General features: G+C 62.0%; 46 protein-coding genes and 1 pseudogene (2 of these 47 only partly in view). 14 read left to right on the forward strand and 33 right to left on the reverse strand.

What is annotated here, in order from left to right; all coding sequences use genetic code 11:
• The 6 genes from aroK to hemE all read left to right on the forward strand — a co-directional run.
• Positions 1-388, forward strand: partial view of a shikimate kinase AroK gene (gene aroK, locus LOY31_RS02095; protein ID WP_045121685.1) — the 3' portion only. It extends 131 nt beyond the left edge of the window; the window shows 388 of its 519 coding nt (coding positions 132-519); the start codon falls outside the window, past its left edge; the stop codon is at positions 386-388.
• Positions 389-538: 150 nt separating this feature from the next.
• A complete protein-coding gene (aroB, locus tag LOY31_RS02100; RefSeq protein ID WP_011332082.1) occupies positions 539-1,639 on the forward strand; it encodes a 3-dehydroquinate synthase in 1,101 nt (366 codons plus the stop codon).
• Positions 1,640-1,649: 10 nt separating this feature from the next.
• Positions 1,650-3,245, forward strand: a complete 1,596-nt coding sequence (locus tag LOY31_RS02105) for an AAA family ATPase (protein WP_007952374.1) — start codon at positions 1,650-1,652, stop codon at positions 3,243-3,245.
• Between the two features lie 350 nt (positions 3,246-3,595).
• Positions 3,596-8,041: a glutamate synthase large subunit gene (gltB, locus tag LOY31_RS02110; RefSeq protein ID WP_258712764.1), complete on the forward strand. Its 4,446-nt coding sequence runs from the start codon at positions 3,596-3,598 to the stop codon at positions 8,039-8,041.
• A 33-nt stretch (positions 8,042-8,074) separates the two neighbouring features.
• Positions 8,075-9,493 carry an FAD-dependent oxidoreductase gene (locus LOY31_RS02115; protein WP_007909438.1) on the forward strand — a complete coding sequence of 473 codons (1,419 nt, stop codon included), beginning with the start codon at positions 8,075-8,077 and terminating at the stop codon, positions 9,491-9,493.
• 253 nt (positions 9,494-9,746) lie between these two features.
• Positions 9,747-10,814 carry a uroporphyrinogen decarboxylase gene (gene hemE, locus LOY31_RS02120; protein ID WP_258712765.1) on the forward strand — a complete coding sequence of 356 codons (1,068 nt, stop codon included), beginning with the start codon at positions 9,747-9,749 and terminating at the stop codon, positions 10,812-10,814.
• Between the two features lie 71 nt (positions 10,815-10,885).
• Here hemE and LOY31_RS02125 read toward each other — a convergent pair whose 3' ends face one another.
• The 3 genes from LOY31_RS02125 to LOY31_RS02135 form a co-directional block, all read right to left on the reverse strand.
• Positions 10,886-11,530: a retron system putative HNH endonuclease gene (locus LOY31_RS02125; RefSeq protein WP_230734891.1), complete on the reverse strand. Its 645-nt coding sequence runs from the start codon at positions 11,528-11,530 to the stop codon at positions 10,886-10,888.
• Positions 11,527-12,792: an AAA family ATPase gene (locus LOY31_RS02130; protein WP_258712766.1), complete on the reverse strand. Its 1,266-nt coding sequence runs from the start codon at positions 12,790-12,792 to the stop codon at positions 11,527-11,529. Before LOY31_RS02130 ends, LOY31_RS02125 begins: the two co-directional genes overlap by 4 nt.
• A 78-nt stretch (positions 12,793-12,870) precedes the next feature.
• A complete protein-coding gene (locus tag LOY31_RS02135; protein ID WP_258712767.1) occupies positions 12,871-14,148 on the reverse strand; it encodes an MFS transporter in 1,278 nt (425 codons plus the stop codon).
• Between the two features lie 118 nt (positions 14,149-14,266).
• On the opposite strand from LOY31_RS02135, the gene LOY31_RS02140 reads away from it, so the two are divergent.
• Positions 14,267-15,163, forward strand: a complete 897-nt coding sequence (locus tag LOY31_RS02140) for a LysR family transcriptional regulator (RefSeq protein ID WP_039766450.1) — start codon at positions 14,267-14,269, stop codon at positions 15,161-15,163.
• Here the strand turns inward: LOY31_RS02140 and LOY31_RS02145 are convergent, their stop codons facing one another.
• Entirely contained in the window at positions 15,164-15,601 is a 438-nt protein-coding gene (locus tag LOY31_RS02145) for an excinuclease (RefSeq protein ID WP_085608424.1), read from the reverse strand.
• A 170-nt stretch (positions 15,602-15,771) separates the two neighbouring features.
• On the opposite strand from LOY31_RS02145, the gene LOY31_RS02150 reads away from it, so the two are divergent.
• Entirely contained in the window at positions 15,772-16,059 is a 288-nt protein-coding gene (locus LOY31_RS02150) for an addiction module antidote protein (RefSeq protein ID WP_011332089.1), read from the forward strand.
• A gap of 48 nt (positions 16,060-16,107) precedes the next feature.
• Here LOY31_RS02150 and LOY31_RS02155 read toward each other — a convergent pair whose 3' ends face one another.
• The 21 genes from LOY31_RS02155 to LOY31_RS02255 are packed head-to-tail and all read right to left on the reverse strand — an operon-like array spanning position 16,108 to position 34,558.
• Positions 16,108-16,548: an excinuclease gene (locus LOY31_RS02155; RefSeq protein ID WP_258712768.1), complete on the reverse strand. Its 441-nt coding sequence runs from the start codon at positions 16,546-16,548 to the stop codon at positions 16,108-16,110.
• Between the two features lie 20 nt (positions 16,549-16,568).
• Entirely contained in the window at positions 16,569-17,804 is a 1,236-nt protein-coding gene (locus LOY31_RS02160; RefSeq protein WP_221533662.1) for a beta-ketoacyl-ACP synthase, read from the reverse strand.
• Positions 17,804-18,532 carry a 3-ketoacyl-ACP reductase FabG2 gene (locus LOY31_RS02165; RefSeq protein WP_258712769.1) on the reverse strand — a complete coding sequence of 243 codons (729 nt, stop codon included), beginning with the start codon at positions 18,530-18,532 and terminating at the stop codon, positions 17,804-17,806. The genes LOY31_RS02160 and LOY31_RS02165 overlap by 1 nt, the downstream gene beginning before the upstream one ends.
• Positions 18,525-19,004, reverse strand: coding sequence for a hotdog family protein (locus LOY31_RS02170; RefSeq protein ID WP_007952360.1), 480 nt, complete (start codon positions 19,002-19,004; stop codon positions 18,525-18,527). The genes LOY31_RS02165 and LOY31_RS02170 overlap by 8 nt, the downstream gene beginning before the upstream one ends.
• The gene (locus LOY31_RS02175; RefSeq protein WP_258712770.1) at positions 19,001-20,197 is read right to left on the reverse strand and encodes a beta-ketoacyl-[acyl-carrier-protein] synthase family protein; all 1,197 of its coding nucleotides are present in this window, start codon (positions 20,195-20,197) and stop codon (positions 19,001-19,003) included. The genes LOY31_RS02170 and LOY31_RS02175 overlap by 4 nt, the downstream gene beginning before the upstream one ends.
• Positions 20,194-20,676, reverse strand: a complete 483-nt coding sequence (locus LOY31_RS02180) for a hypothetical protein (RefSeq protein WP_127796690.1) — start codon at positions 20,674-20,676, stop codon at positions 20,194-20,196. The genes LOY31_RS02175 and LOY31_RS02180 overlap by 4 nt, the downstream gene beginning before the upstream one ends.
• Positions 20,676-21,401 carry a class I SAM-dependent methyltransferase gene (locus LOY31_RS02185; RefSeq protein WP_085608431.1) on the reverse strand — a complete coding sequence of 242 codons (726 nt, stop codon included), beginning with the start codon at positions 21,399-21,401 and terminating at the stop codon, positions 20,676-20,678. The genes LOY31_RS02180 and LOY31_RS02185 overlap by 1 nt, the downstream gene beginning before the upstream one ends.
• Positions 21,398-22,645 (reverse strand): NAD(P)/FAD-dependent oxidoreductase, encoded by a 1,248-nt coding sequence (locus tag LOY31_RS02190; RefSeq protein ID WP_085608432.1) that lies wholly within the window; start codon positions 22,643-22,645, stop codon positions 21,398-21,400. Before LOY31_RS02190 ends, LOY31_RS02185 begins: the two co-directional genes overlap by 4 nt.
• The gene (locus LOY31_RS02195; protein WP_258712771.1) at positions 22,632-23,792 is read right to left on the reverse strand and encodes a sodium:proton antiporter; all 1,161 of its coding nucleotides are present in this window, start codon (positions 23,790-23,792) and stop codon (positions 22,632-22,634) included. Before LOY31_RS02195 ends, LOY31_RS02190 begins: the two co-directional genes overlap by 14 nt.
• Positions 23,789-26,128: an MMPL family transporter gene (locus LOY31_RS02200; RefSeq protein WP_258712772.1), complete on the reverse strand. Its 2,340-nt coding sequence runs from the start codon at positions 26,126-26,128 to the stop codon at positions 23,789-23,791. Before LOY31_RS02200 ends, LOY31_RS02195 begins: the two co-directional genes overlap by 4 nt.
• The gene (locus LOY31_RS02205; RefSeq protein WP_258712773.1) at positions 26,112-26,714 is read right to left on the reverse strand and encodes an outer membrane lipoprotein carrier protein LolA; all 603 of its coding nucleotides are present in this window, start codon (positions 26,712-26,714) and stop codon (positions 26,112-26,114) included. The genes LOY31_RS02200 and LOY31_RS02205 overlap by 17 nt, the downstream gene beginning before the upstream one ends.
• Positions 26,711-27,136 (reverse strand): thioesterase family protein, encoded by a 426-nt coding sequence (locus tag LOY31_RS02210; protein ID WP_258712774.1) that lies wholly within the window; start codon positions 27,134-27,136, stop codon positions 26,711-26,713. The genes LOY31_RS02205 and LOY31_RS02210 overlap by 4 nt, the downstream gene beginning before the upstream one ends.
• Complete coding sequence (gene hutH, locus LOY31_RS02215) at positions 27,129-28,673, reverse strand: histidine ammonia-lyase (RefSeq protein ID WP_163973891.1); 1,545 nt, start codon at positions 28,671-28,673, stop codon at positions 27,129-27,131. The genes LOY31_RS02210 and hutH overlap by 8 nt, the downstream gene beginning before the upstream one ends.
• The gene (locus LOY31_RS02220; RefSeq protein WP_258712775.1) at positions 28,654-29,601 is read right to left on the reverse strand and encodes a glycosyl transferase; all 948 of its coding nucleotides are present in this window, start codon (positions 29,599-29,601) and stop codon (positions 28,654-28,656) included. The genes hutH and LOY31_RS02220 overlap by 20 nt, the downstream gene beginning before the upstream one ends.
• Entirely contained in the window at positions 29,598-30,332 is a 735-nt protein-coding gene (locus tag LOY31_RS02225; protein WP_258712776.1) for a glycosyltransferase family 2 protein, read from the reverse strand. The genes LOY31_RS02220 and LOY31_RS02225 overlap by 4 nt, the downstream gene beginning before the upstream one ends.
• Positions 30,325-32,004 carry an acyl-CoA synthetase family protein gene (locus LOY31_RS02230; RefSeq protein ID WP_258712777.1) on the reverse strand — a complete coding sequence of 560 codons (1,680 nt, stop codon included), beginning with the start codon at positions 32,002-32,004 and terminating at the stop codon, positions 30,325-30,327. Before LOY31_RS02230 ends, LOY31_RS02225 begins: the two co-directional genes overlap by 8 nt.
• Positions 32,001-32,546, reverse strand: a complete 546-nt coding sequence (locus LOY31_RS02235; protein WP_085608440.1) for a hypothetical protein — start codon at positions 32,544-32,546, stop codon at positions 32,001-32,003. The genes LOY31_RS02230 and LOY31_RS02235 overlap by 4 nt, the downstream gene beginning before the upstream one ends.
• On the reverse strand, positions 32,543-32,797 hold the full coding sequence (locus LOY31_RS02240) for an acyl carrier protein (RefSeq protein WP_007947135.1): 255 nt from the start codon (positions 32,795-32,797) through the stop codon (positions 32,543-32,545). Before LOY31_RS02240 ends, LOY31_RS02235 begins: the two co-directional genes overlap by 4 nt.
• Positions 32,798-32,806: 9 nt before the next feature.
• Positions 32,807-33,067, reverse strand: a complete 261-nt coding sequence (locus tag LOY31_RS02245; protein ID WP_007952344.1) for a phosphopantetheine-binding protein — start codon at positions 33,065-33,067, stop codon at positions 32,807-32,809.
• Positions 33,048-33,857 carry a 1-acyl-sn-glycerol-3-phosphate acyltransferase gene (locus LOY31_RS02250; protein ID WP_258712778.1) on the reverse strand — a complete coding sequence of 270 codons (810 nt, stop codon included), beginning with the start codon at positions 33,855-33,857 and terminating at the stop codon, positions 33,048-33,050. The genes LOY31_RS02245 and LOY31_RS02250 overlap by 20 nt, the downstream gene beginning before the upstream one ends.
• Positions 33,833-34,558 (reverse strand): beta-ketoacyl synthase chain length factor, encoded by a 726-nt coding sequence (locus tag LOY31_RS02255; RefSeq protein WP_115076289.1) that lies wholly within the window; start codon positions 34,556-34,558, stop codon positions 33,833-33,835. The genes LOY31_RS02250 and LOY31_RS02255 overlap by 25 nt, the downstream gene beginning before the upstream one ends.
• Before the next feature lie 369 nt (positions 34,559-34,927).
• Between LOY31_RS02255 and LOY31_RS02260 the strand changes: the two genes are divergently transcribed.
• Positions 34,928-35,698: a ParA family protein gene (locus LOY31_RS02260; protein WP_085608442.1), complete on the forward strand. Its 771-nt coding sequence runs from the start codon at positions 34,928-34,930 to the stop codon at positions 35,696-35,698.
• 7 nt (positions 35,699-35,705) lie between these two features.
• Here LOY31_RS02260 and trxC read toward each other — a convergent pair whose 3' ends face one another.
• The 6 genes and pseudogenes from trxC to LOY31_RS29420 all read right to left on the reverse strand — a co-directional run.
• Complete coding sequence (trxC, locus tag LOY31_RS02265; protein ID WP_258712779.1) at positions 35,706-36,140, reverse strand: thioredoxin TrxC; 435 nt, start codon at positions 36,138-36,140, stop codon at positions 35,706-35,708.
• 449 nt (positions 36,141-36,589) lie between these two features.
• Positions 36,590-38,053, reverse strand: coding sequence for a protein adenylyltransferase SelO (gene selO, locus LOY31_RS02270; RefSeq protein ID WP_258712780.1), 1,464 nt, complete (start codon positions 38,051-38,053; stop codon positions 36,590-36,592).
• Positions 38,054-38,101: 48 nt separating this feature from the next.
• Positions 38,102-41,455 carry a mechanosensitive channel MscK gene (gene mscK / locus LOY31_RS02275; RefSeq protein WP_258712781.1) on the reverse strand — a complete coding sequence of 1,118 codons (3,354 nt, stop codon included), beginning with the start codon at positions 41,453-41,455 and terminating at the stop codon, positions 38,102-38,104.
• Between the two features lie 34 nt (positions 41,456-41,489).
• On the reverse strand, positions 41,490-43,232 hold the full coding sequence (locus LOY31_RS02280; RefSeq protein WP_258712782.1) for a potassium/proton antiporter: 1,743 nt from the start codon (positions 43,230-43,232) through the stop codon (positions 41,490-41,492).
• A 293-nt stretch (positions 43,233-43,525) separates the two neighbouring features.
• Positions 43,526-44,398, reverse strand: a complete 873-nt coding sequence (locus tag LOY31_RS29415) for a methyl-accepting chemotaxis protein (RefSeq protein WP_371850982.1) — start codon at positions 44,396-44,398, stop codon at positions 43,526-43,528.
• Positions 44,381-45,259, reverse strand: a pseudogene (locus LOY31_RS29420) (MCP four helix bundle domain-containing protein); the annotation flags it as partial. The gene LOY31_RS29415 and the pseudogene LOY31_RS29420, both read right to left, overlap by 18 nt.
• A 172-nt stretch (positions 45,260-45,431) precedes the next feature.
• On the opposite strand from LOY31_RS29420, the gene LOY31_RS02290 reads away from it, so the two are divergent.
• The 3 genes from LOY31_RS02290 (at position 45,432) to LOY31_RS02300 (ending at position 47,999) form a co-directional block, all read left to right on the forward strand.
• Positions 45,432-45,662: a hypothetical protein gene (locus LOY31_RS02290; RefSeq protein ID WP_007952320.1), complete on the forward strand. Its 231-nt coding sequence runs from the start codon at positions 45,432-45,434 to the stop codon at positions 45,660-45,662.
• On the forward strand, positions 45,659-45,961 hold the full coding sequence (locus LOY31_RS02295; protein WP_007952314.1) for a cell division protein ZapA: 303 nt from the start codon (positions 45,659-45,661) through the stop codon (positions 45,959-45,961). The genes LOY31_RS02290 and LOY31_RS02295 overlap by 4 nt, the downstream gene beginning before the upstream one ends.
• Positions 45,962-46,061: 100 nt before the next feature.
• Positions 46,062-47,999, forward strand: a complete 1,938-nt coding sequence (locus LOY31_RS02300) for a methyl-accepting chemotaxis protein (RefSeq protein ID WP_085608449.1) — start codon at positions 46,062-46,064, stop codon at positions 47,997-47,999.
• A 122-nt stretch (positions 48,000-48,121) separates the two neighbouring features.
• Here the strand turns inward: LOY31_RS02300 and LOY31_RS02305 are convergent, their stop codons facing one another.
• Both LOY31_RS02305 and putA read right to left on the reverse strand, forming a co-directional pair.
• Complete coding sequence (locus tag LOY31_RS02305) at positions 48,122-49,924, reverse strand: acyl-CoA dehydrogenase (protein WP_258712783.1); 1,803 nt, start codon at positions 49,922-49,924, stop codon at positions 48,122-48,124.
• A 278-nt stretch (positions 49,925-50,202) separates the two neighbouring features.
• On the reverse strand, positions 50,203-54,156 hold the full coding sequence (gene putA / locus LOY31_RS02310; RefSeq protein ID WP_258712784.1) for a trifunctional transcriptional regulator/proline dehydrogenase/L-glutamate gamma-semialdehyde dehydrogenase: 3,954 nt from the start codon (positions 54,154-54,156) through the stop codon (positions 50,203-50,205).
• Between the two features lie 457 nt (positions 54,157-54,613).
• Here putA and putP point away from each other — a divergent pair, with 457 nt between their 5' ends.
• Together putP and LOY31_RS02320 are read left to right on the forward strand one after the other, a co-directional pair.
• Positions 54,614-56,098 (forward strand): sodium/proline symporter PutP, encoded by a 1,485-nt coding sequence (putP, locus tag LOY31_RS02315; protein WP_258712785.1) that lies wholly within the window; start codon positions 54,614-54,616, stop codon positions 56,096-56,098.
• 228 nt (positions 56,099-56,326) lie between these two features.
• Positions 56,327-57,671: the 5' portion of a type VI secretion system tip protein VgrG gene (locus tag LOY31_RS02320; RefSeq protein WP_221533682.1), read on the forward strand. Its footprint extends 671 nt past the window's final position; only the first 1,345 of its 2,016 coding nucleotides appear in the window; the start codon lies at positions 56,327-56,329; its stop codon lies beyond the right edge, outside the window.

Raw genomic sequence — 57,671 nt, forward strand, 5'->3', positions numbered from 1 at the left:
CCCGTGGATCTTCGACAAGGAAGGCGAGCCCGGCTTTCGTGACCGTGAGCAGGCGATGATCGCCGAGCTGTGCGCGTTCGATGGCGTGGTGCTGGCGACCGGCGGCGGCGCGGTGATGCGCGATGCCAACCGCAAGGCCCTGCACGAGGGCGGGCGGGTGGTGTATCTGCACGCCTCCGTCGAGCAGCAGGTCGGCCGCACTTCCCGCGACCGCAACCGGCCGTTGCTGCGCACCGCCAATCCGGAGAAAACCCTGCGCGATCTGCTGGCGATCCGTGATCCGCTCTATCGGGAAATCGCCGATCTGGTGGTGGAAACCGACGAGCGGCCACCGCGCATGGTCGTGCTCGATATTCTCGACCGCCTGCAGCAACTTCCGCCCCGTTAAAGCGCCGCACGAAATGCGCTATCCTCGGCGACCTGTAATGGCCGCCAAGGGTTGTGGCGGATGGCGTGCGAGTGGCGTCACACCAGCACATGCCGTGAACATTCGATAATTCCAGGCAGGACGCCTGCTTCATCTTCATCGTGGGGACACATGCAGACACTCAAGGTCGACCTAGGCGAGCGCAGCTACCCGATTCACATTGGCGAAGGATTACTGGACCAGCCTGAGCTGCTGGCCCCGCATATCCACGGGCGGCAAGTGGCAATCATCTCCAACGAGACCGTTGCGCCGCTCTATCTCGAGCGTCTGACCCGCAGCCTGGCGCAGTTCTCGGTGGTTTCCGTGGTGCTGCCCGACGGCGAAGCCTTCAAGAACTGGGAAACCCTGCAACTGATCTTCGACGGCCTGCTGACCGCTCGTCATGACCGCCGCACCACGGTGATCGCCCTCGGCGGCGGTGTGATCGGCGACATGGCCGGTTTCGCGGCCGCCTGCTACCAGCGCGGCGTCGATTTCATCCAGATTCCTACTACGCTGCTGTCCCAGGTCGATTCGTCGGTGGGCGGCAAGACCGGGATCAACCATCCGCTGGGCAAGAACATGGTCGGCGCGTTCTATCAGCCGAATGTGGTGCTGATCGATACCGCGTCCCTGAAAACCCTGCCAGCGCGCGAGCTGTCGGCCGGCCTGGCGGAAGTCATCAAATACGGTCTGATCTGCGACGAACCGTTCCTGACCTGGCTCGAAGACAACGTCGACGCCCTGCGTGCGCTGGATCAAACGGCCCTGACCTACGCCATCGAGCGCTCCTGCGCTGCCAAGGCGGCGGTGGTCGGCGCCGACGAGAAGGAAACCGGCGTACGGGCCACCCTCAATCTCGGCCACACCTTTGGCCACGCCATCGAAACCCACATGGGCTATGGTGTCTGGTTGCATGGCGAAGCGGTCGCTGCTGGCACCGTAATGGCGCTGGAAATGTCCGCGCGCCTGGGCTGGATCAGCGAGCAGGAGCGCGATCGCGGCATCCGCCTGTTCCAGCGTGCCGGTCTGCCGGTGATCCCGCCGGAAGAGATGACCGAAGCCGATTTTCTTGAACACATGGCAATTGACAAAAAAGTGATCGACGGTCGCTTGCGCCTGGTGCTGCTGCGCCGGATGGGCGAAGCGGTGGTGACCGACGATTATCCGAAAGAGGTTCTACAGGCCACGCTGGGAGCGGATTACCGCGCTCTGGCTCAGCTTAAAGGTTAATAAGATTCCGATGACTAGTTTGCATGCCGACGAGGCGTTCCTCGGCCATTTCCAGTTAAGTCACGACCCTTTCGCGCCGCGGGTGCCGGGCTTCAAATTCTTCCCGGCCCAGCGCAAGCCGGTGCTGGGTCAGCTGCATCATCTGGCGCGTTACAGCCAGTTGCTGCTGGTGGTCACCGGCCCGCAGGGCAGCGGCAAGACCCTGCTGCGTCAGGCGCTGGTTGCCAGTACCAACAAGCAATCGGTGCAGAGCGTCGTCGTTTCCGCCCGTGGCGCCGGCGATGCAGCCGGTGTGCTGCGCCAGATCGCCCAAGCGCTGGACGTGGCCCAGGCCGAAGTCGGGGCGATCCTCGATCAGGTCGTGCAGCTGGCGCTGACCGGTCAGGAAGTCTATCTGCTGGTGGACGATGCCGAGCAGCTCGACGAGTCCGCGCTTGAAGCGCTGATGGCGCTGGGCGCCGGCGCGCCGGAAGGCCGCCCGCACGTGTTCCTGTTCGGTGAGTCGTCGCTGATCGCCCAGCTCGAGGCTTTGCACCTTGAGGAAGAGCGCTTCCACGTCATCGAATTGCAGCCGTACACCGAAGAAGAAACCCGCGAGTATCTCGACCAGCGGCTCGAAGGCGCGGGCCGGGGGGTCGAACTTTTCACCGCGGATCAGATCTCTGATATTCACGAAAGCTCCGAGGGTTGGCCCGGCAACATCAACCAGGTCGCTCGCGATGCTCTGATCGAAGTCATGATTGCCAGCCGCTCTGCGGTCAAGCGTCCAAGTATGGGGTTCAACATGCCGAAGAAACACGTATTGGCGATTTCCGCCGTCGTTGTGGTCGCGGTCGCTGCCGCCTGGCTGATGCCGGGTCGCAACAAGGCACCGACCACCGGTGCGCCGGCCAACGAGCAGGCGCAACTGCCATTGGGCCAGGGCACGCCGCAGGCGGGTGGCGCACCGTCCGTCGAATTCAACGGCAATACCCAGCCGATGCCGCTGCCGTTGGTCGGCAACTCGCAACCGGTGATGCGTGGCCCGCTGGCTGAAGCAGCGGGTGGCATCACTGAGGGCGACGACGGCGTGCCGGTCGAAGGCTCCAGCAACACGCCACCGACCGTGACCACCACCGCGCCACCGGCGGGCGTTCAGGCCGGCCCTGCACCGACCCCGGTTCCAGTTCCGGCACCGAAGCCGACCCCGGCCCCGACCCAGGTCGCTACCGCCAAGCCTGCTCCGGCCGCTCCAGCGGCCAAACCGGCTCCGGCGCCTGCCAAGCCTGTTGCCGCCGCGAAACCTGCCGAGAAGCCGGTCACCGTCGCCAAGGCCGCCGGTGGCAGCTGGTACGCCGGTCAGCCGACCAGCAACTACGTGGTGCAGATCCTCGGCACCAGCTCCGAAGCGACCGCGCAAAGCTTCGTCAAGGAGCAGGGCGGCGAGTACCGTTATTTCAAGAAAGTCCTCAACGGCAAGCCTCTCTACGTGATCACCTACGGCAACTTCGCCAATCGTGATGCAGCCGTTTCTGCCATCAAGGCCTTGCCAGCGAAGGTTCAGGCTGGTAAACCTTGGCCTCGCACTGTCGCCAGCGTCCAACAGGAACTGGCAACAACTCGCTGAAGATTCGGCGGCCTTACCCAGGCCGCCTCTCCAAGCACCTCAAAATTTCTACAAGTGCGCGCCGCCCTTACGGGCCGCGTGCCTTGTGGTGTCTGCGTCACAGTAGTCTTTGAGTCGTTGCGGTCAAAATTAAAAAAGTTTTGACTAGCACAGCAGATCGCTTTAAACCTTTCACAAATGCGACATGAATTTGCGACATTTCGTCGTCAAATTTGTGAGCCTCTGTGTCGCTGTGTACAATGACCACCCTTTTGCCCCCGCTAAGCCGGCGTACGTTCGGCGCGAGATGCAAGTGGTTGAATTGAAAAGAAATTTGCCTCGAAAAGAGGCAGCCTGGTGAGAAAGTGTCTATGAAAGCAGGTCTGTACCAACCAGATGAATTCAAGGATAACTGCGGTTTCGGCCTGATAGCCCATATGCAGGGCGAACCCAGTCATACCCTTTTGCAAACGGCCATCGAGGCCCTGACCTGCATGACCCACCGCGGTGGGATTAATGCCGACGGCAAGACCGGTGACGGTTGCGGTCTGCTGATCCAAAAGCCCGACGCGTTCCTGCGTGCCATTGCCCAGGAAACCTTCAGCGTCGAGCTGCCCAAGCAATATGCCGTGGGCATGGTCTTCTTCAATCAGGATCCGGCCAAGGCCGAAGCCGCTCGCGAGAACATGAACCGCGAGATCCTGGCCGAAGGCCTGCAACTGATCGGCTGGCGCAAAGTTCCAATCGACACCAGCGTCCTCGGCCGCCTGGCCCTTGAGCGCCTGCCACAGATCGAGCAGGTGTACATCGGCGGCGAAGGCCTGAGCGATCAGGACATGGCGGTCAAGCTGTTCAGCGCCCGTCGTCGTTCGTCGGTGGCCAACGCCGCCGACACCGACCACTACATCTGCAGCTTTTCCCACAAGACCATCATCTATAAAGGCCTGATGATGCCGGCCGACCTGGCCGCGTTTTATCCGGACCTGAGCGACGAGCGCCTGCAAACCGCAATCTGCGTGTTCCACCAGCGCTTCTCCACCAACACCCTGCCGAAATGGCCGCTGGCCCAGCCATTCCGCTTCCTCGCCCATAACGGCGAGATCAACACCATCACCGGCAACCGCAACTGGGCCCAGGCCCGTCGCACCAAGTTCACCAACGATCTGATGGATCTGGAAGAACTCGGCCCGCTGGTCAACCGTGTCGGTTCCGACTCCTCGAGCATGGACAACATGCTTGAGCTGATGGTCACCGGCGGCATCGACCTGTTCCGTGGCGTGCGGATGATCATTCCGCCAGCGTGGCAGAACGTCGAAACCATGGACCCGGATCTGCGTGCGTTCTACGAGTACAACTCGATGCACATGGAACCGTGGGACGGTCCGGCTGGCGTGGTAATGACCGACGGTCGCTACGCGGTGTGCCTGCTCGACCGTAACGGTCTGCGTCCGGCGCGCTGGGTCACTACCACCAACGGTTTCATCACCCTCGCGTCGGAAATCGGCGTGTGGGACTACAAGCCTGAAGACGTGATTGCCAAAGGCCGTGTCGGCCCGGGCCAGATCTTCGCCGTGGACACCGAAACCGGGCAGATCCTCGACACCGACGCGATCGACAACCGTCTGAAATCCCGTCATCCATACAAGCAATGGCTGCGCAAGAATGCCCTGCGCATCCAGGCGACCATGGAAGACAACGACCACGGTTCGGCTTTCTACGACGTCGATCAGCTCAAGCAGTACATGAAGATGTATCAGGTCACGTTCGAAGAGCGCGATCAGGTACTGCGTCCGCTTGGCGAACAAGGCTACGAAGCCGTTGGCTCGATGGGCGACGACACGCCGATGGCCGTGCTGTCCCAGCGCGTGCGCACGCCGTACGACTATTTCCGCCAGCAGTTCGCGCAGGTGACTAACCCGCCGATCGACCCGCTGCGTGAAGCGATCGTGATGTCGCTGGAAATCTGCCTCGGTGCCGAGCGCAACATCTTCCAGGAATCGCCGGAACACGCCTCGCGCGTGATCCTCAGCTCGCCGGTCATTTCCCCGGCCAAGTGGCGTTCGCTGATGAACCTCGACCGCCCGGGTTTCGAGCGGCAGATCATCGACCTCAACTACGACGAAAGCGTCGGCCTGGAAGCAGCAATCCGCAACGTCGCCGATCAGGCTGAAGAAGCCGTGCGTGCCGGTCGTACCCAGATCGTCCTGAGCGACCGTCATATCGCTCCGGGCAAACTGCCGATCCACGCTTCGCTCGCCACCGGCGCGGTGCACCACCGCCTGACCGAAAAAGGCCTGCGCTGCGACTCCAACATCCTGGTGGAAACCGCCACTGCACGCGATCCGCATCACTTCGCAGTGCTGATCGGTTTCGGCGCCTCGGCGGTCTATCCGTTCCTGGCGTACGAAGTGCTGGGCGACCTGATCCGCACCGGTGAAGTACTGGGCGACCTCTACGAGGTGTTCAAGAACTACCGCAAAGGCATCACCAAAGGTCTGTTGAAGATCCTGTCGAAGATGGGCATCTCGACCATCGCGTCCTATCGCGGTGCTCAGCTGTTCGAAGCCATCGGCCTGTCCGAAGAAGTCTGCGACCTGAGCTTCCGTGGCGTGCCGAGCCGCATCAAAGGTGCGCGTTTCATCGACATCGAAGCCGAGCAGAAAGCACTGGCCACCGAAGCCTGGAGTCCGCGCAAGCCGATCCAGCAGGGCGGTCTGCTGAAGTTCGTCCACGGTGGCGAATATCACGCGTACAACCCGGACGTGGTCAACACCCTGCAAGCCGCCGTGCAGCAGGGCGACTACGCCAAATTCAAGGAATACACCTCGCTGGTGGACAACCGTCCGGTGTCGATGATCCGCGACCTGTTCAAGGTCAAGACCCTCGACACGCCGCTGGACATCAGTGAAATCGAACCGCTGGAATCGGTGCTCAAGCGCTTCGACTCCGCCGGTATCTCGCTGGGCGCCCTGTCGCCGGAAGCTCACGAAGCCCTGGCCGAAGCCATGAACCGCCTCGGTGCGCGTTCCAACTCGGGCGAAGGCGGCGAAGACCCGGCACGCTACGGCACCATCAAGAGCTCGAAAATCAAGCAGGTTGCGACCGGCCGTTTCGGGGTGACCCCGGAATACCTGGTCAACGCCGAAGTGCTGCAGATCAAGGTCGCCCAGGGCGCCAAGCCGGGCGAGGGCGGGCAACTGCCGGGCGGTAAAGTGAACGGGCTGATCGCCAAGCTGCGTTACGCAGTACCGGGCGTGACCCTCATTTCGCCACCGCCGCACCACGACATCTACTCGATCGAAGACTTGTCGCAGCTGATCTTTGACCTGAAACAGGTCAACCCGAAGGCGCTGGTCTCGGTGAAACTCGTGGCTGAAGCAGGCGTTGGCACCATCGCCGCCGGTGTGGCCAAGGCCTATGCGGACTTGATCACCATCTCCGGCTACGACGGCGGCACCGGTGCTTCGCCGCTGACCTCGATCAAATACGCTGGCGCTCCATGGGAACTTGGCCTGGCCGAAACCCACCAGACCCTGCGCGGCAACGATCTGCGCGGCAAGGTTCGGGTCCAGACCGACGGCGGCCTGAAAACCGGCCTCGACGTGATCAAGGCAGCCATCCTCGGCGCTGAAAGCTTCGGCTTCGGTACTGCGCCGATGATCGCGCTGGGCTGCAAATACCTGCGCATCTGCCACCTGAACAACTGCGCCACCGGCGTCGCGACCCAGAACGAGAAGCTGCGCAAGGATCACTACATCGGCACCGTCGACATGGTGGTGAACTTCTTCACCTACGTCGCCGAAGAAACCCGTGAGTGGCTGGCAAAACTGGGCGTGCGTTCCCTCGAAGAGCTGATCGGCCGTACCGATCTGCTGGAAATCCTCGAAGGCCAGACCGCCAAGCAGCATCACCTGGATCTGACTCCGCTGCTGGGCAGCGATCACATCCCGGCGGACAAGCCTCAGTTCTGCGGCGTCGAGCGCAACCCGCCATTCGACCAGGGCCTGCTGGCCGAGAAAATGGTCGAGATGGCGACGTCGGCGATCAACGACCTCAGCGGCGCCGAGTTCGATCTGGACATCTGCAACTGCGACCGTTCGATCGGCGCACGGATCTCCGGCGAAATCGCGCGCAAGCATGGCAACCAGGGCATGGCGAAAGCGCCGATCACCTTCCGCTTCAAGGGCACTGCCGGTCAGAGCTTCGGCGTGTGGAACGCCGGCGGTCTGAACATGTACCTGGAAGGCGACGCCAACGACTACGTCGGCAAAGGCATGACCGGTGGCAAGCTGACCATCGTGCCGCCGAAGGGCAGCGTTTATAAGACTCAGGAAAGCGCCATCATCGGCAACACCTGCCTGTACGGCGCCACGGGCGGCAAGCTGTTCGCCGCCGGCACCGCAGGCGAGCGTTTCGCCGTGCGCAACTCCGGTGCCCACACGGTTGTGGAAGGCACCGGCGATCACTGCTGTGAGTACATGACCGGTGGTTTTGTCTGCGTTCTGGGCAAGACCGGTTACAACTTCGGCTCTGGCATGACCGGCGGTTTCGCCTACGTGCTCGACCAGGACAACACCTTCGTTGACCGGGTCAACCACGAACTGGTGGAAATCCAGCGGATCAGCGGCGAGGCGATGGAAGCCTATCGCAGCCACCTGCAGAACGTGCTGAACGAGTACGTCGCGGAAACCGACAGCGAGTGGGGTCGTGAACTCGCCGAGAACCTCGATGACTACCTGCGTCGTTTCTGGCTGGTCAAGCCGAAGGCTGCCAACCTGAAGTCGTTGCTTTCCAGCACCCGTGCCAACCCGCAGTGATATGCGCCTGAAGAGTTTGATGAGGTTTTAACAATGGCTGAACGTCTGAATAACGACTTCCAGTTCATCGATGTCGGGCGCAAGGATCCGAAGAAGAAACTGTTGCGTCAACGCAAGAAAGAGTTCGTGGAAATCTACGAACCGTTCAAACCCCAGCAGTCGGCCGACCAGGCCCACCGCTGCCTGGGTTGCGGCAACCCGTACTGCGAATGGAAGTGCCCGGTGCACAACTTCATTCCGAACTGGCTGAAGCTGGTGGCCGAGGGCAACATCCTCCAGGCCGCCGAGCTGTCGCACCAGACCAACACCCTGCCGGAAGTCTGCGGTCGGGTGTGCCCGCAGGATCGTCTGTGCGAGGGTGCCTGCACCCTTAACGACGGCTTCGGCGCGGTGACCATCGGTTCGGTCGAGAAATACATCACCGACACCGCGTTCGCCATGGGCTGGCGCCCGGACATGTCCAAGGTCAAACCGACCGGCAAGCGTGTCGCGATCATCGGCGCAGGCCCGGCGGGTCTGGGTTGTGCCGACGTGCTGGTGCGTGGCGGCGTGACCCCGGTGGTGTTCGACAAGAACCCGGAAATCGGCGGTCTGCTGACCTTCGGCATCCCCGAGTTCAAGCTCGAGAAGACCGTGCTGAGCAATCGCCGCGAAGTCTTCACCGGCATGGGCATCGAATTCCGCCTCAACACCGAGGTCGGCAAGGACGTGACCATGGAGCAACTGCTCGCCGAATACGATGCCGTGTTCATGGGCATGGGCACCTACACCTACATGAAGGGCGGTTTTGCCGGTGAAGACCTGCCGGGTGTTTATGACGCGCTGGACTTCCTGATCGCCAACGTCAACCGCAACCTGGGCTTTGAAAAGTCGCCGGAAGATTTCGTCGACATGAAAGGCAAGAAGGTCGTGGTTTTGGGCGGCGGCGACACGGCGATGGACTGCAACCGCACGTCGATCCGCCAGGGCGCCAAGTCGGTGACCTGCGCCTATCGTCGTGACGAAGCGAACATGCCCGGCTCGCGCAAAGAGGTGAAGAACGCCAAGGAAGAAGGCGTGAAATTCCTCTACAACCGCCAGCCGATCGCCATTGTTGGCGAGGACAAGGTCGAAGGCGTGAAAGTGGTCGAGACCCGTCTCGGCGAACCGGACGCCCGTGGCCGTCGCAGCCCAGAGCCGATCCCGGGCTCCGAAGAGATCATCCCGGCCGACGCCGTGGTCATCGCTTTCGGTTTCCGCCCGAGCCCGGCGCCGTGGTTCGAGCAGTTCGAGATCCAGACTGACAGCCAGGGCCGCGTCGTTGCGCCCGAGCAAGGTCAGTACAAGCACCAGACCAGCAACCCGAAAATCTTCGCCGGTGGCGACATGGTGCGCGGTTCTGACCTGGTGGTAACGGCGATCTTCGAAGGCCGCAATGCGGCTGAAGGGATCCTGGATTACCTAGGCGTCTAAACCCGGATCCTGAGCCAAAAGCAATAACCCTGTGGGAGCGAGCTTGCTCGCGAAAGCGGTGGATCAGCCAACAGCAATGTTGTACGTGAAGCCCTCTTCGCGAGCAAGCTCGCTCCCACAGTTGTTTCTCAGTGTTGCTGATAGCGCATTTCCAGCGCGACAAATTGACCCGATAGACAAAAGGCTGACCTGCATCCGTGCCTTTTGCGTCGCGCTCTGAGAAAATGCCCGCACTTTTTTTCCGGATGCCGACATGACTGCCCTGAAGAACGACCGTTTCCTCCGCGCCCTGCTCAAGCAACCCGTAGACGTCACCCCAGTGTGGATGATGCGCCAGGCCGGCCGCTACCTGCCGGAATACCGCGCCATCCGCGCCCAGGCCGGTGATTTCATGAGCCTGTGCATGAATCCGGAATTCGCCTGCGAAGTCACGCTGCAACCCCTCGACCGCTATCCGCAACTGGACGCGGCGATCCTGTTCTCCGACATCCTCACCATCCCCGATGCCATGGGCCAGGGCCTGTACTTCGAGACCGGTGAAGGTCCGCGCTTCAAGAAAGTCGTCAGCACCCTGGCCGACATCGAAGCCCTGCCGATCCCGGATCCGCACAAAGACCTCGGCTACGTGATGGACGCGGTCAGCACCATCCGCCGCGAACTGAACGGCCGTGTACCGCTGATCGGTTTCTCCGGCAGCCCGTGGACCCTCGCCACGTACATGGTCGAAGGCGGCTCGTCGAAAGACTTCCGCAAGACCAAGGCGATGCTCTACGACAACCCGCAAGCCATGCACCTGCTGCTGGACAAGCTGGCACAGTCGGTGACGTCGTACCTGAACGGCCAGATCCAGGCCGGCGCCCAAGCGGTGCAGATCTTCGATACCTGGGGCGGCAACCTGTCGGCGGCGGCGTATCAGGAGTTCTCCCTGGCCTACATGAAGAAAATCGTCAGCGGCCTGATCCGCGAGCACGACGGTCGCAAGGTGCCGGTGATCCTCTTCACAAAAAACGGCGGCCTGTGGCTGGAAAGCATCGCCGACGCTGGCGCTGACGCACTGGGCCTGGACTGGACCTGCGACATCGGCAACGCCCGCGCACGCGTCGGCGACAAGGTCGCGCTGCAAGGCAACATGGACCCGACCGTGCTGTACGCCAAGCCGGAAGCGATCCGCACCGAAGTCGGGCGCATCCTCGCCAGCTACGGCAAAGGCAGTGGTCACGTGTTCAACCTCGGCCACGGCATCACCCCGGAAGTCGATCCGGAACACGCCGGCGCGTTCCTGCGCGCGGTGCACGAGTTGTCGGCGCAGTATCACGAGTAATCGGCGCTCAGCTCTAATGCTAGAAAACAAAAACGCCCGGCTTGTGCCGGGCGTTTTTATTTGCGATGGGTTTAGCGTCCGAGGAGTTGCTCGGCGTAGCGGGCGATGATGTGGTCGAAGGGTTTTTGATTGGGAATCGCGGTATTTCTGATCGCTGTCACCAACCGCTCAAGCTCTTCTTCGCTGACTTGCATGACAAACTCATCATCGAAGAGGCGGCGGATTGTGTCCTGACGTCGATTTTTGAGATAGGCAATGTCTAACGCCAGTACCTCGATCATCTTTGTGGCGGGAAGGTCGTCAGAATCTTTTGGCTGGATTTCGCCGGTTCGCAGATATCGGAAGCGCTGTTCACAGTTCTCGTCGGTGGGAGAAATGTGTTGGTTTTCGTCGAACCAGTTGCCCTTCTTATGGCCGCAGTGCAACGGGTTGCCGGGCTTGGTTTCTCGCAGGCAGGAGGCATGAAGGTTGTGAAACTCCAACGCCAGCTCTTCGAAATGCTCTTGAGGTCTGAAGTGCTCGATATGGCTGGTCGAGGCATCTATTTCCCGGCCGCAATAACAGCAGAAGAAGCCTTGCTCCTTAAGCAGGGCATTATGCAAATCCCGTTTTTGCGGGTTTTGTAGCGTTGGGTAAGTTGGACTCCACTCGTCGTTCGCCGAGTTTTTCCAATCTGTAAATGAAGCGGGTTCAGTTCCTTTGAGCACTCGCTTCATTTGCCGAGAATCTCCTTGCGCCTGATCAGTGCTTCGGCGCCGGCGAACTCCGGTAGGTCGGGGGCTTTCTTTTTCAGCGCCTCAAGTTGTGATTTTGCCTTTTCGAGGTCGTTGTCTTCCAACGTGGAAAAAAGCTCGGACAGCAGATCTTCGATCTCTGGTTCGCGCTGCGTAACGCCCATTACCTCTTCAAGCACGCTGCTGGAATCCAGACCGTAGGTGACACGCGGATGAGTAGGATCCCCGTTGTGCAACACGATGACTTCCACAGGTTTCAGGCTGCCGATGATTTGTGGGGAATGGCTTGCGGCGATGAATTGGACTTTGGGAAAAGCCTGTCTCAATGCAGGCACGATGCTGCGTTGCCAGGCCGGGTGAAGGTGAATATCCAGTTCGTCGATGATGACCACGCCTGAGGTGTTCTTCAGGACGTCTTTGCCCATGTGGGGATTGAGGATGCACATGCGTCGGGCGATATCGGCGAACAACGCAACCATCCCGCGTTGACCATCACTTAGATTGCTGAACTTCGAAGTGGCGTTGCCGCCCATATCAACAATCAAGCTCGCAAGTTCGACGTCGTAATAAAGTCCACTTGAGCCCGGTAACATCGCTTGCAAGGCAGAATTTACCAGTGAAAGCTCATCGTAAAATTCAGTTACTGGCTTGGCAGACCGAAAAGCTTTTTGCAGTTGCTCCAACGTCTTTTTAACGAGCCAACTTTCAAAGTCTTGCAGGTTGGTGGCTGCGTTCGACCAATTCTTATAACCATCAAGTCGCGATAATTTGAGCGATGCGGCCTGTTCTGTAGATGCGCTACTGGTAGTCCAGCGACGGTCTGCGCGATAAAAAGCGATCAGCGGAATATCGGTGTTTTCTGCGAGTGTCGACGGGCCGAAATTCTTCGTGTTCAAAACAGGTATAGGTGCAAATTCATCACCTGAAAGCCTGCGCTTTGTTCGAGCCCAAAACAGGTTCTGAAAGGCATTTCCCTCGCATTCAAGCGTCAGTGGGAAAGTCTTTTCAAAGCGGGTTCCGTTTTGGTGATGGTTGATAACGGTACGTACATCGTCATCATCGGATATCTTCATAGAGTGGCCCGCCGAGGCGAATATCTCGCCAAAGCTTTGGGCTACGGCATTCAACAACGACGTCTTCCCGCTCCCATTAACCCCCACCACCAGATTGAACCCTGGCTGAAAGTCGAAAGTAGCATCTTCGTAGCAACGAAAATTCTGAATGTGGAGACGGTCCAGGCGCATTCTGGCTTCCCTTTACCAAAGCAGGCGAATGCCGTCAGTGTACCTTGGCCCGTGATTACCGCTAGGGCGCAGTTGTGGCTAAACCTTTTCGCCACCACCCAACGGCGGCAACTTCGCCAGCTTCAACGCCACCAACAGCGCCACCAGCAACAGCGCGCCGATGAACAGGCCAATCCCGTTCCATCCTGCCATGTGCCAGAACACCCCGCCCGCCGTCCCGGCGATGCTCGAGCCAGCGTAATAGCTGAACAGGTACAGCGACGACGCCTGGCCCTTGGCCTTGAGCGCCCGGCGGCCGATCCAGCTACTGGCCACCGAGTGGGCGCCGAAGAAGCCGAAGGTGAAGATCAGCATGCCAATGATCACCAGCGGCAGCGGTGTGAACATCGTCAGGGCGAGGCCGGCGAACATCAGGGCGATGGTGGCCCACAGCACTTTGCGGCGGCCCAGTTTGTCGGCCAGCGAACCGATTTTCGCCGAGCTGTAGATGCCCGACAGGTACACCACCGACAACAGTCCCACGAACACCTGATCCATGTGGTACGGCTCGGCCAGCAGGCGGTAGCCGATGTAGTTGAACAGGGTGACGAACGCGCCCATCAGCACGAACGCTTCAAGGAACAGCAGCGGCAGGCCGGCATCGCGAAAGTGCATGGTGAAGCCGTCGAGCAGGCTGCGCGGATGCAGCGAGCGGGAGCGGAAGTTACGCGACTCCGGCAGGATCTTCCAGAACACCGCCGCCGCAATCAGCGCCAGCCCACCGATCACCATCATCGCCGTGTGCCAGCTGACGAAGTCGATCAGCACCCCGGTGATCAACCGCCCGCTCATCCCGCCAATCGCGTTGCCGCCGATGTACAGACCCATCGCCAGACCGATGTGCTGCGGATGGATTTCCTCGCTCAGGTAAGTCATTGCCACCGCCGCCAGGCCGCTTAGCGACAACCCGATCAGCGCGCGCATGATCAATACGCCGTGCCAGCTCGGCATCATCGAACTGGCGATGGTGCACAGGGCCGCGGCAAACAGCGCGGCAACCATCACCGGCTTGCGCCCGACCCGATCGGAAATCGGGCCGGTGATCAGCAGACCAAACGCCAGCATGCCGGTGGCCACCGACAGGATCAGACTGCTCTGCGCCGCGTTGATCGAATATTCGTGGGACAGCAGCGGCATCATCGGCTGCACGCAGTACAGCAGGGCGAAGGTAGCGAAGCCGCCGCTGAACAGCGCGAGCACCGTGCGCATGAACGCGGGCGTGCCTTTCTCGATGTAGATTTCTTGCAGTTCGGTCAGCACATCGTCCGCCGTAGCGGGCGGTACTTCATGGGCCAGTGGAGCGACGGCGGTTTTCACATCAGACCTCGGAGGGCGCGGGCAGGCAGGCAATGAAAAAATCATATAGCTGGCTAATGTTTCTATCCAATATATTGTTCGACCTGTTTGATAGCTTTCACGACCTAATGGGATGCCCATGGAATTACGTCATCTGCGCTACTTCATCGCCGTTGCCGAAGAACTGCACTTCGGCCGCGCCGCGCAAGTGCTGGGTATCTCCCAGCCACCGCTGAGCCAGCAGATCCAGGCGCTGGAACAGGAAGTCGGCGCGCGGCTTTTCGAGCGTACCAATCGTCGGGTCGAGCTCAGCGAGGCCGGGCGACTGTTTCTGGAAGAGGCGCGGCTTGTGCTGGCGCAAGTCGATAAAGCGGCCGACGTGGCCCGCCGTGCACAACTCGGCGAGCTGGGGGAGTTGAAGATCGGTTTCACCTCGTCGGCGCCGTTCAACTCGACCATTCCCCAGGCGATATTTTCCTTCCGTCAGCGTTTCCCGGCCGTGCACCTGAACCTGCGCGAGATGAGCAGCACCATGGTGGCCGACGCGTTGGTGGACGAATCGATCGAAGTCGGCATCATGCGCCCGCTGGGCCTGCCGGATTCGCTGAGCGTAGTCGAACTGATGCGCGAGCCATTGGTCGCGGTGCTCAGCTCCAAACATCCGCTGGCACAGGGCTCTGAAGAGGGGCTGTTCCTCTCGGCGCTGGCTCTGGAGCCGTTCGTGTTCTTCCCGCGCAGCTACGGCAGTGGTCTGTATTCGCAACTGATCAGCCTGGCCCGCGACGCCGGGTTCAGCCCGCACTTCGCCCAGGAGGCCGGCGAAGCCATGACCATCATCGGTCTGGTGGCCGCAGGTCTGGGCGTGTCAGTGATGCCGGCGTCGTATCAGCGGATGCGCATCGACGGCGTGGTCTATCGGCCGCTGCTCGATCCCGAGGCCGTGACGGCGGTGTGGCTGGTGCAGCGCAAGGATCAGAAATCACCGATGGCCAAGGCGTTTGTCGAGTTGCTCACGCGCAAGGTTGAAGCCGGTTGATCAGGGCAGCCGAACCAGATCACCCTTCAACGCCACCCGCGTCACAAACACCCCGGCCCGACATTCATAAGTGTTCAGATCCTTGCGCACATGCTGGTCGTAGTAGCTGACGATATTGGTCACCGCATTCGCCCCGACACGCTTGGCCTCGGCCTGCAGCGCAATCAGATTCGACTGCAACACCCACTCGCAGGAGTCGTGATCGCTCTTGTTGAAACCGTTGGTCTTCAAGTCACTGACCACGCCGCGCTGCAACAACCGCTGAGTCCCCTGAGGCCCGTTGCCGACCAGATAAAACTTCACACTGCCGTCCAGCCGCCCGGCGCGCATTGCATCCGACACAACTGTTTCGAACGGCATGTACATCAGATTGGTGGCGTGGCTGGCGCTGGGGAGCAGGCTGAAAAGGGCGGCGGCGATGAGGTCTTTCGCTTGCATGGTCATCTCCTTGACGTAACGCGCAGCAAATCATGGGTATGACGAGTGTAGACGCCGTATATCGGACAGAGAGAAGTCCATGTAGAGTGCGTGTAGCTCAACGGCTACAGCTGATATCGAGACATCAAGCAAGCCAGGCTCATCGCGGAATCCTGGCAGGAGCAAAACCCATGACCGAACAATTCACTCGTTGGGACTCAGCCGAGTACCTCAAGACAGAAGAGGACATGGCCAACTATCTGGACGCCTGCATGGAAGAGGCGGGTGACGACCCGGCTTTTATTGCCAAGGCACTTGGCACGATTGCTCGGGCGCGTGGCATGACCCAGGTCGCGCGGGATGCGGGGCTATCAAGGGAAAGTCTTTATCGCGCACTGTCAGGCGAGGTAAATCCTGAATTTGGAACGATCCTCAAAGTCATGAAAGCGCTGGGGCTGAAGTTGCATGCCAGCACATGATCTGAATAGAAAAGGGCGCCGAAAGGCGCCCTTTGTCGTTTCCGGCCGTTACTGAACCGTCGCCAGATCGCCCTTCAACGCTACGCCGGCCATGATTGCGCCCGCGTGGCATTCGTAGGTTTTCGCATCCTTGCGCTCGTTGCTCTTGTAGAAGCTGACGATGTTGGTCACGGCGTTGGCGCCGGCGCTTTTCGCGGCCTGGTGCAGGCTGATGATCGCCGATTGCACGACCCACTCGCAGGCTTCCTGGTCGGTCTTGTTGAAGGCGTTGGTCTTCTTGTTGGTCACGGCGCCGGGGGTGACGACGGTGACTTTGCCGGCCGGGGCGTTGCCCGCCAGATAGAACTTCACGCTGCCGTCGATCTTGCCGGTGCGGGTCGCTTCGGCGACGGCCTTGTCGAACGGCAGGTACACCGCCGTGTCACGGGCCTGGCTGACGGCCGGCAAGGCGCAGATGAGCAGAGTGGCAGCGAGTTTCTTTAAGTGCATGGAGGTCTCCTTGACCTGGATTAATTCGGTTGGGGCCAGCGACGGAAAATCAGCGAGGTGTTGACCCCGCCGAAAGCGAAGTTGTTGTTCATCACGTATTCGTGGCTCATCTGGCGGAACTCGCCGCGCAGATAGTCGAGCTTGCCGCAGTGCGGATCGACCTCGTCGAGATTGAGCGTGTGCACGTACAGGTCGCGGTTGAGCATCTCGATGCTGAACCACGATTCCAGCGCCCCGCAGGCGCCGAGGGTGTGGCCCAGGAAGCTTTTTTGCGAGCTGATCGGCATGCGTTCTCCGAACAGGGCACTGGTTGCCAGGGTTTCGGCGACATCGCCCTGTTCGGTGGCGGTGCCGTGGCCGTTGACGTAGCCGATGACGTCCGGCGTGAGGCCTGCGTCTTCCAGTGCCAGTTCCATTGCCCGGCGCATGGTGACTTGCTCGGGGCGGGTGGTGTGCTGGCCGTCGGCGTTGCTGCCGAAACCAACGATTTCGGCGTGAATGTGCGCACCGCGTGCCAGGGCATGCTCCAGTTCTTCAAGCACCAGCATGCCGCCGCCCTCGCCGATCACCAGACCGTCGCGGCCCTTGTCGTACGGGCGTGGCGAGGTGTGCGGTGCATCATTTTTCAGGCTGGTGGCGTACAGCGCGTCGAACACCATCGCCTCGGTCGGGCACAGCTCTTCGGCGCCGCCGGCGAGCATCAGCGGCAGACGACCGAACTTGATCGCCTCGTAGGCGTAACCGATGCCCTGGCTGCCGCTGGTGCAGGCGCTGGAGGTCGGGATCAAGCGGCCGGTGAGGCCGAAGAAGATGCTGATGTTCGCCGCCGTGGTGTGCGGCATCATCCGCACATAGGAGTTGGCGTTGAGGCCCTCGGCCACCGAGTTGAGCAGCATGTTGCCGAACGCCTTGATCTCGTCGGTGCTGCCGGTGGACGAGCCACAGGCCACGCCCATGCGCCCGTCCTTGATCGATTCGTCGCCGAGCAGGCCGGCATCGGCCAGCGCTTTTTCCGCCGCGCCGACGGCCAGCCGCGAAACACGGCCCATGCTGCGTAGCTGTTTGCGGGTCCAGTGCGCCGGCACCTGGAAATCATCAATGGGCCCGGCCAGACGGGTGTTGAGCTCGCTGAAGCGATCCCACTCGTCCATCCGGCGAATGCCGCTGCGGTTGGCGGCGAAATTGCTGGCGATGGTCTCCCAGTCGCTGCCCAGCGAGGTGATGCCGGCCATGCCGGTGACGACGACGCGCTTCATCAGCACAAGCCTCCGTTGACCGCCAGCACCTGGCGGGTGATGTACGACGCTTCCGCCGACATCAGGAAATTCACCGCACCGGCCACCTCTTCAGGCGTGCCCATGCGTTGTGCGGGGATCATTTTCAGCAGTTCTTCCACCGGCACGTTTTCATCCAGCATCGCCGTGTCGATCAGGCCCGGCGCGACGCAGTTGACCGTGATCTTGCGCTTGGCCAGTTCGATCGCCAAGGCTTTCGCGGCGCCGATCACACCCGCTTTCGACGCGCTGTAATTGACCTGACCACGGTTGCCGATCAGCCCCGAGACCGAGGTGATGCAAACGATGCGACCAGCGGCGCGGCGGCGGATCATCGGCATCATCACCGGGTGCAGGACGTTGTAGAAACCGTCGAGGTTGGTGCGCAGCACCACGTCCCAGTCATCGTCGCTCAGGGCCGGAAAGGCGCCGTCGCGGGTCAGGCCGGCATTGAGCACCACGCCGTAGTAGGCGCCGTGGGCTTCAACGTCGGCTTCGAGGATGGCTTTGCAGGTTTCGCGGTCAGCCACGTCGAATTGCAGGATGCGCGCGGTGCGGCCGAGCGCTTCGACTTCGGCTTTCACTGCTTGCGCTTGCGTCATGCCGCTGCGGCAATGCAGGACGATATCGTGGCCGGCACTGGCCAGGCGCAGGGCAATGGCGCGGCCGATGCCACGGCTGGAGCCGGTGACCAGTATTGATTCAGTCATCGTTCGACTCCTTGTTTGTTTCGTTGCGGGATTGCTCTAGATAGTCCGCCGCGTGGGGCGGGCGGAACACGTTCAGCCGGGCGCTGGCCTCGATGCCGGGCGCGTTGATGTGGCATTCGAACACGCCCATGCCGTTGTCGTCTTCCAGCGAGCGCAGGCCATGGATGGTCAGTTCGCTGCCAACCGGAAAGGCCGCGACATTGCATTCGAACTTGCGTGTGCCGAGCAGAAAGCCCAGCTCCACCGGGTTGCCTTTTTGCCGCGCATGGCAGCCGGCGAACGCGGCGACGCTTTGCGCCATCAACTCGACGCCGACCCACGCCGGCAGGCTGCCGTCTGGCAGGCTGAACAGGCCGCCGGGCCGGACGGTGAGGGTGGTGTGGATCTGTTCGTCGTCAAAGCTCAGGATCCGGTCGATCAGGATCATGTCGCCAGCGTGGGGCAGCAGTTCGGCGAGCGGCCAGTGGGTCATGGGGCGTCTCCGATAATCAGGCTGACGTTATTGCCACCGAAGGCAAATGAGTTGCTCATCAGGTAGCGGGGTGCAATGGACGCCAGGCGTTCGCTTGCGGTCACCCACTTGAGCGGTGGAAGGTCCGTATCCGGCTGGCCATCCCAGACGTGCGGCGGCAAAGCGTGGTCAGGGTTGTCGGTACTCAGGCTCAACCAGCAGAACGCCGCTTCCAGTGCGCCGGCGGCGCCGAGGGTGTGGCCGGTCATCGGTTTGGTCGAGGAACACGGCACGCCTTCGGCAAACAGTGCGGCGACGGCCAGGCTTTCCATGGCGTCGTTGTGCTGGGTCGCGGTGCCGTGCAGGTTCAGGTAGCTGATGTCGCCGGCTTGCAGGTGGGCTTGATCGAGGGCTTTTTGCATCGATTGCAGTGCGCCACGGCCGCTCGGTTCCGGTGCGGAAATATGGTGCGCGTCGGAGCTGGCGCCAGCGCCGAGCAGGGCGATGCCCGGCCCTGCGCCGCGTGCTTTGCTCATCACGAACAGCACCGCCGCTTCGCCGATGTTGATGCCGTTGCGGTTGGCGGAAAACGGATTACAGCGCTCGTCGGACACCGCTTCCAGCGCACTGAAACCGTTGAGGGTCAGTTTGCACAGGCTGTCGACACCGCCGCACAGCACGGCGTCGCACAGGCCTAGATCGAGCAGGCGTCGGGCGCTCATCAGCGCGCGTGCGCTGGAGGTGCAGGCGGTGGAAATCACATAGGTCGGGCCGCTCAGTTGCAGCCAGTCGGCGAGGAAATTCGCCGGGGCGCCGAGTTCCTGTTGCCGGTAGTCGTAATCGGTCGGGAACTGGTGGTCGCGAATGTAGTGCGCCAGGCCGCGACTGGCCTCGTCGATACCGGAAGTGCTGGTGCCGAGTACCACGCCGATGCGCTCGCGCCCGTACGTCTGGATCGCCTGCTCGATGTCATCGCGAATCTGCAACGCGGCTTCCAGCAACAGTTGATTGTTGCGGCTGCGCTGGTCGGCCAGCGCCTCGGGAATCGGCGCCAGATCACCGTGCACGGCGGCCACCGGCAGTTCGCGCTCCGGCACCCAGCCGGACTCGCGGCGCATGCCCGAGCAGTCGCCGGCAAACAGGTTGCGTGCCACGGCTTGCTTGTCGCGCCCCAGGGCGCAGATCACGCCGAGGGCATTGAGGTAGGCGGTCATGACGTCGGTTCACCGAGTGGCGTTACGCGATAGTGCGGGCCTTGTGGCAGGTTCAATTCGAAGCTCAAGGGTCGGGTGTAACGGATGTCCCAGCGCGCCGGCAGGGAACGTTGGCCGCCCTGTTGCTGCGCGTCGGGATAGTTGCGCGACAGCTCGCCCGCCGGGGTCAGGGCGAACAGCAGCGCGGCGAACAGCTCCCGGGCTTCCGGGTTGGGCGGCAGCAGGCCGTCGGCCTGCCAATGCCCGTCGATCAGTTGCTGACGCGCCTGGGGAATGCCCAGCGGATCCATCATCGACCAGCGGATGCCGGGTCCTTCGCGCTGGATCACCAACAACCAGTCTTGCTGTTGCCCGGCCAGGTGACGTTCGATATGCAGTTGCATCGGCAGCGGCAGGCTCGGGTTGCCGGCCGGCAGCGGCGCCTGACTGGCGCAGGCACCGAGCAGCAAGACGCAGGCGAGCAGCAGAACACGCAACATCAGACAGCCTCGTTCAAGGGTTTGCGGGCCACCACGTTGACCAGGGTTTCTTCCCGCTGGCCAAAGGGCTTGGGCTGGCGCAGACCAAAACGCTCGAGCAGACCGAAATCCTTCGACCGGCTCCACCACAGGTACGGGTACGAAACGTTCTGTTCGGCAAACTCGAAACCCTGCTGGCGAATCATCTCCAGGTACTGCGCCGCGCTCTTTTGCACGTGCATCGGATGGCGGAACAGCCAGCGAATCACCCACGTATCAATGTAAGCCTCGGTGGACTCGGCGAACAGCAGATAACCGCCCGGCTTGAGCACCCGATAGAACTCGGCGAGGGCTTTTTCCTGCTCCACCAGATGATGGAAGGTCTGGTGACAGAACAGCAGGTCGACGCTGGCGTCCGGCACATTGAGCGTCGCGCAGTCGCTGCCGATCAGCTCGACGTCGAAGCCCTGACGCGCGGCCTCGGCGGCGCTCAATTCCAGGCTGTGCGGATCGGCATCGATGCCGATCAGGCGCTGTGGCGCGAAGGTCTGGCGCAGGTGACCGAACGACTTGCCCTGGCCACAGCCGGCATCCAGCAGCACCGGACTGGCCGGCAACGATTCGCTGAACAACCCTCGCAAATCATTGATCGCCACGCGCAGCACATGGTGCTGCCAGGTGTGGCTGCGCAGGAACCAGAAACCGAAGCGGGTTTCCTCGACGTAGTTGTCACTCAGGTAATTCATGTGTCGTCCCTTGCACAGAGTTCGGAGATCGTCTTCAGCCGGCGGCGCGCTTCACTGACGAACGGGTTGCGTTCGTCCCAGGCGTAGCCGGCGAGGATCGAGCAGATCATGCGGCGGATTTCCGGTGAGCCTTGCTCGTGGAAAATCACGTCCTGGAAAGTGCCGGCGTACCAGCCTTCGACGTAGCAGCGGAACGTGTCGACCCCGCGTTTCAGCGGCTCGGCGAACTCCCGTTGCCAGTCCACCGTTTCGCCCTGCAACTGCCGATGCAGCACACCGGCGGCCATGCTCGCCGAACGCATGGCAATGGTCACGCCGGAGGAGAACACCGGGTCGAGAAATTCGGCCGCGTTACCCAGCAGCGCGAAGCCCGGGCCGTGCAGGGTTTTGACGTTGGCCGCATAGCCGCCGAGAGTGCGCGCCGGGGTGTCCCACACGGCGTTGTTCAGCACCTTGGCCAGGCTCGGGGTTTCGGCGATGAACCCGCGCAGGCAGGCGTCGAGGTCGGTATCGCGGCCCGCGAAATGTTCAGCGGCAGCCACCACGCCGACGGAGCAGCGACCGTTGCTGAACGGGATCGACCAGAACCAGATATCGCGGTGCTGCGGGTGAGTGGTGATGAGGATCTTCTCGCGGTCGAAACCGGGGTGATCGATATGGTCTTCAACGTGGGTGAAAACGGCCTGGCGAACCGGGAAGTTCGATGGTGCTTCCAAGTCGAGCAGACGCGACAGCACGCGGCCGTAACCGCTGGCATCGAGGACAAAGCCAGCTTCGACGCGGTACTCGCTGCCGTCTTCGCGGCGCACATTCAGCTGCGGTCGCGGGCGTTCGAAATCGACGCTGACAATCGCGTCGCCGTAGCGGATTTCCGCGCCCTGCAACGCCGCCTGATCGGCCAGCAACTTGTCGAAGTCGGCGCGTTGCACCTGTAGGGTCGTGGGCTTGCCGGCGGTGAAGGTGTCACCAAAATCGAAGGCGCTGTAGCGCTCGCCCCAGGCGAACGCCGCACCGTTCTTGCGCTGGAACCCGGCGGCATTTACCGCTTCGAGCATGCCGGCTTCTTCGACGAAATCCAGGCAATGGCAGAGCAGGCTTTCACCGATGGAGAACCTCGGGAAATGCTGGCGCTCGATCACCAGCACGTCGTGCCCCTTGCGCTTGAGCAGTGCGGCGGCAATGGCGCCGGAGGGGCCGGCGCCGATGATCACGACCTGACGGGATTCCATTTCAACGATTGGCACGCGAGCTCCTGGGTACGGCAATAGGGTTCAGTGACGCCCGGTGCAGGCCGATGAAGGCCGGCAACAGCGTCGCGATCAGACCCATCAGCATTAGCGCAAAGTACAGCGCCGGACTGATGAGCTGTTGTTGCAACAGCAGGTTGAGAAAAACGATTTCGCTCAAGCCGCGAATGTTCAGCAGCACGCTTTCGCGCCAGCGACTGGCGCCTGCGAACGACGCGCCGGCCCAGCCGAGGCCGAGCCAGTTGCCCAGGATTTTGCTGGCGATCGGCAACAGCAGCAGCGCCGCCCATTGCACGGCGCCGAGGCTGGCGAGGGCGCTGTGTACGTCGATCTGGACGATGCCGAAAGTGAGGATCAGCGGAATCGCGACCCAGGTCTGCAAGCGGTTCATCCAGTGCGCCGGCAGCGGCAATACCAGCGGCACCTTGAGCGCGGCCATGCACAGCAGATAACCGATGCCGAAAATCAGTGCGTTGAGTTTGTAGTGTTCGGCCAGCACCAATAGCGCAAAAAAACCAAGGCTGTAGGTCAATGGCCGGCGGATGCCGAATACCCGCAGCAGCACCGGTACGCAGGCCATTCCCAGCGGTAGCAGCAGACTGCTCAGGTGCAGGCTGCCCTGGGCGAGGCCGAACAGCGTCCAGCAGGTCAGGTCGATCAGGATCGCGGTCTGCACCAGACGCCGGGTGGCGGCGGGCGGGTAATCGATGTGGCGCAGGTACAGGTACAACACCGGAATCGCGGTGATGGCGAACACCAGACCGATCGCCAGCGAGTTGATCCACGGCTGCGCCGGCAACAGCCAGTACGCCGTCGCGAGGCCGCAGGTGAACGGCACGGCGAAACTCGGCAGGGCGATCTTCACGCTCTGGCGGTCCAGGCGCAGGTCGATCACGTCGCTGAGGATGTGCCCCAGCAGCAGGGCGAAGCTCAGGCTGTAGAGGTTTTTCAGCCAGCCCGGCGCGATCAGTTCGGCGCCGTTGAGTTGCCAGCCCGGTTCGATCCAGAAGTACATCAACAGCGGCAGGCCGAAGCTTGCCAGCAGCAATTGGCTGACGATCGGGATCAACCCGAAGTGCCGGCCGACCCGGGTGGCGACGAAGAACAGCGACAGGGCCATCAGCCAGAAAATCACCACCATCATGCTGAAGGCTCCGTGACTGCAACCGCGTGGGCCTGACGCCCGGCCCACGGCGCGAGCATGAAGCTAAAGGCCAGACCGAGGCTCACCGACAGGCCGAAGTTACTCACCGCCGGCGTGCTCGACACCGCCAGCAGCCCGAACGACAGCCAGGTGGTGGCGGCCGCGAGCAAGGTGCCAAGCAGGCTCACGGCCGCACCGCCGACCTGCTCGCGCATGAGGATCGCGTAGTCGACGCTGATCGCCGTCACCAGCAGCAGGCCGAACAGGCTGAACAGGGTCAGCGGCTGACCGAGCCAGCCCAGGCTGGCGACGCTGCACAGCGCAGCGAGCAGCGGCAGGGCGACGATCCGCAGCGCGCCGCCGAGGCCGAACGGCAGCATCAGCACCAGCACGATCAATACGCAGGACGCGAGTTTCAGTTCAGCAGCGCTGATCTGGGTCTGGGCGAACACCTTGTTCAGATCGCCAAGCCGGTCCACCAGCATCACGCCGGGCAGGTCCAGCGCCTGCACCCGCAACAGCGACGGATTGTTCAGGCCTTGCAGGCTGACCATCGCTGCCACGCCGTCCTCGGTCGGCCCCAGCCACAACGTGCGGTAGGGCTCGCCGAGCGGACCGGCCAGTGCTGCATCGATGTCTTCGGCGGGCAGTTCCTGTAACTGTTTCAGCTCGGTTTGCAGCGCCGCCAGCGGCACGCCGACCTCCAGCAACGGCTGCCAGAACTGCGGCAACTTGCTCAGCGCCTCACGCACTTGTTGCTGCTGAGCCGGCGGGCTGACCAGTTGATTGAGCGCCAGATAACCCTGCAACTTGTCGAGGTTGACCAGTTGATCCAGCCGCTCGCTCAGGGCCGCTTGCCGTTCCAGCAATTGCTGCTGATCGGCGGCGCGCACCAGGAAGAACTGGCTGGTCGGCTGGTAGCCGGTAATCCGCGCAATGGTCTGCGCCTCATCGGTCAGACGTTGCGGCGCGCCGACCCACTGGCGAATGTCGTTCTTGCTCTCCAGTTGCAGCAGGCCACCGACGCAGAAGGCGATCAGCAGGGCCAGCAACACCGGCGTCCTGACGTGCTCGAGCAGGGTTTCCCGCAACCGCACCAGACGCTCGGCCAGTTGCAGCGGCCATTGCGCCGGGCGCAGTTCGACGTTTTTCAGCAGCGCCGGCAGCAGGCACACCGCCGACAGGTAGGCGCCGAGCAAACCGGCGGCGGAGAACACCGCGATCTGGGTCAGCGCCGGGAAGGGCGTCCAGGCCAGTGCCAGGTAACCGATGGCGCTGGTGATCAGGCTCAACGTCAGCCCGGACAGGGTCAGGCGCAACGCCGGCCAGCTGTGCCACGGCTTGAGGCTCCAGCTCTTGGACAGGTAGTGCAGCGGGTAATCCACCGCCACGCCGATCAGGCTGGAGCCGAGCACCAGCGTCATCACGTGCATGTGCCCGAACAGCGCAACACAGGCCACCGCACCGAACAGCATGCCGACCAGCACCGGAATGAACGCCAGCAGCACCCGCCAGCGGCGGAAGGCGAGCAGCAACAGCAACAGGATGCCGATGGTGGCGCCGCCGCCGACCCAGGTCATTTCCCGGGTCGCCTGCTGCTGACCGTTGGCGGCGTACAGCAGGCCGCTGGCGGCCAGCAGTTGTACGTCGGCGCGAGCCGCTTGTTCACGGCTGTGTTGCAACAGGGCGGCGACTTGCAGCGGTTGATTCATGTCGAAGGCGCTGCCGGTAGTGCGTGCGCGCAGCAGCACCCAGCTTTTGCCGTCGGCATCGGCGATCAACGCGCCACTGCCGATGTCCAGTTGCACCGCGCCATGTTGCGGCTGGCTGTTCTGGATGCGCCCGGTCAGACCCAGCCAGTCGTCCTGGCTCGGCACCAGACTGAACCCGGTGAACGGGTCGAACAGTGCCTGCACCCGTTGCTGGATAAAGGCGTCGGGATGTTCGCTCAGCAGTTGCCGGTCATCCGCCGAGAGCATCGCCAGCCGCCCTTGCAGCAACTGCGTGCGCAGGGCCGGCAGGTCCGCTTGCAGGTTCCACTGGACTTTTTCGAACAACCCGCTGGCCTGCCATTGCTCGCCCAGGGTCTGGGCCATGGCGACGGCTTGCTGGCGATCGGCGTGACCGATCAGCACCAGGATGTCGCGGTTGAGCGGTTCCTGCATGCGTTGTTCGGCGCGCAGTTCGAGGGCGTCCGGATGGGTGCCGGGCACCAGTTCCATCAGGTTGGCCGACAGCGGCGCGCCGTCGCGCCACTGCCAGGCGCCCAGTGCGACGACGGCCAGCAGCAGGATCAGGAACAGCCAGGGCAGCCTGCGTTCACTCGGCAAAGTCATGTTGCTCCGCGTCGCTCAGAGGTTGGCCGGCGGTGCTGTCCTGCATGCGCAACACGGTGCTGTCGCCCTGGGTTTCCAGCAGTTCGATGGTGTTCACCAAGGTGCCGCCGCTGATGTTGATCTGATTGAACACCTGCTTGAGCAGCACCGAGCGCGGGGTCAGGGTCAGTTGCCATTTCTGCGCATCGCCGCTCAGGGCCAGTTCGAAATCCCGTTGCAGACCGCTGCTGTCGCCTTGCAGTACGGCGAGGAACAAACGGTTCTGCTCGGCCCCGGCGCTCTTGTTCGGCAGCAGTTGCCAGCCGGTGGCATCACGTCGGGCGATGCCCTTGGCGCTAATGCGGTAATCCTGTTGCAGCGGGGTTTTCAGCAGCCACAGCAGGCCGTGGTTTTTCGCCAGCACGAAGCTGCCCTTGCTGATCAGCGGCTGGGGCAGGGCGCGCAGGTGTTTTTCCTGGGTGAACTGGCCGTGGATCACGTCCGGTTTCGCCAGTTGCTCGCTCAACTGTTGCAGGTCGAAGGCGTTGGCCAGCGACGACAGCGTCAGCAGCGCCAGGGCCCCAAGGGATTTCAACAGCACATTCATCGCAGCATCCTTTCCACGGCATCGGTGAAGACTTTCGGCGAGGCCAGTTGCATCTCGCGGCTGCTCATCTCGACGGCGACCTGTACCGAGCTCGCGCGGGTCAGGCGCTCGCCGGTCTGGGCGTCGGTGATCAGGTAGTTAATCTTCAGCCGGTTTTCCCACTCCACCAGACTGGCGCGCACGTTCAGCCGCTGGCCGAACACCGCGCCGCGCACGTAGCGCAGTTGCAGGTCGATCACCGGCCACGCATAGCCCGAGTCGACCATCTGGTTGTAGTTGTGGCCGATCTTGTCGAGCAATGCGCAACGTGCCACTTCCAGGTATTTCACGAAATGGCCGTGCCAGACGACGTGCATGGTGTCGACGTCAAAAAACGGCACGAGGATTTCCGTATCGGCGTGAAGCACTCCGGCACTACGCATGCAGCCTCCAGTGTTGTTCGGCGATGCGTTGCAGACACAGGCGCAGTTCGCCTTCCAGGGCGCGGTCTTCGATCACCGGCGGGAAGTCCTGGGCCAGTTGTTCGTGCATGGCGGCCAGCGACGGTGGCAGCGGACGCGCGTCTGCATCGCGACCGCGCAGCCACACGCCCTGATTGGCCGCGAGCAACGTGGCGGCGGCGACCTGTTCGGTCAGCTCCAGCACACGAATGGCGTCGCGAGCGGCGATGGTGCCCATGCTCACCTTGTCCTGGTTGTGGCACTCGGTGGAGCGCGAGAACACGCTGGCCGGCATGGTGTTTTTCAACGCTTCGGCGGTCCAGGCACTGGCGCCGATCTGCACGGCCTTGAAGCCGTGGTTGAGCATCGCGCGGTCGGCGCTGGCGCCCGACAGGTTGCTCGGCAAACCGTGGTTGTAACGCTCGTCCACCAGTAGCGCGAGTTGTCGGTCGAGCAGGTCGGCGACGTTGGCCACGAGGTTCTTCAGGCTGTCCATGGCGAACGCGATATGCCCGCCGTAGAAGTGCCCACCGTGCAGCACGCGTTCGGCTTCGGCGTCGATGATCGGGTTGTCGTTGGCGCTGTTCAGCTCAGTCTCGATGAACGAGCGCAACCAGTTCAGGCTGTCGGCCAGCACGCCGAGCACATGCGGTGCACAGCGCAGCGAGTAGCGATCCTGCAAGCGGTGCAACGGCGCGGTCGGTGCGTCGATCGCCAGATCCTTGCGCAGCCACGCGGCGACCTGCATCTGACCCGGATGCGGCTTGGCGGCGAACAGACGCTCGTCAAAGTGTTCCGGATTGCCTTGCAGCGCCACCACGTTCAACGCGGTGATGCGGGTGGCCAGTTGCAGCAGGTAATCGGCGCGGGCGTAGGCCAGGCAGGCCAGACCGGTCATCACGGCGGTGCCGTTCATCAATGCCAGCGCTTCTTTCGGGCGCAGCACCAGCGGCGTCCAGCCCAGTTCACGGTGTACGTCGGCAGCCTGGCGGCGTTCGCCACGGAACATCACTTCACGCTCGCCGGACAAGGTCGCTGCGACGTAGGACAGCGGCGTCAGGTCGCCGCTGGCGCCCACCGAACCCTCTTCAGGAATCAGCGGCAAAATGTCGTGTTCAAGGAAGGCATGCAGGCGCTCCAGTAGTTCGATGCGCACCCCTGACACGCCGTGGCACAGCGACTGCAAACGCGCCGCCAGCACTGCACGGGTGGCTTGGGCATCGAGCAGTTTGCCCAGTCCGCAACCGTGGAACGTGTAGAGATGACGCGGCAGCGCCTCGACGTGATGCAGCGGCACCGCGACCACGCAGGAGTCGCCGTAACCGGTGGTCACGCCGTAGATCACGCCTTCCTTGTCCAGCAGCGAATCGAGGAACCGCGCGCCCTTGGCGATGCGTTCGCGATAAGGCGCGTCGCTCTGCAACTGCACGGGCGCCTGACGGTTGGCCAGGGCCAGCACGTCTTCGATGCGCAAAGGGCGTTCGCCGAAGGTGACCGGCTCAGGAGTTGGCGTTGTCATCGGTTTTCCAGAATGGGTAAAAGTTGAACCATTGGCACGGTGCTTCGAGGCAATAGTGACTCAGGCGTTGCGCATAGCGGGTGGCCCACTGATGAATGACCTGTTCGCGCTCGCGGCGTGACCACATCACGGCATCGGCGAACGGCTCGAGGGTCAGGCGATAGTGACCGTCAGGCTGCTTGAGGCACATCAGCAGATTGACCGGGCATTTCAGCAGGCCGGCCAGTAGCCACGGCCCTTGCGGGAACGGCGCCGGGTGGCCGAGAAAGTCCACGGTCACGCTGCGCCCGCCATGCAACGGCACGCGGTCGCCGGCAATCGCCAGCCACTCGCCGCGCTCCAGCCGTTCGTGCAGTTGCAGCATGATCACCGGGTCCAGTTCGCTGACCTGGATCAGTCGCAGATTGGTCGCCCCGGCCTCGCCCAGCAGGCGATTGAACTGCTCGGCGTGCTTGGTGTGCACCAGCACGTTCATCGTGACTTTTTCGCCCAGCTCCGCCAGCGCCCGGCACACTTCGAGGTTGCCCAGGTGCGCGCCCACCAGCATTTGCCCGCGACTGCCGCGCAACTGATTGCGCAGCAGCGCCGGGTCGATGATTTCGATCTGCTCGATCTTCAGCTTGCCGTTCCACACGTCGAGCTTGTCGAGCAGCGAATCGGCGAATGCCATGAACTGGCGGAACACCCGCCACCGGGTCGGGCGCAATTCGTGGCGACCGCTCCAGTCGGCGAGGCGCTGTTGATACTGCCAGGCACTGCGCCGGGCGGTGCGGCCGAACAGGAAAAAGTACAGAACGATGCCGTACAGCAACGGACTCAGCAGGCGTCGGCCAAGGACTTTGGCGGCGAACGCGGTGAATTTCATCAGCAGGAAACTGCCGCGCTCTTCGCGGTCGGCCCAGTGCTTCTTGTCGGTCTCGATAGTCATGCGCGCCACCGTCGCCAGAGGATTGCGGGCAGACGCAGCAACATGCCGAAGAACAGGCGCGTGTGCATGCTCGAAATCAGTACGTTGTCGTGGAACAGGCGAAAGTGCGACACGCCGTCCAGCGGGTAATGCACGCTGGTCTGCAACCAGCGCATCGGCTGATTGCGCCATGACAGGCGCACCAGAATGTCCGAGTCGAAATCCATGCGCTTGCCGATCCGCGCCGAGTCGATCACGCCCAGCGTCGGTTCCAGCGGATACACCCGGAAGCCGCACATCGAATCGCGAATCTGCAGCGACAAGGTGTTGATCCACACCATCACGTGGGTCAGATAACGCGCATACAAACGGCCCTTGGGCACGCTGGCGTCGTACAGCGGATAGCCGCAGACCAGCGACTTGGGGTGAGCGCGGGATTCCTCGATGAAACGCGCGACATCCTGCAAGTCGTGCTGACCGTCGGCGTCGACCTGCAAGGCATGGCTGAAGCCCAGTCGCGCCGCTTCACGCAGACCGGTCATCACCGCGCCGCCCTTGCCCTGATTGGCAGTGAGGCGCACCAGATACACCCGCTCGCGCTCGGCCAGCGCGTCGAGCACCGCCGCGCAGGATTTGCTGCTGGCATCGTCCACCAGAATGCACGGCAGATCCTGGGCGAGCAGGGCGTCGACCACCGTGCCGATGGCGGTTTCGTGGTTGTAGACCGGGATCACGGCGCAAGGATTATGCATCGCCAACTCCCAGCAGAATCCGCCCGCTGGAGCAGGTCGCGGTGTCGTTGCGGTAGGCGAAATACAACTTGCCGCGCTCCGGGTCGAAGCGCAGGTGCAACTGGATTTCATCGCCGGGGCGCACCAGTTGCTGGAATTTCAGCACTTCCATGCCGGCGAACGCGCCGGGCAGGTTCAGCAGTTGCCGACCCAGGTTCAGCGCCCATTCGACCTGCACCACGCCCGGCAGTACCGGGGCCTTGGGGAAGTGGCCGCTGAAGTAGGCCAGATCCGGCGGAACGCTCAATTGCAGGTTCCATTCGCCCTCGGTTTCAGCCTGCTCCAGAATCTCCGGTGCTTTGGGCCGTGGCGCCAACAGCAAGGCTTCGACGTCGGCTTGAGGCAACTTGCCCTGCGAGGTCAGCGGCAACTGTCGCAGCAGACGCCAGCGGCGAGGCAGGGCGAGGGCCTCGCAATGGTCGCCGAGATGACGGCGCAGGGTTTCGGTCAGGCTACGCCGACCGTGTTCGCGCAGGGCAAACAGGCCGGATTCGCTGAGCACCAGCAGCGCGCCGAGGGACGCGCGGTTTTCCTGCACCACGCCCAGACGCGCTTCGGCGACCCAGTCGTGGGCCACCAGCGCCTGTTCTAGCATCGGCAGAGAGATACGTTTTTCTTCGAGTTTGACGATCCGGTCGAGCCGCCCGAGCAATTCAAAGCGGCCATCGGCCTGAATGCGCGCCGCATCGGCGGTGTGTTCGACATGCCCGGCGGGCAGGTAAGGCGAAGCGATCAGCAAGGCCCCGTCGCTGTCCTGGCTCAACTCGACGCCGGAAAACGGTTGCCACAACGATTCGCCCTGACGCCAGGCGATGCCGCCGGTTTCCGAGCTGCCGAGGATTTCCGTCGGCCACTGTCCCAGGCGTTGATGCAGGCTTTGTGCGGCGTCAGCCGGCAGTGCGCCACCGGACGAAAACACCCGGCGCACGACGCTCAGGGCTGGCCAGTCGAGGTTGTCGCCCATGCGTTTGAGCAGCGCCGGACTGGCGACCCAGGCGAAGGCCGGGTGCTCGCGGCTGGCGCGTTGCAGGTCTTCCGGGAAGGCCAGTTGTTTGCGCAGGAACGGGCGCCCGGCGCACATCGGCCACAGCACGCGGAACAGCAAGCCGTAGATGTGCTGGGTGGCGACGCTGCCAAGAATGCAGGCCTCACCGAGATCCGCGCCCCACAGTTGCTCAAGGGCTTCGACTTCGTTGGCCAGTTGGCGCAGGGATTTGTCGATGCGCTTGGGCTCGCCGCTGGAGCCGGAGGTGCACAGGCTCAAGCGGCACTGGTCGAGATCCAGTTCGGCAGCGGGCAGGGGAGGTTGCAGCACATCGCTCAGGCGGGCGTCATCGGCCTGATCGGTCAGCCACAGATCGACGTCGTTCGACCAGCGCTGGCGGGTCTGCGCTTGCAGATCCGAAGGCAGCAATACGCTGACGCCCGCGCGCCAGGCGCCGAGCAGGGCGACGGCCAGGTCGGCGGCATCTTCCAGATGCACCGCCAGACGTTGTACGCCGCGCGCTTGCAGACCTGCCGCCAGACTCAGGGCCTGTTCGCGCAGGTTTGCGTGATCGAGTGCCGGCACGACGGTGATTGCGCGCTGCGGCAGATCCTTGAGCAACAGCTGCTCAAGTTTTATCCAGTTCATGGGCGACCTCTTACCCGTTGTCGTATCAGCCATTCAATGGCAAACATCAGGCCGATCAATCCGTAGGAGATCAGGCCGGTGTACAACATCCACCAGTTCAGCGGCGCCCACAGTGTCAGCAGGGCGGCGCACAAACCGTTGCAAAAGAAAAACACGCTCCAGGCCACGGTGACCTGGCGGGTGTAACGAATCGCCTTGGGCGGCAGTTGCGGTTCACGCAGGCGAGCCAGACGCTCGACCATCGGCGGGCCGTATTTCAGGCTCAGGCTGAACAGCACCAGCATGAAGCCGCTGATCAGCACCGGGTACCAACGCAACAGCAAAGTGCTGTCGAACACCGCCAGCAGCAGGCAGAACACGATCGCCACGCAGGCCATCCACAAACTGCCGGGCTTGCGTTCGCCGGTCAGCGCCCGGGCCAGCCACAGGCCGCCCAGCAGCAGGCCGAACTGCCATGGTGCGAAATGCTCCATGCCGAAATACACCGCAAAGGGATACAGCAGGCCTGCCAGCAGCAGGCCGAGGCCGATCAGTCGGCTCATGCGGCCGGTTGAACCAGACGGTAGACCGCCTCGACCACGTCACTGACGGTGCGTACCGACTTGAATTCCTCGGCGGCGATTTTCTTGCCGGTCTGGCGTTTGATGTGATCGATCAGGTCGACGGCGTCGATGCTGTCGATTTCCAGATCCTGATACAGGTTGGATTCCAGGCTCACGCGAGCCGGGTCCAGTTCGAACAGCTCGACCAGGGCATCGCGCAGGGTGTTGAAGATGTCGTCACGAGTTTGCATGGTCCGGTCTCAAGCTGCCTGTTTTGCCGTGACGAACGCCGCAAGGCTCGCCACGTTGGAGAAATGGTTACGGGTGTCCTTGGCGTCGGCGTCGATCTTGATGCCGTACTTTTTCTGGATCGCCAGGCCGAGCTCCAGAGCGTCGACGGAATCCAGGCCCAGGCCTTCGCCGAACAGCGTCTGGTCGTCGCCGATGTCCTCTGCGCTGATGTCTTCGAGGCCCAGGGCGTCGATGATCAGCTCTTTGATGTCACGGTTTAGATCGCTCATCTTCGGCGAGCTCCTTGATAAAGAATTGGTGCAAATAGTCGTTGAGCTTGCGCGAAGCCTGGGGCGGGGGCCCCTGCGCGGCGAAAGTCTGTGGGTCTATATCGGCCCCGACGCGAAAACTGAAGTGCACGCGGCGACTGGGAATGCGATACCAGGGTTCGGCCTTGGTCAGGGTGGTCGGGCTGACGTGGATGACCACCGGGGTGACGATTTTCGCACCGCGCAATGCGATGGCCGCCGCACCCCGATGAAAGGCCGGCGCCTGTCCCGGTTGGGTGCGGGTGCCTTCGGGGAAAATGATCAGGGTCTGCCCGCTCTGCAGGGCACCGGCGGCAGCGTCGAGCATGTCCATGCTGCCGTCGTTGCTGATGTATTCGGTGCTGCGCAGCGGGCCACGGGTGAAGGGGTTTTCCCACAGGCTTTTCTTCACCACGCAGTTGGCCCGGCGCACCAGACCGATCAGGAACACCACATCGATCAGCGACGGGTGGTTGGCGATGATCATCTGCCCCGGACGGCCGAGACGTTCGGCGCCCTGAATGTCGTAGGTCAGCACGCCGGTACGGGCCATGAACCGGACGAAAAACCAGAACAGCCGGCTGACGGTCTGGCGCGCCCGCTCGCGATGCACCCTGGCATCGCCCGGCAGGCAGCCGAGCAATGGAAATACCAGCAGGCGCAGGCACAGGCCACCCAGCCCGAACAGGGCGAAGCTGGTGGCGGTGGCCAGCAGACGCCAGTAATAGGCGTCGCGGTTTTTTCCGATTACAGGTTGCGTTGCCAGGTCCATAGACGAGTCTTCCAGGCATGTTGGCAATGGGGTTGCTGACCGAGCAGGGTTCGCAGCAGATTCAGCGCATGGGGCCACTGCGTTTTGGACAGTGCTTCGGGGGCGCTGTTCAGGGTCAGCCGCCAGTCGGTACCGGGGGTGAGCAACAGCCCGACCGCGTAGGGAAACGGTACGTCGTCGATCCACGTCGAATAGGCTTCGGGCGGCTGTTCCTCGGTGATCACCAGCAGCACCGCCGGGGCGCCTTCGTTCAGCAACGTCGCCGCTTCGAGCATGCCGTGTTCGAGGCCGTCGCCGGCCGCGGCGAGCGCGGTCATTTCGCTGGTTTCGCCGCGCATGATCGACCACAGGCCGATGATCGCATTGTGCACCGACAGGCTGAACTGGGTCGGCGACAGCGGCTGTTCGTTGGCCAGATCGCTGAGGATTTCAAAGGTGCGCGGGGTTTCGCCGTGCCGGGAGACAAACACCAGCGGCAGATTTTCCCGACCGTCGGCCAGCGGCCAGCCGACACTGAACGCCATCCGCGCCAGACGGCTTAGACGACGGCGCTGCATGGCCGGCAGAAACGACACATCGGGTGCGGCATCGCTGCCTTCGAGCACGACCGGTTGTCGGCTCCAGGCTTGCCAGGCTTCCACACTGTCGAGCCCGGGAGCCCAGGCGCGCCATTGGGCGATGTTGAAGTTGATCACGGACATTTATCCCGCCCCTGCGGGCTGAGTTGACGCGGTTTCGCCAACGTCGCCGCTGAGCTGATTTAGCCTGAAATGGCATGGCGCGTGGCGCCGGGTGGCGCGCATTATCCCGGTGCGACGAGTGTGTAGCAAATGCTGGTTACATTTTGAACGACGAAATGAACCGAATGGTACGCGGCAAGAGCTGTCACTTGGCCATTATCCAGGTTGTCGGGTGTCTGTCTGTCAGGCGAATCGGCGATCAACGGGTCTCTTTGCGCCGTATTCATTGGGAGATTGGCGCCTGACTTTGTAGTCCGCGTCCATCGAGGTAGCGAACCGGCACCGGGCACCACTACACTCGGTCATTCTTTGATACACGGAGGTTTTGTCATGCGGCGCGTGGTGTTCAATCAGAAAGGTGGCGTGGGCAAATCCAGCATTGCCTGCAATCTGGCGGCGGTAAGCGCCAGCGAAGGTTATCGCACGCTATTGGTCGACCTCGATGCCCAGGCCAATTCCACTCAGTATCTGACCGGGCTCACGGGTGACGACATTCCGATGGGCATTGCCGACTTCTTCAAACAGACCCTGTCTTCCGGGCCGTTCTCAAAAAGGAATCAGGCGGATATCTACGAAACGCCCTTCGACAACCTGCACATCATCACCGCCACCGCCGAACTGGCCGACTTGCAGCCCAAGCTCGAGGCCAAACACAAGATCAACAAGCTGCGAAAGCTGCTCGACGAGTTGTCGGAGGATTACGACCGGATCTATCTGGATACGCCGCCGGCGCTGAATTTCTATGCGGTCTCGGCACTGATTGCCGCCGATCGGGTACTGATTCCCTTTGACTGCGACAGCTTCTCGCGTCAGGCCCTCTACGGTCTGATCGCCGAGATCGACGAGTTGAAGGAAGACCACAACGAAGGCCTGGAAGTCGAAGGCATTGTGGTCAACCAGTTCCAGGCCCGGGCCAGCCTGCCGCAGCAGATCCTCGACGAACTGATCGCCGAGGGCCTGCCGGTATTGCCGGTCTACCTCGCCAGTTCAGTGCGCATGCGCGAATCCCATCAGGCCAACACGCCGCTGATTCACCTCGATCCACGGCACAAGCTGACGCAGCAGTTCGTCGAACTGCACAACTTGCTCGAAGACGCCTGAAGCCTTGTCAGATGCCCTGGCTGCGCAGCCAGGCCATTAACTGTGGCGACGGGAAGGCCCCGCTCTGACGGGCTACTTCCCGGCCGTTGCGGAACAGAATCAGGCTCGGAATCGAACGAATCCCCAACTGTGCCGATAATTGCTGATTGGCCTCGCTGTCCAGCTTGGCCAGCCGGCACTTGCCCGCCAACTGCGCAGCCGCCTGCTCGAACACCGGCGCAAACGACTTGCACGGTCCGCACCAGTCCGCCCACACGTCCACCAGCAACGGCAGATCACCCTTGATCTGACTGGCGTAATCGCCTTGCTTGAGCTCGAACGGCTTGTTCAGCAGCACCTCGGACTTGCAGCGCCCGCATTTCGGATGGTCGTTGAGGCGCTCGGCGGGGATGCGGTTGAGGCCGTTGCAGGAGGGGCAGGGGATGAGGAGTGGGTCGGTCATGATCGGCTCGGTGAATTAGGCAGTTCGTACAACAAATCTGGAGTCGTGCGAGGTATTTATCAAGGCGAAATCTGACAGCAGTTACCTTCAGTAATCGAGGATGTCTCCTACATAAAGTGTCGTTTCGGCTGATTTTTCTCCTTCTGCTCACGACATAGAGTGAATCCGGGCGTCCTGGTAATTCGCTGGGAACCAACGCAAGGGGCAAAAATGAGCGGAATAGTTGAGTTGGCTATTGAGCACTGGATTCACGTCGCACCTGTCCTTAAACGGCCAGAGTCAGACGAGGAATACAATTTTTTGGTCGAATCAGTTAAGGAACTGAGAGGCATGGCTGGAGCGGACGAGTCACACCCGCTCATGGGTTTGGTCGAAATGATAGGCCGCCATCTCGACGCTTATCGCCAGTTACATCGATCGTCTTGAACATTTGGAAGCTGGAAACGGCCTCAAGACGAGCAACTGATCTCCAAATGCTTGCCCCACTCCGGCGGCCGTTCCGCGTAACTCTCCATTCCAGGCTGTTCTTCGAATGGATTGCTCAGCACCGCATGCAGCCGCCGCACCTCGGTGTAGTCACCCTGTTCCGCCGCATCAATCGCCTTCTGCGCCAGATAATTGCGCAGGATGTACAGCGGATTCACCGCATGCATCCGCGCGCGGCGCTGTTCTTGATCGCTTGCACCATCGCGTGCGACACGGGCGACATAGCGCTCGCCCCAGGCATCGAAACCCTTGATATCGACGAAGTCATCGCGCAGGCGAGCGACGGCCTGTTCGGCTGACTCTTCGCCCAGGCGGCGGAAGAACAGCGTGTAGTCGACGCCGCTGTTCTGCATCAGTTGCAGCAGTTGCTCCAGCAGTTGCTGGTCGTCGTCCTCGGCGCTGGTGAAGCCGAAACGGCGGCGCATCAGGTCGAGGTAATGGGCCTGGAACAGCGGCAGGTACAGGCCGAGGGTTTCGCGCAGGGCTTCGACGCTGATGAACGGCGTCAGGGCCTGGGCCAGGGCGCTGAGGTTCCATTGGCCGACCGGCACCTGATTGCTGAAGGAGTAGCGGCCCTGATCATCGGAGTGGTTGCAGATGAAGTTTGCGTCGAAATCGTCGAGGAAGGCGAACGGGCCGAAGTCGAAGGTGATGCCGAGGATCGACATGTTGTCGGTGTTCATCACACCGTGGCAGAAGCCGTAGGCCTGCCATTTGGCGATCAGTTCGGCGTTGCGCTCGACGATTTCGCGGAACATTGCCAGATACGGTTCCGGCTGTTCCAGGCATTCGGGGTAGTGCATCGCCAACACGTGTTCGCCGAGCAGCTTCTGCTGTTCGGGGCGCTTGGTGTAATAGAAGTATTCGAAGTGGCCGAAACGGATGTGGCTCGGCGCCAGGCGCAGCACCATCGCGGCGCGTTCCTGTTTCTCACGCCAGACCGGGGTGTCGGAGCCGATCACGCAGGCAGCGCGCGAAGACGGGATGTTCAGCGCATGCAGCGCTTCGGACGCGAGAAACTCGCGGATCGACGAACGCAGCACCGCGCGACCGTCGCCCATGCGCGAGAACGGCGTCTGCCCGGCGCCCTTCAGATGCAAGTCCCAGTGCTCGCCGGCCGCGTTGTAGACCTCGCCCAGCAACAACCCGCGGCCATCGCCCAGTTGCGGGGTGTAGCCGCCGAACTGATGCCCGGAATAGACCATCGCCCGCGGCTCGGCATCGGCCCACAACTTGTGGCCGCCGAACAGCTCGGCAAATTCCTGGGTGTCAGCCACCGCCGGGTCGAGATCCAGCAGCGCCATGGCCGCAGGGCTGGCCACGACCAGTCGCGGATTGTCGATCGGTTCGGGCAGCACGTGGGCCGAGAACGCATCGCCCAGGCGGGAAAAGCGGTTGTCGAAGGTCAGTTCGTCGAGGGCTTTCAAGGACCGGCTCCAGCAGAATGTCCGAGCATTCTGCTGGGATTAGCCGGGTTAGTCGAGTTTGGCCGGCGGCGGTTCCTGTAACGGTTTCTGGTCGTCGCTGACCGGCACGATGGTTTTGGTTTCCGGCTCGATCGGCACCATCTTGTATTCCTGACCGTGGAGGTTCTTCAGGTAAACCTCCATCTGGCGGAACGAGATGTTGATGTGCTGCTTCTTGAACTCGCGGTTGATGAAGCGGTTGACCTCATCGAGCACCGGGTTGCGGTCGCCGAGGTCACGCACATGCATGCGCAGTTCGTGGTCGAGGGTGCTTTCGCCGAAGTTGAGGAAGTACACGTGCGGCTCGGGTTCCTTGAGTACACGCGGGTTTTCCCGGGCGGCCTTGAGCAGCAGTTCCTTGACCAGATCCAGATCCGAACCGTAATCGACGCCCAGTTTCAGGGTCACCCGGGTGATGGTGTCGGTCAGCGACCAGTTGATCAGTTGCCCGGTGATGAACGTCTTGTTCGGGACAATGATGTCCTTGCGGTCGAAGTCGGTGATGGTCGTGGCGCGGATGCGGATCTTGCTCACCGTGCCCGACAGGTTGCCGATGGTGATGGTGTCGCCGATCCGCACCGGGCGCTCGAACAGGATCATGATGCCGGAGATGAAGTTCGCGAAGATCTCCTGCATGCCGAAACCGAGGCCCACCGACAGCGCCGCCACCAGCCATTGCAACTTGTCCCAGCTCACGCCGAGGGTCGACAGGGTCGAGACGAAACCGACCCCGGCGATCACGTACGACAGCAGCGTCGTGGTCGCGTAGGCACTGCCCTGGGCCAGATTGAGTTTCGACAGCACAAACACTTCAAGCAGACCCGGCAAGTTGCGGGCGAGCGCAAAGGTGATGCCGATGATGATCAGCGCGCCGAGCATGTCGCCGATGCTGATCGGCACCATGCTCATGTTGGCGCCGGTACCGCTGGTGTATTCGTAGAGGGTGATGTTGTCGAGGTACGAGAATACCGTGATCAGGTCGGCCCAGACCCAGTACAGCGCGGCGATGAAACCGCCGAGCAGCGCCAGACGGATCAGGCGCAGGGACTGTTCGTTGACCTTCTCGATGTCCAGGGTTGGCTCTTCGATCACCGCTTCGCCGTCGCCGGCTTCTTTCGCGGCCTGACGTTTGGCCAGGGCGCGCTGGTAAGCCAGACGACGTGCCGCGACCGCGAGACCACGGACGAAGGTGGCTTCGATCACCAGCCAGAACATCAGCAGGTACAACGTGTTGATCAAGCGGTCACTGAGCTTCAGCGCGGTGTAGTAGTAGCCGAAGCACACGGCGACGAACAGCGCGATAGGCAGCAGGGTGAACATCACACCCACGGCCTTGCGGAACAGCGAGGCGTTTTCGTGGGTCGGGCTGCTGATCAGCAGGCGGCTGAGTAGCCATGCCATCAGGGCGTAGCAGGTCAGCACCACCGGCATGCCCAGCACATCGTCGGCCAGCGCCGCCGGTTGCAGTTCGGCAACCGCCACCACCGCCACCAGCGCCATGACCACCAGTCCGAGGCGACGCACCCAGCCTTGCAGGAATTCGACCTGCGGCTTTTCCCAGCGGAAGTGCAGTTCAGCCACGCCGCCCGGCGCGAGGATCCGGTAGGCGGTGTAGAACACCAGCCACGCCTGGGCCATTTGCAGCAGCGCCGCGCCCATGTTCGCGTTCTGCCCCCGTGCGTCGATCTGCAACGCCAGCCCGCACAAGGCCAGGCCCAGCGCCACCGGCATCGCCAACAGAATGTTGATCAGGATCGCCTGCGGCGTGTGCCACTGGCTGTCACGCTTGAAGTGGCCGATGTCCTGGTGAACCTTGTTCAGGCGTGAATACAACTGCTTGCGGCGCCACAGCAGCGCGCCGATCAGCAATGCCAGCGGCAGGAACAACAGCGGCCGCTGGGTCAGGCCGTCGGTCAGTTCGCTGAAGCTCGAGGCCAGCGGCAACGTGTCGATCTGACGCTTCAGGCGTTCCGGCACGCCGCGCATCCATTCGGTGTCCAGCGGCTTGTTGCTCGGGATCCAGAACATCTGCTCGTCGAGGGTCGCGCGCAGGCTTTGCGCGGTGCTCAGCAGTTGTTTCTGGTTGAGTTGCAGGGTGATCGATTCGTTGAGCATCGCGCTCAGTTCGCGACTCAGCCGTTCCAGCAGATCGACACGAGTGTTGGCCAGCTCCAGCAGACTCTTGCGCAGTTGTGGCGTGACTTGCTCCGGCGGCTGGGTGGAAAGCAGGTTGTCGACATACGTCGCCGGATTGCTCAGCTGTTCGCGCTGCTGGTTGATTTCGAACTGGTACAGGCGAATGTCGGCGATCTGGTCCGCGAGGTCGCGGTCGACCTTGAGGCGCGGCAGCGCCTGTTTCTGTTTATAGAGAATCTTCGACAGCAGCAGGCTGCCCTTGAGCACGTTGATCTGCTCGTCGAGGGCCGAATCGCTCTGGGTCACGCTGTCCAGCTGCTGCTTGGTCTGCAGGTTCTGCTGGGTCAGTTCGTTGAGTCGGTCAGTGCTCTTGAGCAGATAGTCGGAAAGTTTGAGGTTGGCCGCGCTTTCCGTGGCGAGCAGGGTGCTGCTGCCGGACTTCTGTGCCTCGATCGACTGCTGCGTCACGGTCTCCTGCGAGAGGGTCAGACGCTTCTGGTTGATCAGGGTTTGCAGTTCCTGGATCTCGCGATCCAGACGGTCGGACTTTTCCGAAAGCAGGTCATGCTGGCTGTTGCCCAGATCCTGCAATTGGTTGTTGCCGGCCAGCTCCTGACGGCGCAGCGGGATCAGCGCGTTCAAGGCGGCCAGTTCGGCGTTGAGCAGGTCGCGCTGCTCGGCGCTGACGGTCTTGCCGGCGTCCTTGCCGGTCTTGAGGATGTTGTTGATCTGCTGGATGCGCGTCTGGCTGCTGGAAATCTCGGCCTGGGCACGTTCGGGACGGGTCTGGGCGGTGATGATCAGGCTGTTGGCGTCGGCCAGGGCCTTTTGCAGATCGCTTTGCTGGGTCGAGCGCTCGGTGAGCATCTGCTCCAGCTGCTGGATGTTTTCCTTGGGGAAGCGCTGCGCCACCGGGACCATGGCGCTGGCCTTGAGGCGGGTCAGTTCGCGCGAATTCTCGATGGTCTGCTTCGGCGCAGTGGCCAGCTGCTGCTTGAGGTCGATCAGCTTCTGCTCGTAGTCACGCCGGTTGTTGAGCTGGTTCAGCGTGTTTTGCAGGACCGTCTGCAGGGCCTTCTTGTCGGCCTCGGGCAGTTTGCTGTCGGTGAGTTTATCCAGGCTGGCCTGCACGGCGTCGCTGGACGGCGGTTCGGCGGCTTGCAGCGGGCCGACGGAAAGACTCAGGCCCAGCAGGGCCGCGAGGAAAAAAGAGCGCAGGGTAGGCATAGAGACCGGTCAAGCAAGTGAGAGTGGACGCAGTTTAGAGGAAGAGCCCGGGGCCCGGGCGACTTCCTTCGGGGAATCTGACGCCCACTTTGCCGATCTTGTTCCCGTCCATGACCGCAACCGTCCAGTGGGTGTTGTTCCATTCCACCTGGTCGCCAACGATCGGTGCACCGCCGACTTTCTGGGCAATGAAGTGGCCCAGGGTCATCTCCGGATCGATGCCTTCGGCGGGCAGGCCGTACAGGGCGGCAACCGCTTTGAGCTGGGCGTCTCCCTCGAGTACGAAGTCGCCGAAGAAGCGCAGATCGAGGCCGCGTTGCGGCGCCTGGCTGAACAGTTTCCCGAGGGCCGGAAGGTTGTGTTCATGGCCGATAACACACAGCAAATCATCGACTTCCAGCACCGTACTACCCGACGGATGGAGCAGTTGCTGGCCGCGAAACAGGGCAGCGATACGTGTGCCTTCGGGCATTTTCAGCTCGCGCAGGGGCGAACCGATGCACCATTTTTCCGCGCCGAGTTTGTAAACGAACAGCTCCCACTCGCTGGTGACGTGCACTTCGAGCGCTGCCCGCGAAATCGGCGCCGGCTCCGGCGGTACCGTCACCTTGAGCAGCTTGGCCACCCACGGCAGGCTCGTGCCCTGCACCAGCAGCGACACCAGCACGATAAAGAAGGCGAGGTTGAAGTACAGCTGTGCATTCGGCAGCCCGGCCATCAGCGGGAACACCGCCAGAATGATCGGTACCGCGCCACGCAGGCCAACCCAGGAAATGAAGGCTTTCTCGCGACCGTGGAAGGCCTTGAACGGCAGCAGCCCGACCAGCACCGACAGTGGCCGGGCGAACAGGATCATCCACAGCGCCAGACCCAGGGCAGGTACGGCGATCGGCAGCAAATCATGCGGAGTGACCAGCAAACCCAGCACCAGGAACATGCCGATCTGCGCCAGCCACGCCATGCCGTCGAGCATGTGCAGGATGCCGTGGCGGCTGCGCACCGGGCGGTTGCCGATCACCAGACCGCACAGGTACACGGCGAGGAAGCCGCTGCCGTGCAGGGCGTTGGTCAGGGCGAACACCACCAGACCGCCGGCGATCACCAGAATTGGATACAGGCCGGCGGCCAGATTGATCCGGTTGACCAGTTGCAGCATCAGCCAGCCACCGCCCAGGCCGATCACCCCACCGATGCCGAACTCGCGGATCAGGTGGGTCAACAGGCTCCAGTGCAGGCCGGTCTGGCCGCTGGCGAGCATGTCGATCAGGGTCACGGTGAGGAACACCGCCATCGGGTCGTTGCTGCCGGATTCGATTTCCAGGCTGGCGGTCACCCGCTCGTTCAGGCCCTTGCCGCCAAGCAGCGAGAACACCGCCGCGGCGTCCGTGGAGCCGACGATGGCGCCGATCAGCAGGCCTTGAATCAGATTGAGATCGAACAACCAGGCGGCGGCCATGCCGGTGAGGCCGGTGGTGATGAGCACTCCGACCGTGGCCAGCGACAGGGCCGGCCACAGGGCCACGCGGAAACTGGACACCCGGGTGCGCAAGCCGCCGTCGAGCAGGATCACTGCCAGCGCGAGGTTGCCGACCAGATAGGCCGTCGGGTAGTTATCGAAAATGATGCCGCCGCCATCGACCCCGGCAGTCATGCCGACCGCGAGGATGATCACCAGAATCGGGATGCCGAGACGGGAAGAAAGGGAGCTGACAAGAATGCTTGCGCCTACCAGCAACGCGCCGATCAAGAACAGGCTGTTGATGGTCGTCGCATTCAAAGGCAGTACTCCAGAAGCGGAAAGACGGGCACAAACTGACCATGCAGTCTGCGTGCCAGCGATTCTAACCTGTTGAAATGTGATGCTGTCAAAAAGGTTTTTCAGCTTGGCGCATGATCGTTCCCACGCTCCGCGTGGGAATACCTTAATGGACGCTCTGCGTCCGCTTCTGGGACGCGGAGCGTCCCGGGCTGCGTTCCCACGCAGAGCGTGGGAACGATCAACGCAGAGGGCGGCTGCATTCCCCCGCAGACGGTTCGGTGCCTCGACGGGGGAACGATCAATGCAGAGGGTTAGAGGCTGAACCGCCCAACCATATTGTTCAGATCCAGCGCCAATCGCGACAGCTCGTTGCTCGCCGCACTGGTCTGATTCGCGCCGGTCGCCGACTGCACCGACAGATCGCGGATGTTCACCAGGTTGCGATCGACTTCCCGCGCAACCTGCGCCTGTTCTTCGGCGGCGCTGGCGATCACCAGGTTGCGCTCGTTGATTTCGACGATGGCCGTGTTGATCGTGTCCAGCGACAGACCGGCGCCACGGGCGATGTTCAGGGTCGACTCGGCGCGCTCGGTGCTGTTGCGCATCGAGTCCACGGCGTGTTCGGTGCCGCTCTGGATGCTGCCGATCATGCGCTCGATCTCGCTGGTCGACTGCTGGGTGCGGTGCGCCAGGGCACGGACTTCGTCAGCCACCACAGCAAAACCACGGCCGGCTTCACCGGCACGGGCCGCTTCAATCGCAGCGTTCAGTGCCAGCAGGTTGGTCTGGTCAGCCAGGCCACGGATCACGTCCAGTACCTTGCCGATGTCGCGGGATTCGTTGGCCAGGTCGCCGATCAGGGTCGCGGTGCTCTGCACGTCGGCGCTCATGCGTTCGATGGCGCTGACGGTTTCCTGCACCAGATCGCGCCCGTCGCCGGCAGAGGTGGTGGCGTTCTTCGAGGCTTCCGACGTGCTGACCGCGTTGCGCGCGACTTCTTCAACAGCGCTGGTCATCTCGTTGACCGCGGTGGCGGCCTGTTCGATTTCGTTGTTCTGCTGGGTCAGCCCACGGGCGCTTTCGTCGGTGACGCTGTTCAGCTCTTCGGCGGCGGAGGCCAGTTGGGTGGCCGAGCCGGAAATCCGCTGCAGGGTGTCGCGCAGCTTCGATTGCATCTTGGCCATGGCCGCCAGCAGGCGCCCGGCTTCGTCGGTGCCGTCAACGTGAATCGGCTGGGTCAGGTTGCCTTCGGCGATGGTTTCCGCCGCATCCAGTGCCTTGGCAATTGGTTTGGTAATGCTGCTGGTCAACAGCCAGGCGAACAACAAAGTCAGGCCGGTGGCGATGATTAACAGGGTCACGACCAGATTAAACGACATCGAATACTGATCAGTGGCGCCCTGATTGGTCTCGGCGATCTGTTGGGTGTTGATCTCCAGCAAGCGCGCGAGAGCGGTATTCACCGCTTCGGAATTGGCGAGCAAATCGGTGTTGAGCATCTGCCGCAGTTCGTCGACCTGATTGTTGCGCGACAGAGTCTTCATCCGGTCTTCGAGCTGGCGGTACTGCGCCAGCAACTGCACGTACTGATCATAAGCCGCGCGTTCTTGCGGGCCATCGATCAGCGGCTCGTAGGCGCGTTGCGCGTCGGTGATCTGCCGGTTGCGCAAATCGAACAGCTCGATGGTTTTTTGCTGGACGTCTGGCTCACGGTTGATCAGCAACCGATACGACAGCACGCGCAGGCGCAGGGTCAACTGGGTGAATTCGTCGAGGGCTTTGATCGAAGGCACGCTGGCCGTGGCGATGTCTTCGCCTGCTGCGCGGATCTTGCTCATCTGATTCAGGGCGAACACGCCGAGAATCAGCATCAGGCCGCCGATCAAGGCGAAGCCGGTGAACGCCCGGGGGGCGATGTTCATATTACGAAGGGACATGGAGGCGGATACCAGGGAAGGGCCGCATCCGTGCGGGCTGAGACTGCTGTTGGGTGACTTATCGGTCAGGCGAATGAACTCTTTAGTCCATGTGCGTATTTGTCGCATCCGCACGCAAGCGACGAAGTGCAGGAACCAGATTGGCAGATGACAGTCTCTAAGACTCGCAAGAACGGTCGAGCCGCCAGGAAAATCAAGGCCTTGCGCCGGTTTAACCCTGGCGTCAACGACGACTTTTCTTTATCGTACGCGCCCTTTGAAAAAGCCCTGGAAGATCAAAATGTTGGAAGCATCCCTCAGCCAATTGGAACAGCTTGTCAGCGACCTGGTGCAACAGAACCAGACCCTGTCGGAAACCAACCAGACCCTGTCCACGGAACTGGCCCAGGCCAAGGATGAAAACGAAAGCCTGCAACTGAGCCTGATGGAACAGGAAGAAAAGCACGGCGCCACCGCCGCGCGCATCCAGGCCCTGGTTGATCGCGTCAACGCAGGCCCTGTCAGCGCATGAACCACGGCACAGCAGGGGTAAAAGTCATCTCCATCATGGGGGAGGACTATTCGATCAAGGCACCGGCCGGGGAAGAACAGACCCTGCTGGACGCCGCATTGATGCTCAAGGCCGCACTGGCCGACACCAAGCGCAAATACCCGACGCTGATCGGCGACCGCCTGCTGGTGCTCGCGGCGATGAATCTGTGCTCGCAGCAGATTGAAATGAAGAAACAGCATCAGGAAGAACTCGAGCGTTACCAAGAGCAAGTCAGCGCCACGGTCGAGACCATCGCCAAGACCATCAATCAGGGTTGATGGGGTTGCGCACAACCAAAGAATAAGATTGTCGATTGCGTTGTATACAATCGGCACGGCTGTTGCAGTGTTTCAGCCTCTTATTCTTTGGGGGTGCTCCATGCAGTTCTGGCGTCGCAGTATTCAATGGCAGCTGATCCTCGGTATGGGCACCGCCCTGCTGGTCAGCATTCTGATCGTGGTTGGCATTTATACCCTGGTGGTCAACCGCCTCGCCCAGAGCTATCTGGTCGAACAGGCGCTGCCGTCGAGCATCGAAGCGACGCGCAACGACATCGAACGAATCCTCGTTCAACCCCTCACCGCCGCCAAGGACATCGCCAGTAACACGATGGTCCGCGACTGGCTGGCCAATGGTGAAGACTCCGCCAAAACGGCGGGCTTTGCGCAGTATCTGGAAGGCATCCGCGCCGAACACAAGGCGTTTACCGCGCTGATCATCGGCACCGAATCCAATCATTACATCACCGAAAAAGGCCTGGATCGCACCCTCAGCCGATCCAAACCGGCCGATGCGTGGTTTTACTCTTTCCTCGACAGCAACCAGCCGCGAACCCTGAACATCGACAACGACGGGGCGACCGGAGAGCTGGCGCTGTTCATCGATTTGAAGGTCGAGCAGGCCGGCAAAGTGGTCGGTGTCGCGGGGCTCGGGTTGAGCATGAAAGAGCTGTCGGAGCTGATCCACAACTTCAGCTTCGGCGAGCGCGGGAAGGTCTATCTCGTGCGTTCCGACGGTTTGATCCAGGTCCATCCCGAGGCGCAGTTCAGCGGCAAGCGCACCTTGAGCGAGCAGATCGGTGGCTCGGCAGCACAAGCGGTCATGGGCCATAAAGTGGCAACCAACAGCAGCTTCCAGCGCGATGGCGAAGACTTCCTCGCCTTCAGCCTGCCTTTGCGCGACCTCGGCTGGACCCTGGTGGCCGAAGTGCCACAGTCGCAGATCTACGCCGAAGCCCGCCGGGCGATGTGGATGAGCAGCGGCATCGGTCTGGCGGTGGCACTGGTTTGCCTGGCGCTGGTGATCTGGCTGGCTCAGGGATTGGTGCGACCGATTCGTCAGGTAACAGCTGCGCTGGTAGCAATCGGTAGCGGTGGTGGAGATTTGACCCATCGGTTAGATTCCAGCCGCGCGGATGAGTTGGGCGACCTCGCTCGGGGCTTCAACCGTTTCCTTGATAGCCAGCGCGGAATGATCGGCGAAGTGCTGACCACCAGCGAGCGTCTGCGTGTTGCCGTCGGCCAGGTGGCCCGGGTTGTGGATAACACCGCCGAGCGCTCAGGTCGTCAGCAGGAAATGACCGACATGGTCGCCACCGCCGTCCACGAAATGGGCCTGACCGTGCAGGAAATCGCCCAGAACGCCGGCAATGCCGCGCTCGCCTCACAAACCGCTCGTGATGAAGCGATGCAGGCGCGGGAAGTGGTCGGGGGCTCGATTCGCCATATAGAAAGCATGTCCGATGAAATCGGCGTCGCGGCGGGCGCGGTGGGTGAGCTAGCGCATCAGGTGGCGTCGATCGATCAGGTGCTGGCGGTGATTCGCGGGGTGTCCGAGCAGACCAACCTTTTGGCGTTGAACGCGGCGATCGAAGCGGCGCGGGCCGGGGACATGGGGCGTGGTTTTGCGGTGGTGGCGGATGAAGTGCGGACATTGGCGCGACGGACTCAGGCGTCTACCGACGAGATCCAGCAGATGATCGGCAGCCTCAAGCAGGGGGCGGAGAATGCGGTTTCATCGATGCGCACCGGGCAGGCCGCGACGGGGACTGGTGTTGAATCGAGTCAGCGTACCGGGGCTTCTTTGACTGCGATTACCGGGCAGGTCGAGCGCATCAGTGACATGAACCACCAGGTGGCGACGGCGACTGAGGAACAGTCGGCGGTGACCGAGGAGATCAACCGCAACGTGCAGGGGATTTCCGATCTGGCCCGGGCGACGGCGGGGGAGGTTCGGGCTTGTCGTGAGGATTGTCAGATGTTGCAGCGGTTGGCGGATGATCTGGCGCGGCAGATGGGTGGGTTCAAACTATCTTGATTGATCGTTCCCACGCTCTGCGTGGGAATGCAGCCCCGGACGCTCCGCGTCCTCTCAAGATCGTGACGCAGAGCGTCACAGGAGGCATTCCCACGCGGAGCGTGGGAACGATCACCGTGGGATCAGAACCACGCATCCTGCATTGCCAGACACGTATCATCCCGCGCCTCCAGCAACGTCAGCTCATGTTGGCACCCCGGCACTTCCCACGTCAGAAAATACCGCGCCGCCTGCAACTTGCCCTTATAGAAGTCGGCATCCGCCGCATTCCCCTTGGCCAACCCTTCCTCGGCTCGAATCGCCTGCTCCAGCCAGCGCCAGCCAATCACCGCGTGCCCGAACACCTTCAGGTACAACGCCGAGTTCGCCAGGCTGCTGTTGACCTTGCCCTGAGCCAGATCCGTCAGCAGACCGATGGTCACCGTCTGTAAGCGCGCCACCAGTTTCTCCAGCGGCTCACGCAATTCAGTCAACGATTCGTACGCCACCGCGCGCTCGGCGGTGTCGGCAATCAGGCGAATCAGTTGCTTGAGCCCGGCGCCACCGTTCTGCGCCAGTTTGCGCCCGAGTAAGTCCAGCGACTGAATGCCGTGGGTGCCTTCGTGGATCGGGTTCAGACGGTTGTCGCGGTAATACTGCTCCACCGGGTATTCGCGGGTGTAGCCGTGGCCACCGAGAATCTGGATCGCCAGTTCGTTGGCTTTCAGGCAGAACTCCGACGGCCAGGATTTGACGATCGGCGTCAGCAAATCCAGCAGTTCATGCGCTTGTTTGCGTTCGGCCTCGGTTTCCAGCGTGGTGGTGTCATCGAACAGCCGTGCCGCATACAGACCGAGATCGAAAGCACCTTCGACGTAGGATTTCTGCGTCAGCAGCATGCGTCTGACATCGGCGTGCTGAATGATCGCCACCGGCGCCGTCGTCGGGTCCTTGCTGTCCGGCACCCGGCCCTGCGGACGTTCGCGAGCGTATTCCAGCGAGTACAGATAACCGGCATAACCAAGCATCACCGCGCCCATGCCGACGCCGATCCGCGCCTCGTTCATCATCTGGAACATATAGCTCAAGCCGTGATGCGGCTTGCCTACCAGATAGCCGACGCACTCGCCGTTATCGCCGAAGTTCAGCGCCGTGGACGTCGTGCCGCGCCAGCCCATCTTGTGGAACAGCCCGGCCAGCAACACGTCGTTGCGCTTGCCCAGACTGCCGTCATCGTTGACCAGAAACTTCGGCACGATAAACAGCGAAATCCCCTTCACCCCGGCCGGAGCGTCCGGCAGCTTGGCCAGCACCATGTGCACGATGTTTTCCGAGAGCGGGTGATCGCCGCCGGAAATGAAAATCTTGTTGCCCTTGAGGCGGTAAGTGCCGTCGGACGCAGGCTCTGCGCGTGTACGAATATCCGACAGTGACGAGCCGGCATGGGGTTCGGTCAGGGCCATGGTGCCGAAGAAGCGGCCGTCGATCATCGGTTGCAGGAAGCGCTGCTTCTGCTCTTCGGTGCCGAAACTTTCGATCAGGTTGGCGGCGCCCATGGTCAGGAACGGGTATGAGGTCGACGCCGCGTTGGCTGACTGGAAGTGGGCGAAGCAGGCCTGGGACAACAGTGTAGGAAGTTGCATGCCGCCGGCGTCGAAACTGCGCGCCGCGTTGAGGAATCCGGCTTCGAGGAAGGCATCCACCGCCGGTTTCACTTCGGGAATCAGAATCGCCTGACCGTTCTCGTAGCGCGGCTCGTTCTCGTCGCCCTTGCGGTTGTGCGGTGCGAAGTACTTTTCGGCGATGTTGCGCGCCGTGCCAATGGCAGCATCGAAGGTTTCGCGGTTGTGCTCGGCAAACCGCTCGCGCCGGGTCAGGCCCTCGGCATCGAGGACTTCGTACAGCTCGAAAGCCAGATTGCGGGAACTGAGCAGCGTCTCGGACATGGCGGCCTACCTTTTTTTGGAATGGGCCGAGTCTAGGCGTGCGAATAAAGGCTGAACAGGAAGATTGATAACGGTGATGGAGAGGCCAAAAAAATGGGCGCCGGTGAGGGCGCCCATTTCTATGTTCCTGTGCTGATCGTTCCCACGCTCTGCGTGGGAATGCCTCAAGGGACGCTCCGCGTTCCAGCCGCGCTGCCAACTTCAAGTCTGGCACCGATGGGACGCGGAGCGTCCCGGGCTGCATTCCCACGCGGAGCGTGGGAACGATCGCGCGGGGTTTAGCCGATGGTCATCAGGCTGGCGTTACCGCCCGCTGCCGCAGTGTTGACGCTCAGCGCGCGCTCGATCACCAAGCGCTCCAGCGCAATGTTGGTCTCGCCCTGGGACAGGCCCTGAACTCCAACGATGGCGCCGGCACGCTTGGCGATCTGCTGGCAGACCGCACGCAACTGGTCGGAATGGCCGTGATGCAGAACCGCATCGAACACCACGTCATCCTTGTTCCAGTCGGAAACCAGCTTGATCCGCGCCTGAATCTCCTTCGGCAGGCGTGCGAACAATGCCTTGCTGGTGTCGGATTCCGGCCAGACCGCCGAACCGCCCACCGCCAATACCGCCGCGAGCTGGGTCAGCAGATCACCTTCGATGTCCGCCAGGCACAGCACGTGCTCGCGCGGCAGGATCGCGTAGCTGTTCTTCTCGCCGGTCGGGCCGGCCAGCACGCGGGTGATACCGCTTTGCGACTGGGCCGCGTACTGCACGCACAAAGTGCTCAGGTCGGCGAACTTGTTGCTGTCGGCCCAGGCTTTCAGGGCGGTCAGCGGTTTGCTCATGGCGTCGCGCAGACGAACGTCCGGTGCCACGGCAGCATCACCGCGAGCGAAGGACTGTTCGATGGCATCGGTAGGACGCGTCGACAGCAGACGGTACAGGTACAGCGGGCCACCGGCCTTCGGACCGGTACCCGACAGGCCTTCGCCACCGAACGGCTGGACGCCGACCACGGCACCCACGATGTTGCGGTTGACGTAGACGTTACCGGCGTTGACGTTGTCGATCACCTTGGCGATGGTCTCGTCGATGCGGGTGTGCACGCCGAGGGTCAGGCCGTAACCGGAGGCGTTGATCTGGGCGATCAACTGGTCGATCTCTTTACGCTTGTAGCGCACCACGTGCAGCACCGGGCCGAAGATCTCGCGTTGCAGCTCGTCGAAGCTTTCCAGTTCGATCAGGGTCGGCATGACGAAGGTGCCGCGTTTGACTTCCTCGGTATCGGCGATGGCCACCTGGTACACGTTGCGACCTTTGTCGCGCATGCCCTGGATGTGCTTCTCGATACCGGCCTTGGCTTCGGCGTCGATCACCGGGCCGATGTCCACGGACAGGCGCTCCGGGTTGCCGAGACGGCTTTCAGCCATCGCACCTTTGAGCATTTCGATGACGCGATCTGCGGAATCCTCCTGCAAGCACAGGACGCGCAGGGCCGAGCAGCGCTGGCCGGCGCTGTCGAAGGCCGACGACACCACGTCGATCACCACCTGTTCGGTCAGTGCCGAAGAGTCGACGATCATCGCGTTCTGGCCGCCGGTTTCGGCGATCAGCGGAATCGGGCGGCCCTGGTTGTCGAGGCGACCGGCGATGTTGCGTTGCAGCAGACGCGCGACTTCAGTGGAGCCGGTGAACATCACGCCTTTGACGCGCTCATCGCCCACCAGGCCGGCGCCGACGGTTTCACCGCGACCCGGCAGCAGTTGCAGCACGCCTTCCGGAATTCCGGCTTCGAGCATCAGGCGCACGGCTTGTGCGGCGACCAGCGGAGTCTGTTCGGCCGGTTTGGCCAGCACCGGGTTACCGGCGGCCAGTGCGGCGGCGACTTGACCGCTGAAGATCGCCAGCGGGAAGTTCCACGGGCTGATGCAGACCACCGGGCCCAGTGGGCGGTGGGCGTCGTTGCTGAAATCGTTGCGTGCCTGCACTGCGTAATAACGCAGGAAGTCGACGGCTTCGCGGACTTCGGCGATGGCGTTGGCGAAAGTCTTGCCGGCCTCGCGGGCCAGCAGGCCCATCAGCGGCTGGATCTCGCCTTCCATCAAATCAGCGGCACGTTCCAGAATCGCGGCACGTTCGGCCGGCGGGGTGGCCTGCCAGATCGGAGCGGCGTTCAGGGCGCATTGAATGGCGTTGTCGACGTCTTCGACGGTGGCTTCCTGCACGTGGCCGACCACGTCACGCAGATCGGACGGGTTCAGCACCGGTGCCGGCGCTTCGTTGCTGGAGGCGCAACCGAGTATCGGCGCGGCTTTCCAGTTGTTGTGCGCGGTGGCCAGCAGGGCGCAGGACAGCGAGGCCAGACGATGTTCGTTGGCCATGTCGATGCCGCTGGAGTTGGCGCGCTCGGATCCATACAGATCACGCGGCAGCGGAATGCGCGGGTGCGGCAGGCCGAAACCACCTTCCACGGTCGCCATCTGCTCGATCTGCGCAACTGGATCAGCCACCAGTTCCTGGATCGAAATCGACTGGTCGGCGATGCGGTTGACGAACGAAGTGTTAGCGCCGTTTTCCAGCAGACGACGTACGAGGTACGCCAGCAGGGTTTCGTGAGTGCCGACCGGAGCGTACACGCGGCACGGACGGTTCAGCTTGCCTTCGGAAACTTTGCCTACAACCTGCTCGTACAAAGGTTCGCCCATGCCGTGCAGGCACTGGAATTCGTACTGGCCCGGGTAATAGTTCTGACCGGCAATGTGATAAATCGCCGACAGGGTGTGGGCGTTGTGCGTGGCGAACTGCGGGTAGATGACTTCCGGTACCGACAGCAGTTTGCGGGCGCAGGCGATGTAGGAAACGTCGGTGTACACCTTGCGGGTGTAGACCGGATAGCCTTCCAGGCCTTCGACCTGGGCGCGCTTGATTTCGCTGTCCCAGTACGCGCCTTTCACCAGGCGGATCATCAGGCGATGACGGCTGCGGCGAGCCAGGTCGATCACGTAGTCGATCACGTACGGGCAACGCTTCTGGTAAGCCTGGATCACGAAACCGATGCCGTTCCAGCCAGTCAGTTGCGGTTCGAAGCACAGGCGCTCGAGCAGATCCAGCGACAGCTCCAGGCGGTCGGCTTCTTCGGCGTCGATGTTCAGGCCGATGTCGTATTGCTTGGCCAGCAGGGTCAGCGACAGCAGACGCGGGTACAGCTCATCCATCACGCGCTCGTACTGGGCGCGACTATAACGCGGGTGCAGGGCCGACAGTTTGATCGAGATGCCCGGGCCTTCATAAATCCCACGGCCGTGGGACGCTTTGCCGATCGAATGGATGGCTTGTTCGTACGAGGCCAGGTACTTCTGGGCGTCGTGTTCGGTCAGCGCCGCTTCACCGAGCATGTCGTAGGAATAACGGAAGCCCTTGGCTTCGAACTTGCTCGCGTTGGCCAGGGCTTCGGCGATGGTTTCGCCGGTCACGAACTGCTCGCCCATCAAGCGCATGGCCATGTCGACGCCCTTGCGGATCATCGGCTCGCCACTCTTGCCGATGATGCGGCTCAGGGACGAAGTCAGGCCGGCTTCGTTGTGGGTGGAGACCAGTTTGCCGGTCAGCAGCAGGCCCCAGGTCGCGGCGTTGACGAACAGCGACGGGCTGTTGCCCAGGTGCGGCTGCCAGTTGCCGGTGCTGATCTTGTCGCGGATCAGCGCATCGCGAGTGCCCTTGTCCGGGATACGCAGCAGCGCTTCGGCCAGGCACATCAGTGCCACGCCTTCCTGGGACGACAGGGAAAATTCCTGCAGCAGGCCCTGAACAATGCCTGCACGACCGCCGGCACTCTTCTGGTTACGCAGTTTTTCCGCGATGGTTGCGGCGAGTTTGTTGGTGGCTTCGGCCATCGGCGCCGGCAGGCGAGCCTGCTCGATCAGCATCGGCACGACTTCCGGCTCAGGGCGACGGTAAGCAGCGGTGATCGAGGCGCGCAGAACCGATTGCGGCAGGATGCTTTCGGCGAATTCAAGGAAGCATTGGTGAGCGTGATCGGTGTGGACTTCGCCCGCGTCGTCGGCGTCCTTGGCGGTCAAACCGTTCAGCTCGGTCAGGGTTGCACCACCCTCGAGTTTTTCCAGGTAATTGAAAATTGCCTGCTTGATCAGCCAGTGCGGTGTGCGATCAATCGAGGTCGCGGCGGCCTTCAGGCGCTCGCGGGTCGGGTCGTCAAGTTTGACCCCAAGGGTGGTGGTAGCCATATTTTTATCCTCATAGGTGCCGCAGTTGCGCGACAACAGCTGGCGGCAAGATTAGCCGCGAGCCGAAACAGGTGCAACCGGGTGCAACCCTTTTTTGTCGGAATATTCTGCAGCTCGTCAGGAAATAATTTCTGGTACGAAAGTGCCGCTCCTGCTTGGTGCTTTTGCTTCTAGCAAAGGCCCCTGACTGCGCTAAAAGGGAGCAAAAAACCGCCTTTTCGGGATAATTCCGATTAGGTGCAACTAATTCTCAAGAAACTGGTTGCACCTGTTTTAGTTTGTTGAATAGGATTCGCGCCCAAGGTGCAACCGGGGAAAACCCGGTGTACCGGCCAATGGCTTTCCTGGGGAAACATTGGTCATAAATGCGCGGCCGTGCGAATCGTCTGTCAGACCTCAGTCTGCAAACGGTGCAACCGCCGCCGCTACATAAAAACAAAGCCAGGGCACGTACGTAATGAGCGCAAGCAATCCAACCCTGATCACGTTCGTGATCTACATCGCAGCAATGGTGCTGATCGGCTTCATGGCCTATCGCTCCACCAACAACCTTTCCGACTATATTCTGGGCGGCCGCAGCCTGGGCAGCGTGGTGACCGCATTGTCCGCCGGCGCTTCCGACATGAGCGGCTGGTTGCTGATGGGCCTGCCGGGCGCCATCTACATGTCCGGCCTGTCCGAAAGCTGGATCGCCATCGGCCTGATCGTCGGTGCCTACCTGAACTGGCTGTTCGTCGCCGGTCGTCTGCGTGTTCAAACCGAGCACAACGGCGATGCGCTGACCCTGCCGGACTACTTCGCCAGCCGTTTTGAAGACAAAAGCGGCCTGCTGCGCATCATTTCGGCAGTCGTGATTCTGGTGTTCTTCACCATCTACTGCGCTTCCGGCATCGTTGCCGGTGCCCGTCTGTTCGAAAGCACCTTCGGCATGTCCTACGAGACAGCGCTGTGGGCCGGTGCTGCTGCGACAATTGCCTACACCTTCGTCGGCGGTTTCCTCGCGGTCAGCTGGACCGACACTGTGCAAGCCACCCTGATGATCTTCGCCCTGCTGCTGACGCCGATCATCGTGCTGCTGGCCACCGGCGGCGTCGATACCACGTTCCTGGCCATCGAAGCGCAAGATCCAAGCAACTTCGACATGCTGAAAAACACCACCTTCATCGGCATCATCTCGTTGATGGGCTGGGGCCTGGGCTACTTCGGCCAGCCGCACATCCTGGCGCGCTTCATGGCCGCTGACTCGGTGAAATCCATCGCCAACGCCCGTCGCATCTCCATGACCTGGATGATCCTGTGCCTGGGCGGCACCGTGGCCGTGGGCTTCTTCGGTATCGCTTACTTCTCGGCGCACCCGGAAGTCGCGGGTCCAGTGACCGAGAACCACGAGCGTGTGTTCATCGAACTGGCCAAGCTGCTGTTCAACCCGTGGATCGCCGGTGTGCTGCTGTCGGCCATTCTGGCTGCTGTTATGAGCACCCTGAGCTGCCAGTTACTGGTGTGCTCGAGCGCCCTGACCGAAGACTTCTACAAGACTTTCCTGCGTAAATCCGCTTCGCAAGTCGAGCTGGTATGGGTCGGTCGCGCCATGGTGTTGCTGGTTGCACTGATCGCTATCGCGATGGCCGCCAACCCGGACAACCGCGTGCTGGGTCTGGTGTCCTACGCCTGGGCCGGTTTCGGTGCAGCCTTCGGTCCGGTCGTGCTGATTTCGGTGATCTGGAAGAAGATGACCCGTGACGGCGCACTGGCCGGCATCCTGGTCGGCGCGATCACCGTGATCGTGTGGAAGCACTTCGAGCTGCTGGGTCTGTACGAAATCATCCCGGGCTTCATCTTCGCCAGCCTGGCAATCTACTTTGTCAGCCTGATGGGCCAGCCGAGCGCCGGCATGGTTCAGCGCTTCGAAGCAGCCGAGAAAGATTTCCGTCTGAACAAGTGATGGAAATGAGCTGAGGCTCACAAGAAAACGGCCCGTTTCCTACCCGGAAGCGGGCCGTTTTTTATTGCCTGCGATTTTTCTGAAGGAAAAGTCTGTAGTCGAATGCGCCGATTTTTGAAGGGGAGATCGTAGTTTCAAGTAGGGGAAATCTGATTTTTCAGTCACCCATCCTGCACCCCTTGCCCCTCATGCAGAATCGCCCGCCCTCAATCTGCAGAGAGACATCGGATGTTCGCGCCTGCCAATCAACCGCGTTTCACGTTGACCGTCGAAGGCGCCCAGTTTGACCTCAAAGTCCTTGAGTTCACGGGCAAGGAAGCCATCAGCCAACCCTTTCGCTTTGACCTGGAACTGGTCAGTGAACGGCCGGATCTGGATCTGGAAAGCCTGCTGCACTGTCAGGCGTTTCTGAGTTTTGATGAAGACGGTTCCGGTATCCACGGTCAGATCTATCGGGTCGGGCAGGGGGATTCCGGCAAGCGTCTGACTCGCTATCACGTCAGCCTCGTTCCGCGTCTGGCCTATCTGGGTCATCGGATCAACCAGCGAATTTTCCAGCACCAAAGCGTTCCGCAGATCGTGACGCAGATCCTCAAGGATCACGCGATCCTGCGCGACGCCTTCGAATTTCGCCTCGGCAGCGATTACCCGCCGCGTGAATACTGCGTGCAGTACGCCGAGAGCGATCTGGCGTTCATCCAGCGGCTGTGTGCCGAAGTCGGCATTCACTTCCACTTTCAGCACAGCCCGGACGGGCATCTGTTGGTGTTCGGTGACGATCAAACGGTGTTCCCGCGTCTGGCCGAGCCGACGCTGTACCTGCCGGGCAGCGGCATGGCTGCGGCGGCACCGGCGATCAAGCGCTTCACCGTTCGGGTGGAAACCCGCACCAGCGTGGTCACCCGACGTGATTACGACTTCAGCAAACCCCGGCTGGCGCTGCAAAGTCGCGCCGAAAGCGAACAGCGCCCGGTGCTGGAGGATTACCACTTTCCCGGCCAGTTCACCGAGCGCGAAACCGGCAAGCAACTGGCCCAGCGCACGCTTGAACGGCATGTCGCCGACTACCGTCAGGCCGAGGGGCGCAGCGATCAATCTGCTTTGGTCAGCGGACATTTCCTGCAACTGGCTGAGCATCCGCGCCAGGATTTGAATGACCTCTGGCTGCTTACGTCTATCGAGCACCATGGCCGACAGCCGCAAGTGCTGGAGGAATCGGTGACCAGCGATGGCGACGAATTCCGGGGTTACCGTAATACCTTTCTCGCCACGCCGTGGGACGTGTTCTTCCGCCCGCCGATGGGCCCGGAAAAACCACGGATGCTCGGTTATCAACCGGCCGTGGTTACCGGCCCGCAAGACAGTGAAATCCATTGCGACGAGTACGGCCGGGTCAAGGTGCAACTGGCCTGGGATCGCGACGGCGAACTCAACGAGCATTCCAGTTGCTGGCTGCGGGTCGCCAGCGGTTGGGCTCATGATCGTTATGGCAGCGTGCTGATTCCACGGGTCGGCATGGAAGTGCTGGTGGGGTTTATCGATTCGGATGCCGACAAACCTCTGGTCATGGGGT

Source organism: Pseudomonas sp. B21-021 (assembly GCF_024749205.1).
GTDB lineage: Bacteria > Pseudomonadota > Gammaproteobacteria > Pseudomonadales > Pseudomonadaceae > Aquipseudomonas > Aquipseudomonas paraglycinae.

Bases quoted from the DNA above. Each gene is read 5' to 3' on its own strand.
- LOY31_RS02240 (WP_007947135.1), bottom strand. From the start codon at position 32,797: ATGCAAACTCGTGACGACATCTTCAACACCCTGCGCGATGCCCTGGTC.
- LOY31_RS02130 (WP_258712766.1), bottom strand. From the start codon at position 12,792: ATGCGCCTGGACCGTCTCCACATTCAGAATTTTCGTTGCTACGAAGAT.
- LOY31_RS02140 (WP_039766450.1), top strand. From the start codon at position 14,267: ATGGAATTACGTCATCTGCGCTACTTCATCGCCGTTGCCGAAGAACTG.
- LOY31_RS02200 (WP_258712772.1), bottom strand. From the start codon at position 26,128: ATGACTTTGCCGAGTGAACGCAGGCTGCCCTGGCTGTTCCTGATCCTG.
- LOY31_RS02235 (WP_085608440.1), bottom strand. From the start codon at position 32,546: ATGAGCCGACTGATCGGCCTCGGCCTGCTGCTGGCAGGCCTGCTGTAT.
- LOY31_RS02295 (WP_007952314.1), top strand. From the start codon at position 45,659: ATGAACCACGGCACAGCAGGGGTAAAAGTCATCTCCATCATGGGGGAG.
- LOY31_RS02145 (WP_085608424.1), bottom strand. From the start codon at position 15,601: ATGCAAGCGAAAGACCTCATCGCCGCCGCCCTTTTCAGCCTGCTCCCC.
- trxC (WP_258712779.1), bottom strand. From the start codon at position 36,140: ATGACCGACCCACTCCTCATCCCCTGCCCCTCCTGCAACGGCCTCAAC.
- LOY31_RS02220 (WP_258712775.1), bottom strand. From the start codon at position 29,601: ATGACTATCGAGACCGACAAGAAGCACTGGGCCGACCGCGAAGAGCGC.
- LOY31_RS02155 (WP_258712768.1), bottom strand. From the start codon at position 16,548: ATGCACTTAAAGAAACTCGCTGCCACTCTGCTCATCTGCGCCTTGCCG.
- LOY31_RS02160 (WP_221533662.1), bottom strand. From the start codon at position 17,804: ATGAAGCGCGTCGTCGTCACCGGCATGGCCGGCATCACCTCGCTGGGC.
- LOY31_RS02125 (WP_230734891.1), bottom strand. From the start codon at position 11,530: ATGAAGCGAGTGCTCAAAGGAACTGAACCCGCTTCATTTACAGATTGG.
- LOY31_RS02180 (WP_127796690.1), bottom strand. From the start codon at position 20,676: ATGTTGCGTGTTCTGCTGCTCGCCTGCGTCTTGCTGCTCGGTGCCTGC.
- putA (WP_258712784.1), bottom strand. From the start codon at position 54,156: ATGGCTACCACCACCCTTGGGGTCAAACTTGACGACCCGACCCGCGAG.
- mscK (WP_258712781.1), bottom strand. From the start codon at position 41,455: ATGCCTACCCTGCGCTCTTTTTTCCTCGCGGCCCTGCTGGGCCTGAGT.
- gltB (WP_258712764.1), top strand. From the start codon at position 3,596: ATGAAAGCAGGTCTGTACCAACCAGATGAATTCAAGGATAACTGCGGT.
- aroB (WP_011332082.1), top strand. From the start codon at position 539: ATGCAGACACTCAAGGTCGACCTAGGCGAGCGCAGCTACCCGATTCAC.
- LOY31_RS02185 (WP_085608431.1), bottom strand. From the start codon at position 21,401: ATGAATTACCTGAGTGACAACTACGTCGAGGAAACCCGCTTCGGTTTC.
- LOY31_RS02245 (WP_007952344.1), bottom strand. From the start codon at position 33,067: ATGAGCGATCTAAACCGTGACATCAAAGAGCTGATCATCGACGCCCTG.
- LOY31_RS02115 (WP_007909438.1), top strand. From the start codon at position 8,075: ATGGCTGAACGTCTGAATAACGACTTCCAGTTCATCGATGTCGGGCGC.
- LOY31_RS02175 (WP_258712770.1), bottom strand. From the start codon at position 20,197: ATGACCGCCTACCTCAATGCCCTCGGCGTGATCTGCGCCCTGGGGCGC.
- LOY31_RS02150 (WP_011332089.1), top strand. From the start codon at position 15,772: ATGACCGAACAATTCACTCGTTGGGACTCAGCCGAGTACCTCAAGACA.
- LOY31_RS02195 (WP_258712771.1), bottom strand. From the start codon at position 23,792: ATGATGGTGGTGATTTTCTGGCTGATGGCCCTGTCGCTGTTCTTCGTC.
- LOY31_RS02300 (WP_085608449.1), top strand. From the start codon at position 46,062: ATGCAGTTCTGGCGTCGCAGTATTCAATGGCAGCTGATCCTCGGTATG.
- putP (WP_258712785.1), top strand. From the start codon at position 54,614: ATGAGCGCAAGCAATCCAACCCTGATCACGTTCGTGATCTACATCGCA.
- LOY31_RS02225 (WP_258712776.1), bottom strand. From the start codon at position 30,332: ATGCATAATCCTTGCGCCGTGATCCCGGTCTACAACCACGAAACCGCC.
- LOY31_RS02290 (WP_007952320.1), top strand. From the start codon at position 45,432: ATGTTGGAAGCATCCCTCAGCCAATTGGAACAGCTTGTCAGCGACCTG.
- LOY31_RS02170 (WP_007952360.1), bottom strand. From the start codon at position 19,004: ATGACCCACTGGCCGCTCGCCGAACTGCTGCCCCACGCTGGCGACATG.
- LOY31_RS02210 (WP_258712774.1), bottom strand. From the start codon at position 27,136: ATGCGTAGTGCCGGAGTGCTTCACGCCGATACGGAAATCCTCGTGCCG.
- LOY31_RS02165 (WP_258712769.1), bottom strand. From the start codon at position 18,532: ATGACTGAATCAATACTGGTCACCGGCTCCAGCCGTGGCATCGGCCGC.
- LOY31_RS02250 (WP_258712778.1), bottom strand. From the start codon at position 33,857: ATGGACCTGGCAACGCAACCTGTAATCGGAAAAAACCGCGACGCCTAT.
- LOY31_RS02260 (WP_085608442.1), top strand. From the start codon at position 34,928: ATGCGGCGCGTGGTGTTCAATCAGAAAGGTGGCGTGGGCAAATCCAGC.
- LOY31_RS02205 (WP_258712773.1), bottom strand. From the start codon at position 26,714: ATGAATGTGCTGTTGAAATCCCTTGGGGCCCTGGCGCTGCTGACGCTG.
- LOY31_RS02255 (WP_115076289.1), bottom strand. From the start codon at position 34,558: ATGTCCGTGATCAACTTCAACATCGCCCAATGGCGCGCCTGGGCTCCC.
- hemE (WP_258712765.1), top strand. From the start codon at position 9,747: ATGACTGCCCTGAAGAACGACCGTTTCCTCCGCGCCCTGCTCAAGCAA.
- LOY31_RS02230 (WP_258712777.1), bottom strand. From the start codon at position 32,004: ATGAACTGGATAAAACTTGAGCAGCTGTTGCTCAAGGATCTGCCGCAG.
- hutH (WP_163973891.1), bottom strand. From the start codon at position 28,673: ATGACAACGCCAACTCCTGAGCCGGTCACCTTCGGCGAACGCCCTTTG.
- LOY31_RS02105 (WP_007952374.1), top strand. From the start codon at position 1,650: ATGACTAGTTTGCATGCCGACGAGGCGTTCCTCGGCCATTTCCAGTTA.
- LOY31_RS29415 (WP_371850982.1), bottom strand. From the start codon at position 44,398: ATGGCCAAGATGCAATCGAAGCTGCGCGACACCCTGCAGCGGATTTCC.
- LOY31_RS02305 (WP_258712783.1), bottom strand. From the start codon at position 49,924: ATGTCCGAGACGCTGCTCAGTTCCCGCAATCTGGCTTTCGAGCTGTAC.